This is a genomic window from Flagellimonas amoyensis, assembly GCF_003058265.1.
GTDB classification, from domain to species: Bacteria; Bacteroidota; Bacteroidia; order Flavobacteriales; family Flavobacteriaceae; genus Flagellimonas; species Flagellimonas amoyensis.
In genome coordinates this window covers 461004-518674 of record NZ_QBUK01000001.1, presented here as the reverse complement: position 1 = coordinate 518674, position 57671 = coordinate 461004, and the positions used below count along the sequence as shown (strand labels likewise).

Here is a 57671-nt window from a genome sequence, read left to right as displayed (position 1 = left end):
TATCAATGTTGTGAACTCCCTTGTCACAGGATCGTAGGTGAGGTCTACGTTGGAAACGTCAAACGCATAGGTTTGCGGAATCTCCGAGATGACATCACCATCCATCTGGAAATACACGGGAAATGCCCCGGCGAACCCAAAGTCTGTGGCATAAAAAATACTGGTGGTCCCTTCCACCAGACTGATGGCCCCGGTTCTGGAATTGTTCCCTTTGTCCCAGATATCCCCGGAGACATCGGTCCCCACTATGGCCGGGTCATGGACCACCACGGTTTGGAACACGCTGGCCTCAAAACCATCCGAGTTGGTGGCCGAAAATGTGACCCCGTAAATTCCCACCGTATTGGTATCCACATTACTGGAAGTCCCTACGGTAATGCTCTGCCCGTTCTCCGTGGCATTGACAGTAGGTGTATAGTCATTGCCCACTTCGACCACAACCAAGGCCTCGTAGTCAAAGACGGCATAGTTTGTAATCAGGGAAAGATCTTCGGTGGTCTCTTTATGACAGGAGACTGCCGCAACAAATGCCGTAAGGGCAAGTATGTATATCGATATTTTTCTCATCATCTTAATATTAAATTAGTTATCCCACCATACGGGCACCGTTACCTTTACAGGAGCATCGGGTGCATTGGCATTTCTTGACAGCTCATCACTTGGCCATTCCAACCTTTTGGGGAAGACCCCTCCTGTGGAACCGTTTACCGAATAGGAAAGCTGTCCCGGAACATAAGCTTCATTTGTCTGTGGAACGGTCGATACGGCCGGAATATCGGTGCGGTTCTGTTCAAAGAAGGACTCAAAGCCATTCCCAGGAAAACTCGATATCCATTTTTGGGTGATGATGGCCGTCAATTTTTCATCAAAAGTTCCTGAGGAAGGGTATTCATATGCTCCTCCTACAGCGATAAAAGGGGCAGCGTCCAATCCCCACTTGGCAAATGATGCGGTCACCGCTTGATCGTACAAGGCCTTGGCCCCTGCTCCGCCTGAAAACCTTTCCCGTGCCTCTGCCTGCATGAACAGACTTTGTTCCGCCGAGATGAAGTACACCGGTGTGGTCGCCGACAGGTTGACCACCGAAACGGAATTGGGTGCGGCCATGCTTTGGTAGTCTCCTTGGTTCAATGGATTCCCGGGGCCATAGTAAAGGTCCAACCTTGGGTCGTTGGTACTTGCCAAATAAGAGTACAGGGTTGTGCTTGCCCTTAAGTTTGTGGCCACATTCAACTGCCTTCTATCACTCTCGAAGAGAGGATTGCTCCTATTGGCCTCGTTGATGAACTGGGTCATTGCGGCATCTTCGGTCAGGAAATTGTTCCCCAATGCTCCAATGCCACTTTGCGCCACACCGGGCCTTGCATCTGCCTGTCTGAGGAAGATTTTCAGTTTCATGGTATTGGCAAATTGCACCCACTTGGCCATGTCACCTCCAAAGATGAAATCATCGTTCAACGGAATGTTCCCTTTTGAAGTGCCCAGATTCTTGGAAAGGGCATCGTTGAGGTCGGCGATCATCAGGTCATATACTTCTTCCCCTGTATTGAAATTAGGCTCAAAATTGGTAAAGTCATTGGCCTCTGCATATGGGATTTGATCGTACCAGTCCGCCAATATCTGCGATGCATAGGTTTCCAGCACTGCCGCAATCAAATAGTAGTTCCAGTTTTCCGATGCCAGGGCATTTCTTTTAATGTTTCGCACATCCCCCAGGGCATCGTATAGGTTGTTCCAACCTCCTTGATAGTTTGAAGAGGTAATGGAGTACGCATCTATGGTCCTATATTGGTTTGCCGAATTGCTCTGGGTCCAAAACTGGGACCACATCCCACCAATAATGGCCAGCTCCGCACCTTGCCCCCCTGCAATGCCCGCAATGGCTATCGGCAGCTGTGTGGCCGGTTCAACACCTTCTGCAGGCAAACTGTCCGGATCTCTGTTGATGTCCATCTGGTCTTCACAAGAAACCAGTATCAAGGTCAAACAGACCATACTGTATATTAGTTTTTTCATTTTTCCTTTTTTTATTGATTTTAGAATGAAAACTTCAATGCCGCCCCATAGGTCCGTTGAGCGGGATTAGCAGCAAATTCCCCAAACTCACTGGCCAGGTCATTTCCAAAAGTGGACACTTCAGGATCCATATAGGGGTTCCCGCTGGGCGTCCATAAGGCCAAGTTTTTACCGTAGAAGGTCACGGAAGCGGCCGTAAGTCCCATTGTCTTGGCAAAATCGCTTGAAACACTATAGGTAAAGGACAAATCCCTTAGGCGAACGAAGGTTTTATCGATCACATGGGTGTACTCGATGGCCGGGTTACTTGCAGTGCCCCAGAAATTCGTCACGTCTTCAAAACTGACCGGTGTGGTGTTTTCCGAAAAGGTCCCGTCGGTGTTCTGCACCACAGAATTCGGAATGATGAATGGCTTACGCTCATTATAGGTCGTGGCAATGGAGTTCCCCGTAAAGCCGAGAAGCCTATTGGTGTAGGAGTACATCTTGCCTCCTTCTTTCCAGTCCAAGCTGAACGACAATCTAAAATTCTTATACCTAAAGGAATTTTTAAGACCCATGATAAAATCCCTTTGGGATGTGCCCAGGTACTGCTCCTCCGAATCTTGGGTATAGAAACCCGTATTGCTGTCCACTATATACTGCCCCTGATCGTTCACAGCTGGGCCTCGAAATCTAAAAACCCCCAAAGGTTGTCCTTCTTCCGCGTAGAAATATGTGGAATAGGAACTGTTGATCTCAAACCTTTCCAAGCCTTGCAGATCGGTCACCTCGTTCTCATTCTTCGTGAAGGTGTAATTGATGTCCCAGGTAAAATCATCGGACCTGAACGGGGTCAATCCCAGAACAAGCTCTATCCCCTTATTGGTCACACTCGCATAATTCCCAGTGATGTTGAGGTATCCCGTAGACCTTGGCAACAGACGGTCCAACAATAGATCCTTGGTGTCCTTTTTATAAAAAGCGGCATCGAGCGTAACCCTCCTGTTAAAAAAGGAGGCTTCCGTACCGATTTCATATTCGTTGGTGATCTCTGGCTTTAGTGCATTGTTCCCCAGTTGGGAACTCAATTCGAATGAATTTACACCACCCAAGGGCATATTGATCTGACCGAAATAGGCCCCGGCCAAACCTTGTACCAAAGCGGATTCTGTATTGTAAGGACTGGTATCGTTGCCCACTTGGGACACCCCTCCCCTAAGCTTCAAAAAGGCTTCATTGCTGTCCAACAGGATTATACTTGCCGTGGCCGAGGGATAGAAATAGGAGTTACGTCCAATGGGCAAGGTGGATGACCAGTCGTTCCTCGCCGTCAAGGTCAAGAAATAACGGTTGGCATAGCCCAGGGTACTGGTCGCAAACAATCCTATGGTCCGTCTCAATGTATTCGATTGGCCTGTACTCGGTGTTGAGGCACTATTGCTTATTTCGTAATAGTACGGGATATCCAGGTCTGTTACCGAAACTTGGATGGCATCCGTGGACCTTTGGTTGAAAGCAACCCCTGCAGAAGTCGTCAGGTTCAGGTCTTTCGTGATATCGTATTCATGGTTAAAGGTAAAGTACGTATCATATTGCTTTCGCTCCATCCTATATTCGGTCACACCTCCAACAACTGGGAGCGTTCCCAACAGGTCCTGAGGAGATCCGGGCAAATAATCGACAATTGCCCCATAACTCTTGCGGTTTGTGTTTTCAATATCCGCACCGATTTGCCAGGAAGCACTTAGCGTAGGGCTGAAATTGTACGTGATATTGATGTTCCCAAAAATGCGGTTACTGTTGATCTTGGTCGCATTTTCGTTCAAGACCCAATACGGATTGGAAGCAAAGGGTGTATAGAAATTGCTATTGTTGTTGAATGGATTGTTTTGGTAATCCTCCAAATCCAACAGGCTGATGTCCCTAGGTATCTGGATGATTTCCTGGGAAAAGGTGTTTCCTTCCCCAGCCTGATCGCCCTGACCCGTATTGACAACGTTCTGGTCCCGCTTTGCATAATTTAGGCTCGTCCTGATATTCAACTTTTCATTGTTCACTCCGGCATTCAGGTTGAACACTTTTCTATCGTATGCATCTGCCTCGGTGGGGATGACCCCATCGCTATCCGTATTGGTGAACCCAAGGGAAAAATCAGAGTTGGTGCTTCCCCCACTTATTCTCACAGAATTGGTGAAGACCTGGCCCACATCATAAAAATCCTTGATATTGTCTGGCAATGCCACATAGGGCTTTATTTGTTGGGCATTGTCAATAATCTGCCCCCACGGCCTTACCTGCCCATTGAAGGCCGGTCCCCAAGATCCATTTTCGTTGCTTGCCCCTAGACCTCCCGATGGTAATGAGGAATAGCTCAACCCATTCCATCCTTGCCCAAATTGATTTTGGAGATGCGGCACCCTGGAAACTTCCAAAAAGTCAATGGAAGTGGTAAGATCCACGGCAATCCTTGACTCTTTTCTTCCTTTTTTGGTGGTGATCAGAATGGCGCCATTGGCCCCTCTTGATCCATAAACGGCCGTGGCCGCCGCACCTTTCAATACGGTCATGGACTCTATACTGTTGGGGTCAAGGTCATTGATCCCAGACCCACCATCAAAAGAGCGGTTAAATTGAGATTCCAAGGATCCATTTGTACTACTGTTGATCGGGGTACCATCCACAACGTAGAGCGGTGAGTTTGTGCCCGTGATGGAAGAGAATCCCCGGACAATTACCTTAGGGGAAGCTCCTGGCTGCGCGGGAGTGGTAATGTCCACACCGGCCACTTTGCCCGATAGTGACTCGAACGGGTTGGTGTTGTTCACGTCCGTCAAATCTGCATTGTTCAGGTTGGTGGCGGCAAAACCTTGGGCCCTGGGCTGGGATTTGGTCCCCAGAACACCTGTCACCACAACCTCCTCCAAGGCTTGTGCGTCTTCCAGCATGGTGACATCCATACGTGTAGCGTTCCCTACGGCCACTTCTTGGGTCTGGAGTCCCAAATAACTGAACACCAAGGTCTCCCCTCTTCTGGCCCCGATTGAATAATTCCCGTCAAAATCAGTTTGGGTCCCCCTAGTGGTCCCTTTGACAATGACATTCACCCCAGGCAAGGGTGTACGCTCACTATCCCTGACCGTTCCGGTAATTGTTCTTTCTTGGGCAGTTCCCCCCCACGCAAAGGCAAGGAACAGAAGCAAGAAAATAAATTTCAATTTAGTCATCATATTGAATACATATTATAGTTAGTTGTGCATAAACATATACAGCTAATCTGCTTCGCCATGGATGAATGAAGTGAACACCTTGATTTTGGAAACGAACAACTTGTTAATTGATCTGGGAATTATTGAATCTTCCTTAATTATCCTATCGCGCAGGTCCAATGGTGATTTAACCGACCATTAAAATGAATTGGGCGGGTCGGATATTGGTACGACAAACCCTGACCTACTTTTTTCAATGCCCCTGGCGGGATCGAGCAGGTGTTGAGAATCACCTTCACATTCTCTTCCTATTTATTCGATCTCACTACCACATCAACCACAAAATGGTGGTGATTGATGATGATGTATTGGATTGAATTCGCCATAAAGTCATTTCACTTCACTTTCGAGGCCGCTCACTTCTTTTTTGGGGTCCCGATAGAGGCTTTGATCTAATTTCGGCATAGGGACTAAAAAAATATTAGTTCTCATTTGTAAGATTATTTTTGAATTAGCTAAAAAAGGGGAAGCCATGAGCTTCCCCTTTTTGATTATTAGTTTATTCAAAATCAATAGTTTAAATCCGTATTACCTGAAGCAATCCAAACGTCAACATGAGTGACCTATCCGTAGTGCCACTTCCTTTTTGTTTTCCCATTGTAGTGGCAGACCAGCCTTATGATGGCTCTATTCCAAATGGTGGAAAATCGGTTCCTGCGATGGAGCATCCAATGAATCGAATGACCCTTTTTGTGCAGCGAACGACTTTAATCTGGATGCCAGTACCGATATATTGATTTATACCAGAGACAATTGGCAACAAATTCTGGTTCTTAATCATTAATTTCACTTGATAACCGTAAAATGATGGCCCATAAAACAATAATTATAGATGATGAGTTATTGGCTCGGAAACGCATCATGGAACTCTTAACGGACAGAAACGAGTTTGATGTGATTGCCGAATGTCACAATGGGGAAGATGCCATTGGCAAGATCAATGAACTGTCTCCCGACGTCATTTTTCTGGACATTGAACTCAAGGGAATGACCGGTTTTGATGTCCTAAGGAATATCCATCCCCAGAAAATGCCCATTGTGGTCTTTGCCACTGCGTATGACTACTACGCGGTGGACGCCTTCAACAATTATGCACTTGATTTTCTGCTCAAACCCTTTAAAAACAAACGATTTCATGAAACCTTGGAGCGGATTTTGGAAAGAATGCAGCACCTCGATTATGAGGAGCGGATGAAAGGGTTCTTGGACAGTCTGGATGGAAACCTAAAAAAAGGACATGGTTCCAATCCCAAGAAATTACCCATAAAGCAGGACAACAAGACGATATTCCTGAATACCGACCAGGTCAAATATGTTTGTGCCTCCAGCTATTATGCAGAAATATATATTGGTGAGAAAAAATATGTTGTTCGGGACTCCTTAAAAAATTTGCTCCATCAACTCACTGACCATCAATTTATACGGATCCACCGGTCCACCATCATCAATATCGATCACATTTTGGAGCTGGTGCATTCGGATTATAATGAAATAGATATCCGGATGAACGATCTAAAACTTTTTAGGATAAGTAAATCCTATCGGAAAGATACATTGACCAAATTGGGCATACTGTAATGGTTACATTTTTTAAAAAATATGCGGAACCTTCTTTACTGAAATACCTGGTGTTGTTCTACACCTTTATTGCAGGAATTGATTTTTGTAGAAGTTTTTACTTTCTGTACCAAGGTCCGAGGAAAGTAGTGGACAGTCTGTTCGGGTTGGTGATCGTAGGCGTCATTGATTGGGCAGTGGTCCTTTTGTTCATGGGATTTGTGGCCACTTTGACCAAATTTTTATTGATCAAAAAAATAGCTTGGCGCACCATCATATCCATTCATGTTGTCCTGTCCATCATACAAAGTTATTTGGTAGGGTTTATTTCCCCCTTGATCCTGGATTATGACCTGATCAATCGTAACTATAATTTTTTTGAAAAGGTGACCCACACCTTCTTTTTTAATGTGACCACCAATATTTTGCTGTATTGCTCCATGCTATTGATTGTTTACAGCTATTTCTACCTCCGTCAGATCCGAAACCAGGAAATGGAGAAGAAAGTATTGGAAAACAATCTGATCAAGTTAAAGTTGAAGACTTTGGAAAATCAATTGAACCCCCATTTTTTGTTCAATACGCTCAATAGCATTTCCAGTTTGGTCAAAAGAGAACCTGATACAGCACAGGATATGATTGCCGATGTGAGTTACCTGCTCAGAAAGTTTTTGGAGATAGATAATGAAAACTTGATATCCGTTCAAGAAGAGTTGGAAATTTTGGAACATTATGTGAATATTCTAAAACAACGCTTTCAAGAAGATTTTAAGATCGTGCAACATGTAAAAGAGTCTACCCATCACCTCAAAATCCCAAGGCTTTTAATCCAATCCATCATTGAAAACTCCATTAAGCACGGGTTCTCTCAGCAAAATAGAAAGCTCCTTATCGACCTGACCATAAAAACAGAAGGGGACCAACTCGTCATCAGTGTTGAAAACAATGGCAAAAAATTGCCCGAACACCCTGTTTATTCCAATAGCGGCATAGGGATCATCAACATGAAAGAAAGGCTACAGGCCCTTTATCAGGATAAGTACAAATTTGATATTACCAACTCATCCCTTGGTGTAAAGACGGAGATTTTCATTCAACTTCCTCCAAGCCTTCTGTGATCCTCATGGACTCCAGAAATTGGTTCTTGTCAATCCTTACATCCCAACAAACTTTGTCTGAGCGTTAAGAAGGCTTCACCAAAAAGAAGCATTGGCAAAACTTTAACACGAGGTCTTATATGAATTATATTTATTTGATTTTCAATTACTTATATGTATTTCTTCAAATCTAAACTATCATAAATACAGACTTTTATCAGATGTCGGCGACATTTTGAACCTCTTATTTTCTTAAATTGTTGACCATACAAATTCATCATCAATCAAAAATTCATCAAATCAAATGAAACGATTACTCCATCAAATCAAAATGAAGTATCCGGGCGAACAGGACAAAAACATAATCGCACAGCACGGACAACGGAAATATGAAAAGTCCGGACTCACAAAAGAACAGGCTCTCATAATCAGGTCCAAGATCACAAAGGCCTTCGACGAGGATAAAATCTACCGGAACAACGATATGGGCCTTGATGATCTTGCCGAACACATCAAACACAACAGGTACAAAGTATCCCAAGTGATCAACACCTATTTTTCCAAAAATTTTTACGCCTATCTGAGTGAATATCGGGTCAAGGAAGCGAAACGTCTATTGGCATCCAATCCGAGCCTCAGTGTAAAGGCCATCATGTACGAAGTGGGCTTCAACAGTAAAAACAGTTTTTACACCGCTTTTAGAAAGAGTACGGGAAACAGTCCCAACGGATACCGAAATGCTTTCTACAAGCAGGAAGTGTACGTGGCCTGAATGCCCAAAAGTTGTGTTAAAACTAGTACTTGCCGTTTTAAAAGTACCCCTGCAACAAAGCGATTGGGTTGCTTTGTCATAAATTAAATAACCAAGGCTGGGCGGCCACAAGGACTTACTTCTAAAAAGACAAAATCCATTAAGTTTTGTGTAATTCTCGGGAGTCTGTTTGAATTAGCTATCATATTCCTTTCCCGCCCGCCTTTTTCTTAGATATATCAATGTACTTGAATGCCCGTTACCAGTAGCGGGCATTTTATTTATACGATGATTACCCTGAATGAGTGCAGAGGGTAATTTCGAACAGGTTTTGGAAAAAATCCTTGCAGGCCTTTTGCTGAATCCTCCGTATTTTTGTCGTTTGGTTTACTTGAAAAGAATTTTGAGCTTGAACAACAACTTAGGACATACAAACAAAAAGGCCCTGTTATCCCTCGCCATAGGCGGCTTTGGTATAGGACTGACGGAATTCGTGATCATGGGTATTCTTCCCAACATCGCAGATTCCATGGGCATTTCCATATCCACATCGGGCCATTTTATTGCCATTTACGCCCTCGGTGTTGTCGTAGGTGCTCCTTTTATGGCACGGTTGACCAACAACCTTACGCCTAAAAAATCACTTTTGTTCCTGATGCTCTGGTTCACGGTCTTCAATACCTTGTCCGCATTCTCGGGCAACTATTGGGTCATGCTTTTGTTCCGATTTTTATCCGGTATGCCCCATGGTGCCTTCTTTGGGATCGGCGCGGTGGTATCCGGCTACTTGGCCAAACCCGGAAAAGCGGCACAGGCCATGGCCATTATGTTCTCAGGACTCACCATTGCCAATGTGATAGGGGTTCCGCTGGGAACCTATATTGGTCAAGAATGGCATTGGAGTTTTTCCTTTCTGCTGGTCGGGATATCCGGACTGGCCACCTTGGCAAGTCTCTTCTTTTGGATGCCCCAGGATTCTTTTGGTGAATTGGAAAACCAAGAGGGCCAGACTGCCACACAAGGCATCAAGAATAAAAAATTATGGGCCCTGATAGCCCTCACCACTGTGGGCACAGGAGGCTTCTTTGCTTGGTACAGCTATATCGCACCATTGGTCATATCGGTCACCGGACTCCCTGAAAGCAGCGTGAGTTATGTAATGATCGTGGCTGGACTGGGAATGTTTGTAGGTAACTTTTTGGGAGCCAAAATGGTGGAAATCTTTAGCCCGGTCAAATCTGTGGTCATCAGTTTGCTCAGCATGACCACCGTCCTGATTGCCAATGCCCTTATGGCGGACAACGTCTATGCGATGTTCATCATCAGTTTTATGGTGGGAGTAATTACTTTTTCCGTGACCGCGCCCATTCAAACTGCCATTATCAAAGCTGCCAAAGGAGCAGAAAAACTGGGGTCTTCCATGAACCAAAGTGCCTTTAACATGGGCAACGCCTCAGGTGCCTATCTTGGTGGCCTCCCCATGGTCTTTGGACTCGGGGTGCCCTATTCCAGTATTGTAGGCGCCTTACTTGCATTGATGGGAGCTGGTATTGGAGCGGCCATCCTATATTTCCAGAAATCCACCACAAGACGAAAAAGGGAGAAGGCATTCTGCCCATAATACCTCTACCTTCTATATTCCATCCAATCGACATTGGTCCCAAAAAGTTGGGAACAGAAGTGTTGTGCTATTTCTTTATCTTCACGGTCCATCAACTAGCAACAAAATCGGATTGGATTGAGGGCCTTTTTTACATATTTTTTGGTATCCATTTGTTGGGGATTGCTTTCCCAAGAACTACCGCCCATCCAAAACTATACTCCGAAGGAATACAACGGGGAATACCAAAACTGGGGCATTTCCCAATCATCCGCAAGGAACATCTATATTGCCAATCATTTCAGCTTATTGGAATTTGACGGGAACACTTGGCATAAATATCAACTGCCCTCACCTGCCATCATTCGGTCCGTAAAGGCCATTGGCGATAAAATCTATACAGGATCTTACCGGGAATTTGGGTTCTGGACCAAAGAAGATACCGGACAACTTTCTTACACTTCGCTATCGGACAGACTGGATTCCCCTTTGTCCGAAGACGAGGAATTTTGGGACATCTTGGCCCTGGACCATTGGGTATTGTTCCAATCCTTGGACAGAATCTACATCTATGACCTTGTGGAGAACAGTTTCAAGATACTGGAGGCCAACTCGGCCAAGGCCAAACTACATTTGATCAAGGACAAGGTCTATTTCCAAAAGGCCAAACAAGGACTGTTCACTATTACCAACGGAGCACCTGTCATGGTGGACAACGACCCCATTCTGGCCAATGGGGCCATTATCGGTCTTTATGAACTGAATGATGATCTTCTGATCGTAACGGAAGATGCCAAGTTCTACCTATACGATTTTGAAACGCTTACGCCTTGGCGAACGGATATGGACAGTATGGTCGCCAAATTGTACAGCAGCATCCGACTGGACGATGGTTCTTTTGTGCTCGGCAGTATTTCCAATGGTTTTTATCACTTGTCCAAAGAGGGCAAGCTGATCCGGAACATCAATCAGGCCAAGGGCCTCAACAACAACACTGTACTGTCCCTTTTTGAGGACATGGACCACAATCTGTGGCTTGGGCTGGACAATGGTGTCAGTGTCATCAATCTATATTCCCCATTCAACGAATATATGGACAAACTCGGCAAGATCGGGTTGGTCTATGCGGCCCTACGCCACAAAAACCGGATGTATTTGGGCACCAATCAAGGACTTTTTACCAGAAGGACCGATATCTCTGATGATTTCAAACTGATAACCGGCACGGAAGGTCAGGTCTGGAGTCTTCAATTGGTGGACTCCACTATTTTCTGTGGACATAACAGCGGTACTTTTGTGGTGGAAGATGACCGGGCGGAACTGGTATCCGATTTTAGGGGCACTTGGGCCGTAAAACCCTTGAAACATGATTCAAACCTCATTCTACAAGGGAACTACAATGGACTCAGTGTGCTGGAAAAGAAAATGGGCACCTGGTCATTGCGCAATGTCATCGAAGGGTTCACCATTTCCAGTCGCTTTTTTGAAATAGATTCCCTCGAAGTCGTGGTCAACCATGAGCAAAAGGGGCTATACCAAATTGAACTGGACCCAGAACTACAACGCGTAACCAACGTAACAAATGTGGAACCCATTGGGCACAGTTCCAATATATTCCGGTTCAAGGAGCGGACGTATTACAAAACCTATACGGGCATCTACGCACTCAAGGACCATCTCAAGGACATTTCCATGGACAGCGTCATGACACAGTTGGTATTCAAGGAAAATGAAAGTCCCATCAGCATTATTGTCCCTGACACTTTGGGCCAAAAACTGTGGTTCTTTACCGACAATGGGATCAAATACATCACCCAAAGTACCTTGAGCGGAAAATTGAGCGACACCAATATTCCCATGCCCAGCACACTGAGAAGCAATTTAGGTGTATCGGGTTTCGAGAATATTTCCATGATCGACGAGAACGAATACCTCATAGGAAGCTCCAACGGTTATGTATCGCTCAATCTGGACAAAGTGAGACCAATAACGAACAGCATCAAGATCAACACAGTTTACTATGGTGATTATCGGGATGCATCCACCAAGGCCGCTCTAGAACTGGCCGGGGAGTTCAGATTTGCCGACAACAACCTCATTTTTGAATACAGCGTCCCTGAGTTTGACAAATATACCGAGGTGAGGTATCAACACAGATTGGAAGGGCTTTACAACGATTGGAGCGTTTGGTCCGACATCCCTGAGACTTCTTTCAAGAACCTTCCTTTTGGAGAATACACGTTCAGCGTAAGGGCCATGGTGGGAAACAGCCTCACTGAGAATGTAGCCTCCTATAGTTTTTCCGTGCATCGCCCTTGGTATGTTTCCAACTTGGCCATTCTTGGGTATGTGCTGGGACTCTCCCTTTTGTTTTTCTTCATTCACAGGATCTATAAAAGATACTATCGGAAAAAGCAGGAATCCCTCATCAAAAAGAACCAAAAAGAATTGGAACAGCAAAAGCTTCGGGAAAAGGAACGGATTTCCCAATTATTGAACGAAAAACTCCAGGACGAGATAGACAACAAGAGCCGTGAGCTGGCCATATCCACCATGAGCATCCTAAAGAAAAACCAATTTCTTTCCTCGCTGAAATCCCAATTGAACAGCATCCCCACCAAGGATGGGAACATCAAATCCGTGCTCAGGGAGATTGACAGGAACATCAACAGCGAGGACGATTGGAAGTTTTTTGAGGATGCCTTCAACAATGCGGACAAGAACTTTTTGAAAAGGATCAAGGCAAAACACGATAGCCTGACCAACAACGATCTCCGACTCTGTGCCTACCTTAGGCTGAACCTTTCGTCCAAAGAAATAGCCCCGCTACTTAACATATCCGTAAAAAGTGTTGAAATGAAACGCTATAGGCTGCGCAAAAAGTTCGACCTCCCACACGAGGATAACCTCATAGATTACATTTTGAACTTCTAGAACAACTCTACTTTATTCCCAAGTTACTCTACAAATACCCAGATTACCTCTACATTGACCCTACAACTGCTTTTTGAGGCTCATTTCCATCGATTCACAGCCTTATATTTTAATCTACACAATATTTCCAAATCGATATATTTTAAAGGGTTTTTCTGATGAAATCTCAAATTGACCCCGTTCAAATTGCCAATGTAGGTTTTATATAGAGGCAGATGGTTTGTTAAGAAGACGTTAAGCCCCCTATTTTTACCATCAAACTAAATTACTCAAAATGAAATATGGCATTGTAAAATTGCTGGTGCTCCTATGCACTGCTTACGGATTTTCACAAACAAAGACCATTACAGGAACAGTATCTGACAACACAGGCCCAATGCCCGGGGTCAATGTCCTCATCAAAGGCACCACAAATGGTGTTGTGACCGATTTTGATGGGATGTTCAACATAGATGGTGTCTCCAACAGCGATGTTCTTATATTCAGTTACATCGGTTTTGTAACGCAGGAAGTCACGGTGGGTGCGCAGGACGTCATCAACATCGTCCTTCAAGAAGATACCCAAGCCTTGGACGAGGTTATCGTAGTAGGGTATGGTACCCAAAAGAAAAGTAACGTCATTGGTTCCGTGACCAGCGTTGAAGTAGCGGAAGCCACCAATGTTCCCACCACCAACGTTTCCGAAATGTTGAGAGGTAGGGCCGCGGGGGTCCAAGTCAATCTGGGCGATGCACGTCCCGGTGGAGGTTCCAATATTGTCATTCGTGGAAATGTATCGGTGGCACCAAATGGCAACTCGCCCTTGATCATTGTGGACGGTCTGCCTTTTGACAATCTCAATGATGTGGCCCCAGATGATATTGCCAACATCGAGATCTTAAAAGATGCCTCTTCCACCGCCATTTACGGATCTAGGGCATCCAATGGGGTCATCTTGGTCACCACAAAAACAGGTCGTACGGGAAAGGCAACCATAGATTACCATGGCTATACCACCGTTCAGACCCTGACCAAGAATTTTAACCAATATGACGGCCAACAGTTCATCGACCTCAGAAGGGAAGCCAACAGGAACAGGTTCACGGGAGCTTACCTGAACGACGAGAACATTTTCTCGCCTTTTGAACTGGAAGCCATAGAAAACCGCAATTTTGTGGACTGGGAAGACCTTGTGCTTCGTGATGCCGTGATCCAGAGCCACTCCCTAAGTTTTTCTTCTGGGACGGAGAAAACCAAGATCTTCTCCAGTGTCAACTATTTTACACAGGAAGGGATCATCCCCAATTCCAGTTTTGACAGGGGCACCTTCAAACTGAACATTGAGCAACAGCTCACGGACAAATTAGTGTTCAGGGGAATCCTCAACTACCAAAACGCAAACCAAGACAGGGAAACCGGTGGATTGAATTTCACCACCACCACCCCTTTAGCAAAACCTTTTGATGAGGAAGGCGAGCTGGTAAAATTCTATTTGGGCCCATCCAACACGGACGTGAACCCATTATGGGACCAAAGGGAATCCACCGATGAAACCAAGATCAATCTTACAGACGTGAACCTCAGTTTGATTTATAATTTTACGCCCAACCTAAGCTACACATTGAAGACGTTCCTCAGAAACAGGAATACCAACAGGGGCATTTATAGAAGCTCATTGCATTCGGCAGGGGATGAGGGCATGGATGGGCTTGGCGTATTGGCTAACACCCTGTTCAAACAGGTATTGGTGGAAAACATATTGAACTATACGCCGCAGACCCATGAAAACCATGCACTAGACCTTACCGCTGTGCAGGCCTTTGATGAGCAGCGCAACGAGTACACCCAAATAGATAAGTCTGGTTTCACCTATGATGCATTGGGCTACAATGGCAATGCCACTACCCTGCTCAACAACCCAAGGGATGTTTCCAGACGTAGGCTCCTTTCCTTTTTGGGAAGGGTGCGTTATGGTTACTTAGATCGCTACCTATTGGAAGCCACTGCCCGGGCGGATGGCGCATCGGTTTTTGCGGAAAACAACAAATGGGGATTCTTCCCTGCAGTTTCCGTGGCCTGGAAGATGCAGAACGAGCCATTCCTTCAAAATGTTGAAGCCATCAACGAATTGAAACTAAGGGTCAGCTACGGTGCCACAGGAAATCAGGGCATCAACCCATTGGAATCCTTGGGAGTGGCGGATAACCTCCCTTACGTTTTTTATAATACTTCCACACAATCCACGGAAACTGTTGCAGGTTCTACAGCATCATCACGGCTCCCTAATCCAAACCTAAAATGGGAGACCACCACTACCCTGAACACCGGGGTGGATTTTAGACTGTTCAACAATTTCTTTGAAGGCAGTGTGGAATATTATAAAGCTAATACTACCGATTTATTGCTGGATAGAACCATTGCAGGAACGACCGGTTTCAATGTAATCCGCTTTAATGTGGGTGAGGTTCAAAACAGAGGTATTGAAGCTACATTGACCTCAAACCTGATAAGAAAACAAAATTTTAGGTGGTCCTTGGGTCTTATCTTTTCCAGAAATAGAAATGAAGTAATTTCTCTTACAGGTGAAACTGATGAAAATGGAATTCCAATCGACATCACTGACACATCAGGAAGAAGGTTGTCTGTGGGCCAGTCCCTGAACCCTATTTGGGGGCCGAAATATGATGGAATCTATCAAGTGGGTGACGATATTGCCGGCTCTGGAAACCCATTGGCACAACCCGGGGACGTAAGGGTCGTTGACCAAGACGGAAACGGACAGATCGATGACAGGGACAATGTGTTCATCAACGCCGATCCCGATTGGTATGGTTCAATAACCAATACCATATCTTACAAGAATTTTGACCTCTTTGCCGACATTTTCATTGTTCAAGGAGCCACTAAGTTAAACCCTGTACTTGCCAATGGAGAATTGTGGAAAGGGGCCATCAATGGGATTAGAACCAAATATTATACGCCCGAATATCCCTCCACGGAATACCCAAGGCCAAAACCGGATACCCATTTACATCTCTATTCCTTTGCTGTAAGAGATGCTTCCTATATGCGTTTGAGGACCCTCACTTTGGGCTACAACATCCCGAAGGAAACGTTCTCCAAAATTGGACTACAAAATGCCAAGGTCTATGTCACGGGCACCAACCTCTTCACATTCACGGATTTCAGGTCGTATAGCCCGGAACAAAACCCAGTGAATGGCGAGGAAACTGCATTTCCTGAAACACGGAACATAACCCTTGGCATCAAATTAGGATTCTAAAAAAATTGTTATGAAAAACATATATAACTACATACCATTAAAAGGAATATTCGCAATGCTTCTTGGCCTTGCCATGTTCACTTCCTGTGAAAAAGATTTTCTGAAAGATGAACTTTTTTCCGACGATTCAGTTGATTTCCTTTACTCCACCCCGGAAGGATTGGAAAACGCAGTCGTAGGGCTGTACACACTGAATAGGAACATCTACCAAGACCTTAGCCTAAATGGCACTTTTCCACTCATCCTCCAAGCAAAAAGCGACTTGGGCGTAGGAATCACAGGGGAGGTTTCCCTCTATAGTAGGTTGCTATGGGGTGCCAGCCTTGGTGACTACGGAACCACCTCGGGGATCAATGCCCACTGGGTGCACAATTACCGCATTGTGGACAGGGCCAATGCCGTGATCCGTGGAGCAGAGAACTTGGACGACATTGACGAGGACAGAAGGAACCAAATCTTGGCCGAGGCCAAATGTATGAGGGCCAATGCCTTTTTTACCCTCTACAGGCTTTTCAACAACATCTTCATCACGACCGAGCCGACCACGCCCGAAAATGCATTTGATGTACCGCAGGACAAATCTTCCGTTGAAGAGATTTTTGCACTGCTCCGTTCTGACCTTGATTTTGCCATAGAGCATTTGGACTACAATCCAGAGCAATTTGGAAGATGGGGACAAGGAGCTGCAAGGCACCTTAGGGCCAAAGTTGCCCTTTGGGAAGAAGACTGGGCCGAAGCCGCCGCACAAGCGGATGCCGTGATCACCAGCGGAAACCATGGCCTAGTGACCACGGAAGAGGTGTTTGCAGGTGAACTGAACCATTCCGAAACCTTGTTTGCCATCAACTTTGAAAGGGAAACCATAGGTGGGGGCAGTCAGCACATCATGAGCTGGAACATGATATCCGCTTACGCCGATGCACCGGGGCTCATTCAATCCGTTGAAAATGGAGGGGCCGGCGCAGGGTTCATCTCATTGAACCAATACATGATAGATTTGCTCAATGAAGACCCTGACGACAACAGGAAGAACAACACCTATTACATCTTTGAGTACGCCTATAACGATGAGACCGCATTACCTCCCGGAAAACAGCTCGGCGACCCATTGGATCTTTACGAGAACAGCGAAACCGACCAAAACGAATTCATGTTGTATTACAGGAGACAGAATCCTGGGGTACTCAAGTTCTTCGACGAGACTGTGGAACCAACCGACAGGAACCATTACAAAAACATCATGATCTACCGATTGGCAGAGACCTATCTGGTAGGGGCAGAGGCCCATATGATGCTGAACAACACCCCTAAGGCATTGGAGTACCTGAACGAAGTAAGGGAAAGGGCCAACACGGACCCGGTGAACACCATCGACCTACAAGCCATTTTAGATGAAGAGGCCCGCGAACTTGCCTTTGAAGGACAACGTTGGTTCACCTTGAAAAGGACAGGAAAACTGTACGAATTCCTTCTGGACCACATGAACAACGACAACATGAACGAGTCCTATCCCGAAGGAAACCCCAAGGTACTCTTGAGGGAATACATGCAGAACTGGCCCATCCCCCAACAACAGATGGACCTTTTGGGCCCCAGTTACCCACAAAACGATGGGTATAACTAACGGTCAGCTAATCCGAATTAACTAAAACATTGAAGAAATGAACAAGTTTAAAAATAACGGGAACAGACCAAGTCCAAGACTACAGTTCCTATCACTGCTCCTTGTATTGGGAACTTTGGCAGTCCTAATTTCTTGTGAAAACGAGGACGATTTGCCTCCCCCATCCGCTTATGTGAAACCACCATCCGAACCTGAGCCTGAACCAGGAGGGGATTGCGTATTTTCCACCATTGTGCCCGAAATTGCCGACGGCATCGATTTTGAATGTGGCGGTCCCGAAGTCACCTTTTTTGGTGAAAAGGACGGTTCGTTCACGGTAAACTATATCGAAAACCCAGACCCTTCCGGCATAAACACTTCAGAAAGAGTGGTGGAATACAACCAGACCGAAGGTGTGGAACCTTGGGCCGGCTTCTTCTTTGATTTGGCCAGCAAGGTGGATTTTTCGGAATTGCAGACCATCAAGATCAAGGTGTATTCCCCTGCCGCCGACCAGAACGTACTCTTGAAGTTTGAGGACAGTGCAGATGGCTCCATTTCCAAGGAAGTGCAGTCCATTACCACTGTGGCCAACGAATGGGAAGAACTCTCCTTTGCCTTCTCCCCCAGCGATACCGACAAATTTGACCGATTGGTCCTATTTTTCAACTTCAACGGGGACAAAGGTGCTGCCACCACCCACTACTTTGACGATATTGTCATGAGTGAAGGTGGAACCACCGAAGAACCAGGGGAAACAGGGGAACCGACAAGTCCGGCGCCTGCACCCACCGTAGATCCATTGGAGGTCATATCCCTTTTCAGTGATGCCTATACCAATGTTCCCGTGGATACCTGGAGGACCGATTGGTCCGATGCCACATTGGAAGACATCACCATTGAAGGCAATGCCGTTAAAAAATACAGTGCGCTGAGCTTTGTAGGTGCTGAGACCGTATCCAACCAAATCGACGCCACGGACATGACCCATTTCCACACGGATATATGGACTGCCGACGCCACAGAATTCAGGATAAAATTGGTCGATTTTGGCGCAGATGCTGCGTTTGGTGGAGGTGACGATGTGGAACACGAAATCGTGATCGAAAATCCAGCACAGGAAGAATGGGTAAGCCTGAGCATCCCCCTTTCGGATTTCGCCGGATTGACTACTCGGGCCAACATCGCACAATTGATCTTTGTGGGTGCACCGTCCAAACAGAATACCATATTTGTTGACAATGTGTATTTCTATGATGAAGCAGGAGTCTCCACTGAGCCCATATCCGGGGCACCGACACCTACTGTTCCAGAAGCCAGTGTCATCTCCGTGTTCAGCGATGCCTACACGGATGTTGCCGGAACAGACTTCAACCCCAATTGGGGCCAGTCCACCCTTGTTTCCCAAGTGGACATAGCGGGCAACAGCACCTTGAAGTATGAAAACCTGAACTACCAAGGAACCCAATTCGCTTCTCCATTAGATGTATCTGGAATGACCATGGTCCATGTGGATTACTGGACTGCTGATTCTTCAAGTCTTAATTTGTCGCTCATAAGCACTGGGCCAGCAGAAACCCCTTACGCCTTTGACATTTCCAATGGTGAATGGGTCAGTGTGGACATTCCCTTGACGGAATTCTCAAGTGTTGTCGATTTGACCGATGTAATCCAACTAAAATTTGACGGCAATGGCACCATCTTTTTGGACAACATTTATTTCTTCACACCACCCCCAACCGAGCCTTCGGCCGCAGCTACTGCACCAACGGTTCCCGAGGCGGATGTAATTTCCATGTTCAGCAATGCCTACACCAATGTCCCCGTGGACACTTGGAGAACGGATTGGTCCGTGGCCACCTTGGAAGATGTTACGGTTGACGGTGACGACGTGAAAAAGTACAGTGGATTGAACTTTGTGGGAATAGAGACCGTGGCCAATCAAATCGATGCCACGGAAATGACCCATTTCCACACCGATATCTGGACAGCCGATGCCACCCAGATCAGGATCAAACTGGTCGATTTTGGGGCCAACGGGGCCTTCGACGGTGGCGGCGATGATGTGGAACATGAGATCTCCATTGAAAATCCCGAGCAATACACTTGGATTTCACTGGATATCCCGCTTACGGACTTTACAGGATTGACCACTAAAGCCAACATTGCCCAATTGATCTATGCAGGCATGCCTGCAGGATCCATGACCTTGTTTGTGGACAATGTATATTTTCACAAATAACCAAAAAAATAAAGATGCATCCATTCTACTGGATGATTTGAGTTAGTTTAGTTAATGGATAGGCTCCCGTTTTAAAAGACGGGGGCCGACCTCCTAAGCAAATTGCCATGAAAAAAAAGAACAAAACACGTATTCTTCAAAAAGTAAAAATGAATTTATTCAACATATCCTTATTGACCCTGGCCTTTGCATTGTCGTGCAGTTCCAGCGATTCTGAAACAGGCGGAGCCCCTACCGATTTGGTAGTCAATGTGACCCTAGTCGGGGCCAACGATGCCAACCCGAACGGAAACGGTTCTGGAACCGTACAGGTTTCGGCTACGGCCACAAATGCCACTCGGTATGCCTTCCGCTTTGAAAGTGGCGATCAACTGGAGAGCCAAACCGGCAGCATGGAATATACTTTCTCCAGAGATGGGGTCCACTCCTACAACATTGCCGTCTGGGCCTACTCGGCAACAGGAGAGTTCGTCAACCAAACCGTGGCCGTTGAAGTATACAGGTCCGATGAGGAATTTGCCGCCCTGGTCTTTTCGGATGAGTTTGATGATGCCGGTGCTCCTGACACGGAAAAATGGCACCATCAGATCATTCCACCGGACAATGGCAGTTGGCATAACGGGGAATTGCAACACTACACTGCAAGACCTGAAAACTCTTTTGTGAGCGACGGCACCCTCAAAATCAAGGCCCTAAAGGAAGAATACACCTATAACGGTTCCACCAAATCCTATACTTCGGCCAGATTGAACGCCAAGCATGCGTTTACCTATGGTCGTGTGGAAGTACGGGCCAAACTTCCGAGTGGCGCGGGCACATGGCCTGCCATTTGGACCTTGGGCGCCGATTCCAATGAAACAGGAAACTATTTTGGTGATCAGTATGGAACCTTGGGCTGGCCTTTGTGTGGTGAAATCGACATTATGGAACAGACCGGATGGGACAAGAACAGTATCATCTCCCATTTCCATTGGGGCGACCTGAACACCCAAGTGTATAATGATGAAGGCGGTGAAGGCCCCGTTGCCAATGCTTCGACTGAGTTCCACGTGTATTCGATGGAATGGAACAGCGGAAGCATCAAAACCTATGTGGATGGCAATTTGGTCTATGAGTTCGCCAATGCTCCCAACAAACCCTTCAACAAGGAACATTACTTGATCCTAAATATCGCCATGGGTGGCAATTTGGGTGGGGATGTACCGGATTCATTCTCTGAAGGTACTTTTGAAATTGATTATGTAAGGATATACCAATAAGTTTTATGGGGCGACCATGGTGTTGCTACCATCGATTGGATGAAATCATAATTGTGGCAATAGGGTGTCACTCACGGAAAGGGCCGGACCTAAGGGTTTCGGCCCTTTCTATTGCCCAAGTTCGCGGGCCTCAAAGGTAATGAGCTCCTGATCTTCAAAGGTCAAGGACACTTCTATGGGATTGCAACAGACCTCACAGTCCTCCACATACGTCTGTTGGCGTACCGAACTGTCCAAAAGAAAGGAAATCTCTTCCCAACAATAGGGGCATTGGAAAAAATGTTCATCCATAGGGGGTCATGGTTTCTGTGCCTGCAAATATATGGGCCATTGCAAAATATGATCCACAAAAAAGGGGATACTTTGTATCCCCAAACCAAACAAACTAAAGTAATAAACTAACTACTCAATTTTCGTTATCGTCCTCAAACTTGGTGTCCGCCATTCTTGTGCGTTCCATTTGAATTTGGTTGAACTTAGGATTCAAGGCTTTATTATCAGAGTCGAAGACCAGAAGTTGGCCTGTATTCATTTGTTCAAGACCCGTGTAGGCATTGAATCTGTTGTTCTGTAGTTGTAAGATCTGTAGGCTGGCAAGTTGTCCAAATTCCACTGGAATTTCACCATCCAATTGATTGTTGGCCAATACAAGTTCCTTCAACTGGCCCAATTTGCCTATTTCAGCCGGGATTTCCCCATGCAGCTTGTTCTCAAAAAAGCCCAAAACTTCCAATTTGGTAAGGTTTCCTATGGTATTTGGGATACTTCCCTCGAGGTTGTTACTGGACAGATTGAGTTCCTTTAGATTTTTGAGCGACCCAAAACCGTGGGGGATGGAACCGGTCAAAAAGTTGTTGAACATCGAAAACACCTCCAATTGTTGCATGCTGCCAATTCCTTCGGGAAGCGAACCTTTTATCCTGTTCATCTCCAACCGGAATACCTTGAGTTTTTCCAGTTTTATGATGTCTTTGGGCAAAACACCGGTTATGTTGTTGAAAGCCAAGTTCAAATGCGTCAGGTGCTTCAGTTTGCCCATTCCTTCGGGCAATACTCCGTTCAAATTGTTCATGAAGAGGTTGATTCCTACAACATGACCATCCTTGACCTCAACACCCTTCCAGGTGTCCACTGGGGCATTCAGGTCCCAAGAGACCTTCCATTCGCTCCCGTTTGTGGCATTATATAAGCCAACAAGAGCATCTTTTTCACTTTGGGGAACTTGACCCTTTGCAAATGACATTCCTACAAAGGAAGTCATGAATACGAAGAAAATGGCCAATCGAATCATGAATTACTTATTTAGTACACAGAATTTACCTACAAAGTAAGGGAAAGATGAAAAAACCTACAAATATAATCGGCAAATGGGACTTTGATTGTTGCGAATCTGTTCAAATAAGTGGTGTAAACCCAAAAGTCAGTAGATCAATCCAATGATTCCAGCTCGTGGGAAATGTCTTCCCACTCTTCCATCAATTGCTCCAGTTGTTTTTTCTTACCTTGATATCCTTCAAAAAATGTGGGTTTGGCAACGGTGGCATCGTAGTCCATCAAAAGTTTGTGGTCTATGTCGGCAATCTCTTTTTCCAGTTGGGCTATTTTCTTCTCCACTCCGCTCAATCTGTTCTTGAGGGATTTTTGCTTCTTCTGGATATGGTAATCCGCCTCCTTGGTTTCGGCAGGTGCCTTTTCCTCAATGCGGGTATCCCTTTTTTCGATTTTCCTAAAGTCGTCCACCTTGCGCTGCTCCAAGTAAAAATCGATATCCCCGAGATACTCCTTGATGCCCCCGTCCTTGAACTCATACACCCTGTCCGTGAGCCCTTGGAGAAAATCCCGGTCGTGCGAAACGAGTACCAAGGTCCCCTCAAAGCTCTGCAGGGCCTGTTTCAGGACATTTTTGGATTTGATGTCCAAGTGGTTGGTAGGTTCGTCCATCACCAGCACATTGAAGGGCTGAAGGAGCATTTTGGCCAAGGCCAACCGGTTCCGCTCCCCTCCGGAGAGGACTTTCACATATTTGTCCACATCGTCGCCCCTGAACAGAAATGAGCCGAGGATGTCCCGGACCTTGCTCCGGTTACTTTCATTGGCAGCATCGGTCATGGTATCCAAAATGGTCTTGCTGCCATCCAGATATTCGGCCTGGTTCTGTGCAAAATAGCCCAGCTGCACGTTGTGGCCCATCTTTATGTTCCCTTCGTGCTCCAGTTCGCCCACCATGATCTTCGCCAAGGTGGTCTTTCCCTGTCCGTTCTGCCCAACAAATGCGGTCTTACTGCCGCGCTCCACCAACAGGTCAATATTTTGCAACACCTGCTTTTTTCCATAGCTCTTGGATAGGCTTTCCAGCTCGGCCACTACTTTACCGGGGGTCACGGACACGGGGAACCTTAGGTTCATTACGCCGTTGTCCTCTTCGTCCACCTCTATCCGTTCTATCTTGTCCAGTTTTTTGATCAGCGATTGCGCCATGGACGCCTTGCTGGCCTTGGCACGGAACTTCTCTATCAGCCTTTCGGTCTGTTGTATCTGTTTTTCCTGGTTCTTTTGGGCGCTGAGCTGCTGCTCCTTGATCTCTTTTCTGAGTTCGAGGAACTTGGTGTACGGTTTATTGTAATCATAGATCCTTCCCAATGAGATCTCTATGGTACGGTTGGTGACGTTGTCGAGGAACATCTTATCGTGGGAAACAATCACCACTGCTCCTGAATAATTGTTCAGGAACTGTTCCAACCAAATGATGGATTCAATATCCAAGTGGTTGGTAGGCTCATCCAGCAGCAACACATCATTGCTTTGCAACAGGAGTTTGGCCAGTTCGATACGCATACGCCATCCGCCCGAAAAAGTATCGGTCAATTTGTTGAAGTCTTCCCTTTTGAAACCGAGTCCGAGCAAAACTTTCTCCGTATCGCCTTGGTAATTGTACCCTCCAAGAATTTCGTAGTGGTGGGTGACATCGTTCAGGTCCACCATCAGTTGGTGATAGCCCTCACTTTCATAATCGGTCCGCTCTGCCAGACCGGTGTTGATCAGGTCCAATTTCTGCTCCAGTGCCTTTATCTCCGAAAATGCCTGATAGGATTCTTCCAAAACGGTCCTTCCGAGATCAAAATCGATGTCCTGTTTCAAAAACCCTACTTTTATTTCCTTTTCCGTGGCCATGGTACCCCCATCCAAAGGCATTTCCTTGGCGAGCAATTTGAGCAATGTGGATTTTCCCGCACCGTTCTTTCCAATGAGGCCTACCCTGTCACCGCCATTCAGGCGAAATGAGATTTCTTCAAAAAGATATTCGCCTCCAAAGGCTACGGAAAGATTATGGACATTTATCATTTTATGTGACCTGAATTACATAGCAAAAGTGGCTTAATGCGTATTTTTGCTTAAAAATCGGTGCAAATGTTAAAAAAAGGAACCAAAATCTACAGCATTTTAACAGGAAGTTGTCCTAAGTGCCATGAAGAAAGCATGTATGTGAACCCTAATCCGTATGCCCTTTCCCAAATTTTCAAGATGCACGAACGTTGTTCCCATTGTGGCACCAAGTACAAGATTGAGCCATCTTTCTTTTATGGTTCCATGTATGTGAGCTATGGGGTGGGGATTGCCTTTGCCGTTGCCGCCTTTGTGATATCCTACCTTTTCATAGGCACCAACTTGGTCAATAGCTTTATTGCGATCGTGGGCACATTGATTGTTTTTATGCCCGTGATCATCCGGTTATCCCGAAATATCTGGATCAATTTCTTCATCAAATATGATGCGACTTCGGCCAAGCAGCATCATGCCGTGAAAAGTTAGGTGGAATAGTATTTTTTGGTGAACCTTTGGATGTCCATCTCCGGGTCCAACGGAATTCCTTTTTCTATGGCATTGAACAGCTGTCCGGATGCATAGGGCGCTATGAGCACACCTCTGGAACCGAAACCGTTCAGCACATAGAGATTTTTGTGGGTTGGATGCTGGCCTACCAATGGCCTTCTGTCGACCACCGTGGGCCGGATTCCGGCTACATGGTCCACTATTTCAAAATCACATTTCAGAAATGTCCCCAACTTGTCCAACAGCTCATTTTTGGATTCGTCGGTGGGCTCATTGGTCTTGTCCTTCCATTTGTAGGTGGCCCCGAGCATGTAATGATCCTCTCCCAACGGAATGGTGAAAACGGATGATTTGATAACGCTGCTCTCCTTATAATCGGGAGCTTTGATAATCAACAGTTCCCCTTTTGTCCCGTTCAAGGGCAAATACCCAAAAAATGGGTCGTTCGTAAGGCCATAGCCACATGCAAAAACAATGCGCTTGGCGGTCATCGATTGATACTGAACGTGGTCTTCCCAATGTTCGAAGTTGGAAAAGTCAAAGGATTCCATTTCCAGCATCCCTTTGCTTTCCAAATACGTTTTATAGGATTCCACCAGAGTGGCCGTGTCCACCCTTCCGGTGTGTTTGACCTCTCCCAGCCCGAAGGGGGCATCCAGGTTTGGATTGTTGTTCTGAAGGATCGCTGAGGAAAGAAAATGGTCCAATCCCGGTCGGTCCAAGGCTTCAAACCATAGATTCTGTTCCTCTATGGATGCAAACTTGCGCAATACGGGGAGCTTATGGTCCAGTGTGACGCCCAGCTTCTTCTCCAGACCTTTATAGAAGGGCATGGCCTGTTCCATCAAGAGCTTGGCCTTCCAGGCCATGGTAAAACGCTTTAAGATGACCGGATTGTAGAGTCCCCCGGCCACTTGGGATGCCCTTTGGGACCCATCCGATATGACCTTGAAGGTCTTTCCATGTTTTTCGAGGGTCTCGCAAAACGAGATTCCTGCCAACCCGATACCGACAACTATATAGTCCAACATGGGACAAAATTAACCATCTGTGTTGTATTGTGACCAAACTTCCATCCACAATGGCACAAAAAAAAACGCCGCAATGATCATTGCGGCGTAATTTGATATTGAATTGGAAATTTGTGTTTGTGAGGTACCGATTTTCATCGGGATTAATTCCGCTTACAACTTTGATACGCCCAAAGGCTTTCAAAGCTAAGCGTCATTAATAGGCCCACATATCCTGCTCCCTGTCCCTGATGGTCTCTTTGATCCTCTGGGCTTCCAAGAGCTGGAACAATGCATTATCGAAGATATACTCGTCTATCTTACGGTCTTCATGGACGTTCTCCTCTTTGTAGATCACACCGTTGAAACGTCTTGCGTTCAAAAGCATATCAAAGGAGATGGGCCTTGCTGAGTTGCGTTGGTTGTACACCTTCGCTTCGTGTAGGATCTGCCTTGCAGCAGGATACCACACCCAGAACAATTCCACTTTGTTCTCCCCTGGATCCATGGATTCGTCATCTATGAAGTTAACATCGGGTGCAACGGGTGCAATCCCCAATAGACGGAACTTCAGTTCTCCCTGGCGTTTGTCGAAATACCAGATTCCTTTGATACGGTATTCTTCGATGTCGGCAGCGGTCAGGTCCCTTTGGTTGATGAACTCTGGGGAAATGCGCTCTCCGGCATTCATTTGCTCGTATCCGAGGTCAGTGGTATCCACTTTACTCAAGGTCGCAGATAGATCTTCCAGTTTCCTCTTTTCGGTAAAGTAAGAATCTGTGTAAACCTCTGTCAGCTTGCCGTTTCTGATATTCTTCATCAAAACGTCGTACAGCGACCTTCTGTCTGCCCCAATACCTATGGTATCGGTTGGGTAGTACAATGGAAAGTTGACGCGCTCGTCCAGGTCAACGATTTCCCATACGGTCTTGGACCAAAGGATATCCCTATCATCCACATATCCGTATTTCAATGGGGCATCGGCGTCCTGCTCAATTTGAGCTTGGGTCTTTTTACCAATATCACTGGGCAGTTTGGCATTCAAAATGTTTGCCTGTGCCATCATTGATACGGGCAGTACGCCCAACAATCCGATTAGTAATGCATTTTTCCAATTCATGATAACTTGTATACTTTTTTTAGTTTGTAAGCTCTACCACTACAGGAGATACTTTTTTCAACTTGTAGCTCTTGTTATTGGTGATATAAGCTTGGATATCAAATATCTGGATGCTTTCTCCTCTACCTGCCCTGCTTAGAACAGATTTGGCCCTATCATCCAATTTATTTCCGTTAACAACCACAGTAGGCTGACCTGGTACTTTGAAACTGAACTGGCTCACTGAAAGGTTCAAATCAAAATCAAAGTCTTCCAACATGGCGCTTACTGTAGAAATTTCCAAGTTCTTCCTTGGCATTTTCACGCTTCCAGCCTCACCACGAACAGTTCCGCTAGGTCTTGGAATGTCCTTGATACGGAACTCAGTGGAGGTACGGATACCTTTACCATCAGGCAAGGTACCGGATGCTGTAATGGTCACTTCCCTTCCTGTTCCAGGGTTCATGATGTAGTTGCTACCACTTCTTCTGCTCAAACCAGGAGCTGAAGCTGTTACTTTATTGTCAGGAATACCAGGAATGGAGATGGTCATTGGGTTGGCCACACCGCGGTATACCACGTTCATCTTGTCTGCAGAGATCACAGCAGCATTGGGCATGGAGATGGTAGCGAAAGTGTTGTCCACTTCAACTGGCACCTCTTTTCCATCCTGCATGAAGTACATGGTCCCTTTAATGGTGTGGTCACCTGGGGTTCCTGCACTGATCAGCATTTTGATACCTCCTGCTTCAAGCTCGTAGTCCTTGCCCTCAGCCATTGGTCTTCCGTCCAAGGTCAATTCGGCTTTCACCGGAGTGGACGTCTTGTCGGTTTTGCTCACGATAAGCTTACCATCGTATTTTTCACCTGAATAATAAGCCGTTTTAGGAGCGGACAATGAACTTGCAAAGTTGGTCAAGGATACCGCAGCGGTCAAGTTACCTTCCAAAAGGTTTTTCAACACTTCTTGTTCTGTGGTCTTGATATCTGCTTGCAATTGGGTCAACTTGGTCAAAGAAGCTACCAATGGGAATCCTTCGTAGTGGTAGTTGATCCAATCTTGACGGGTACCGTCCCTTTTTTCTACTTTACCGTCGTCTTTTTTACCATCACTGGTAGCAAAACGAACTTTTACAGCTTCTTTCACAGAGGTGAATTTACCTTCTGGCAAAGCGTTGATCACTCCTTCACGATAATCGTTGATCTGCTTCATGAACTCCTTTCCTTCTGGGCCCAAATTGTCCCCTTGGAAGAATTTCTGATCTAGATAATCGGACTTGTCCATGACCACATAATCCTTTGGGTTTTCCAAATCGGCGGTCATTCCTTTTTTCAATTCTTCCAGATAGTTGTAGTACGTATCCGAAAGTTGCTTTACTTGTTGTGCATTCTGGTACAGCGCTCCATATTCCGCTTCGTTTTCGGAAGCCTTTGTTTCCAGGCTGCCCAAGAATGCCAAGTTGTTTTCTGTTGTTTTTGCATTGGAAGTCTCCAGCTTTTCGTTCATTAGACCGAAAGCCGCAAGTACTTCCTTGCTCATGTTAAGGGCCAACATCGCGATGAAGATCAAATACATTAGGTTGATCATCTTCTGACGTGGTGTTTGTTTTCCTCCTGCCATGTTTTTCTAATTAGATTTTAAAAATTAATTTGATCTGGGTTTGGTTTCGACTAATTTGTCTCTAATTAGTTTCTGCTTCCCATGGCGGATAGCATACCTCCGTAAACTCCGTTCAATGAAGAAAGGTTGGTTGCCAAAGATTCCATTTGGTCTTTCAATGCACCTGCATTCTGTACCACTTCCTCGTTGATGGAGGCTTGACGGCTAGCACTTTCCAACTGAACTTTGTACAAGCTGTTCAAAGATTCCATTTGTGCAGCGGCATGTGACAACTCTTCAGAGTATTTCTTGGTGTGCTGGATGGCATCTGTTGTAGGAGCGATATTTTTGGCAGCACCTTCAAAACTCTTGATGCTTTCACCCAAGCTAGAGAATAGGTTGGCATCGATATTGGCTTCTTTCAAAAGCTCATCCAATTTTCTGGAAAGGATTCCTTCAGCCTCTTTGGCATCCTTGGCATCCTGTTTTTTGGATACGCTCTGTTGACCACCGGCCAATTCTGGGTATACCAAAGACCAATCGTATTCGTCGTCCACTGGTTCAAATGCACTGATGGCGAAGATCAATGCTTCGGTAATAAGTCCAACTGCAAGAAGAAGTCCACCGGTAAGTGGTCCAAACTCCCAGTGAAGGATCTTGAACAATGCACCGATGATTACTACCGATGCTCCAAGCCCGTAGGCCATGTTAAACAATTTTTTTGTTGATTTTGACTGTGCCATAATTCTAGTTTTAATTAAGTTATATAAATAATAAGTATTTGGTTACTAACTAAGCTTATTTATATAATGTTCTCTGTTTTCTTTTTTCATTTTTTCAATTAATCCGGCAATCCTTGGCCTCTAGTGGAGTCCTCTTCGCCCATATAATCCTGGACCGTTCTGAACCCGATATAGCTTCTGGCCGAATCTTGGTACTCATAGTCCCTGGTACTTACCTGAAGGAAGTATGCGACATCTTTCCAAGATCCTCCGCGGATCACCTTTCTTTGGTTTTGTCCCGAACCGATGTTGGGGTTCATGGTGGACACATATTCGTAGGCGTTCTGATCAAAGCTGGAGTTGGTCCACTCAGATACGTTTCCGGCCATGTTGTACAGGTTGTACTCGTTTGGCTCGAAGGATTTGGCCTCTACGGTATATAGGGCCGCATCTGCTGCGTAATCGCCTCGTTGTGGCTTGAAGTTGGCCATAAAACAACCCGTATCACTGATTACGTATGGTCCACCCCAAGGATAGGTTCCTCCTTCGATTCCACCTCTTGCGGCATATTCCCACTCCGCTTCGGTAGGCAACCTGAACTGGTTCACAAACTGCTTGCCACGGGATTTTTGGTCATCGTTCTTGAACTTGGTCCTCCAGTTACAGAAGGCCTTGGCCTGCATCCAGTTCACACCCACAACAGGGTAATCGCTGTAGGCATCGTGCCAGAAATAGTCGTTGTGCATGGGCTCGTTGTAGGAGTATTCAAAATCCTTGATCCAAACCGTGGTATCAGGGTATATTTCAAATTCTTCGTGCCTGATGAAATCCTTTCTTCTTCCGGACTTGGCCCTTGCAGCGGCCTCGATGTCCATCCAGCTGTACTTGTATTTCAATTTGGTGACATCGATGGTCCTCAAACCGTTATAGCTTTCCTCTTCTGGAATATAAAGGGAGTCCATCACTTCTGCATAGTACTCGTCAGGATATTCGGAAGTGTCCCATACCAGGTCCACATCCTTGTTCAATGCCCTTCCTTCATAACCGGTATCGCCCAATCCTGCGTAGTTGTCAAGCATATACTTGTCATACACGGAAAGTTCGGTGGTATCGGTATCTTTAAAGGCAAATTCCCCAATACCTTCATCTTCTGGTCCGATTCCAAGTTCATCGGCCAAAATGGCCAATCTGGTTCTGACTATGGAATCCTTTACCCACTCCACAAACTGTCGGTACTCACTATTGGTGATTTCCGTATCATCCATGTAGAAAGAACGCACGGTGACGGTTCTTGTGGGGGCGTTCAACACTTTTGCCTGATCCTCTTCGGCCTTTCCCATTACAAAGGCGCCGCGCGGGATCAGTTCCATGCCATAGGGCTTCTCTGGATGCCATTTTTTTCCACTGACCCCAACTAGTTCACCTTTCGAGCTCGATTTGGACCCACAACTGGTGAGCAAAAAAACAAGCGCCATGGATGAAAAGAATAGCTTTCTCATACTTTAGGTTAAATTACTTTCGATTCAAGATTATAAACTGTGATACACAATTTCATTACTCTCAAAACTAATTTTTGAATAAATTATTGTGCAAGAACAATTAATGCGTAAAAATTTAATTTGTTTAGTGAAAGCCCTTTCTATAGGCTTTGAACCACCTTTCGGGAATGTTTTGGTTGCAAGCATCCAAATAGTCCCCTTCGGTGCATGGTAATAACGCCACCGAATTTGTTTTAGTATGCTCGCCCAAAATTGATGGTACCTCTACCCACCAGCGTTCGGTCACGTGGCTCTTGTAGAAGATAAGCTCTTCCGTGTCCGTGGGTACGGTGAATTTTGTGAAGTCTTCGCTCTTTGAGCTGGGCTGTTCCTTTATCCTAAAGGATAACCCTTCTATAAAATACCAGATGATCTGGGCAATCATCTGAAAGGCCTGGTTGGAGTTCTCCCCTTCGTAGATCCCGAACAGGGAGACCCTATCGCTTATCCCGGCATACCGGGCTATGGCACATATTTCCCTTCCGGTGAACCCGTTGGGGGAAAAGTTCTTGGACAGTCCCATCTCGCTGGCACGTATGGCCCTAAGGTCCAAGCTCACGATATCGCTACTGCGCAATATGGGCTCTGCCAGTTCTATGTTCGCGGCAATCTCGCCCAATCTGTAGGCATCAAAGAAAAGACGTTCCATCAGATCAATCTCTTCCTGCGCATTGAAATAGCTCTGGTACCCTATATTGGAAAAATTGAAAAGATTGTTGGGCTTGTCCGTAATGATCTTGCTCATGTAGGAATGTGAGGAAATGAGTTCCTCGTCCTCTCCAAAATCAAAACGGCTGTCTATGGCCACAAGGTTCACCATGTCCTTGATCTTGTCAAAGGCACGATAGGTTGGGTAGGTGATGTCCTGGGTACATCCAATTATAATAGGTATGATGTTTTCCTCCAGCAGGCCCGCCACAATCTCTTTGACCACAAAATAGGTGTCCTCCACACTATCGCCTTCTTCCACGTCCCCGATGTCTATGATGGTGGAGTTCCAGTTGCCCATCATGAGGCGGTAGAGTTGGATGCGCACTTCGTCCACATCCAATTTTTCCGGTTTTTTTTCAAATGCGTTCCTTGATTCCAATACGCCAAAGATGGCCACATCGGCATGGGCGAACACGGGAAGTCCGTCCTTTTCTGTATGCATGTGGATGTTCTTGCCGATGGCCTGTTGGGGCAGCAGTTCCATATGTGCCAACACCCTGTCCTTTACGGGAACCAAAAAATCGAACGCCATATTATTTCTTTGCCTTGGCTTTTTTCTTAGGTGATTTCTTTTCCAAAAGGGCCTTTGCCTCTTCCAAAGTGATCTTTGAGGCATCCACATCCTTGGAAAGCTCCACTTTGATCTTTCCTTTCAAGATGTTGTGCCTTCCCCATCTGGCCTTTTCTATCCTGATTTTCTCCTCCGGCCACTCCTGGACCACTTTTTCGGCCTCTTTTTTCTTTTTGTCCTCGATGAGTTCCTCTATATCGGATTGGGAAAGATGGTCAAAATCGTATTTTTTGTTCACATTGATGAACATACCGTCCCATTTGATGAAGGGGCCGAACCTGCCCTTGCCCTTGGTGACTTCCTTGCCTTCGTATGATGCGATGGGTGCATCCGCTTTTTCCTTCTCCTTGATGAGCTCTATGGCACGTGCAAGATCCACATCAAAGGCACTTTCGCCCGCATCCAAGGAGATGAACTTTTTCCCGAACCTGACATATGGGCCATACCGACCCACGTTCGCCTCGATTTCCTCCCCTTGGTATTCCCCCAATTGCCTGGGCAACTGGAAGAGTTCCATCGCCTCTTCAAAAGTGATGGTGCCAATGGACTGATCGGGAAGCAAACTGGCAAACAGCGGCTTTTCCTCTTCATCCACTGTGCCTATCTGTACCATGGGTCCAAAACGGCCCAATCTGGCGGCAACCTGCCTGCCCGATTTCGGATCTACGCCCAAGATGCGTTCCCCGCTGGCCCTTTCGGCATTTTCCTCAACCTCCAACACATTGGGATGGAAATCCTTATAGAAATTTTTCATCATTTGCTGCCAGTCCTCTTCGCCGGTAGCGATCTCATCAAAATCCTCCTCCACTTGTGCCGTGAAATTGTAATCCAATATCTTGGTGAAATTGCTCACCAAAAAGTCGTTCACGATCATTCCTATATCGGTGGGGACCAGTTTTCCCTTGTCCGAACCCACCATCTCGGTAAGTTGTTCCTCTACGACCTTTCCTTTTTCCAAAACCAGTTGGAAGTATTTCCGCTCCGTGCCCTCAACACTTCCTTTCTCCACATAGCCCCTGTTCTGGATGGTAGAGATCGTAGGCGCATAGGTAGATGGTCTACCAATGCCCAGTTCTTCCAACTTTTTCACCAAGGAGGCCTCCGTATAGCGATAGGGAGGTCTGGTAAAGCGTTCCGTGGCGGAGATAAAAACATTCTGTAGTGCCTCGCCCACGTTCATGGCCGGCAACATTCCTTCCTGCTCTTCCGCTCCCTCTTCATCATCGGTGCCTTCCAGATATACTTTAAGGAACCCATCGAACTTGACCACTTCACCATTGGCGGTAAATTCCTCTTGGTGGGTGCTGGCCTTGATCTTTACATTGGTGCGTTCCAACTGTGCATCGCTCATTTGGGAGGCCAGGGTCCGTTTCCAGATCAGTTCGTAGAGTTTGGATTGGTCCCTTTCCAAGGAAGGGGACTGCAATTTCATATCGGTTGGGCGAATGGCCTCGTGGGCTTCTTGCGCCCCTTTGGCCTTGCCCGTAAAGTTTCTTGTTTGACTATAGTTCTCACCATAGTTTTGGACAATGGCTTCCTTGGCTGCGCTCAATGCTTCATTGGAAAGGTTCACGCTGTCCGTTCTCATGTAGGTGATCAGACCCGCCTCGTAAAGTCGTTGCGCCACCTGCATGGTACGGCTAACGGAAAAATAGAGTTTACGCGAGGCTTCCTGTTGCAAGGTAGAAGTGGTGAATGGTGCTGCCGGGGATTTTTTTGCCGGTTTTTTGTCCAGATCGGCCACTGAAAAATCTGCACCGATGTTTTGTTTGAGGAAGCTTTCGGCCTCCGCCTTGGTCGGGAAAGCTTTGTTCATTCTGGCGGAAAACACATTGCCGCCATCGGTCTTGAATTCAGCCTTTATCCGGAACGATGCCTCTGGGGTAAAACCTTCTATCTCCCGATCTCTTTCCACGATCAACCGCACCGCAACGGACTGGACCCTACCTGCGGAAAGTCCCGGTTTTATCTTTTTCCACAATACGGGCGAAAGCTCATAGCCCACCAACCTGTCCAAGACCCTTCGCGCCTGTTGTGCATTCACCAAGTTATAGTCGATGTCCCTCGGATTCTCTATGGCTTTTTGGATCGCTGATTTGGTGATGGAGTTGAACACAATACGTTTGGTCTTGCTCTTGTCCAGTTTCAACTCTTCCGCCAAGTGCCACGAAATGGCCTCTCCCTCCCGGTCCTCATCACTGGCGAGCCATATGGTATCGGCCTTTTGGGCGAGGTCCTTGAGTTTTTTCACCAAGGCCTTTTTCTCCTTGTCAACGGTATATTTTGGTTTGAAATCGTTTTCCACATCTACCCCAAGTTCTTTTGAGGGGAGGTCCACAATGTGCCCAAAACTTGATTCGACCTGGTATTCTTTTCCTAGAAATCGTTCAATGGTCTTTGCCTTTGCGGGGGACTCTACAATAACTAAATTCTTTGGCATGCACTGGTTTTTGTCCTAACAAAAGTATATCAATTTTTCGATTTTGGGTTTTTATAGGACCCATATCAAAAAAATATCCCGCTGAAAACGGGATATTTGACTTGGTTTTTGTGCTTTTTTTTAGTTGAGCCCTATCTGACTGATGAGCTTGATGCCCCCGTCCAGATACTCATATTGATACAAGATGTCGTCCCCTACCATGATCAAATGGTTTTCCAATGGAATGACGTCGTACGTGACGATGTCCTCAAAATGGTTCAGCTCTTTCAGGTCATTGATATCGGTCTTGTCATAGACCTTCAGACCGGAAGATCCATCACAGACAAAAAGTTTTTCTTCCCTGATGCCCAAGCCGTAGGGGCCATCCATAGGGTACTGTACCGCCAACTCAGGGTTTGTAATGTCCGAAATGTCCACAATGAACAATCCGCTCTCGGTGGCCCCGCACCAATTGCCCCCGCGCAAGGTCACATAGGCATAATCGCCATCCACCACGACCGGGTCGCAGGCGGTGCCATGCTCAAACTCGGAAACCTTGGAAGGTGCGGCAGGATCGGTGATGTCATATATATACATTCCCCGCATACTGCCCAAGAAAAGGTAACTGCCATTGTAAAAAATGGTCTCTATATCAAACCCTGCATATACATCTTCCAAGGCCTGTGGATTGTCCATATCGGAGATATTGAACACATTGATGTTATGGCTGTCCACGGCATATAGGTAATCTTCCACGATCTTGAACCTTGCGAGCGACCCTCCTTGGCCTGTGGTGCCCCCACTTGCGGATTCCATGGCGAACGTATCAGTGGTTAAAAAGCCCCAACCGCGTTTTTCAGCTTCGGAAATCAACATTCTTTCCGTAGTGGTCGTCCATCCCACAATAACATCATTTTGGTAGTCATATCCCACATCCTCTATGATGTTGGCCTCAAAAGGGAACATCATGCCTCCTTGCAATACGTTTTCCAAGCGGTTCACCAACGTAATGTTGTCGATGTCGGAAATATCGACGACTATCAGATCCGCCAAGCTGTCCGCAAAAAGATAATCGTCCTTCACCGAAATGTCCACATTGCCGGGAATATTGATAAATCCAATTTTTACAGGCTGTTTTGGATTACGGTTATCGATCACATGGATTCCTTGGTACTTGTCGTTCACAAAAATGTAGTCTTCATAGGTGTAGACCTTCCCCGATTCTTCAATGGGTCTGGGCGCAATGATGTCAACACTGTTGGCAAATTCCGCCTTGGTCATCACCAAAGGACGGGCCACAATATAGTCGGCGTATTTATCACTGGAATCGTCATCGGTACAGGACACCAACAACAGTAAGGCCATAAATGGCAATAGAAGGATTTTCTTTTTCATAATAGTCGGTATTTTAACCTTATAGATGGGAACTTTCTAAAAAGTTGCGTCAACTTTTGATGAAATTTCAAGCATCCATGGACAGCCCGATGGCATCCTTATATATGTAGTAAATGGGAATCTTGGAAAACATCGCCGTAAAGAAAACACCCACCAAACAGAGAATGACCCCCAATTGGGCAATCAGTCCCCCCACGATCACCAAGGCAAATATGATGAGCCAGTTTTTATTGCCCAGCGCAAATCCTGATTTGACAATTTCCATGGCCGTCAGCTCCCGATCAAAAGCAAAAAAAGCAGGAAAAAGGGACATGGGGACCACCAAATAGATGATGCCCAGACCACAGGCCAGCAATCCTAGGAGGGACAACCCGAACATCAACAAGGAAAGGACCAGAGCCTTGATCAAATAGGGCTTTTTGAAATAGAAAAATAATCGTCCCTGCCCATTTCATCCATGTCGTATTTTCGACAAATGCGCAAGAAAGCGGCGTTCAAACAAAGACCGATGACCATCACCCCAATGGAAAAAACGGGCATTACCAAAATCATGATACCCACAAACATCGGTGGCATCCCATTATGCTCAAAAGCTTCGGGGTCCGAGATTCCCATGGCCAGCATGGGCGCGTAGATCAAAATATAAAAGGGGATCATGGTCAAAAAAGTCAATAGCAAGGTAAGGAACCCCTGCAACCACACTTTTTTGAAGAGCTCCACGGATCGGTTGAACACACTCCCAAACTCAGTTGGGACACTTTCACTAATACGTTGGGATACATGGGTAAAATCCATATTGGCACTGGTTATGTTATTTTGTTCAAGGTACTATTAACTCCCGAATCCACAATATAATCCTAAAAAATACTGCCATATTGTCACTAAAATGGAATAAGCACTATCTTTGCACCCCATTACAGTAATATGATCAAGGACGAAAGCGTAGCGAAAATAATAGACGAAAGCCAACAGGGAAGCACCTTGGCTATGGAGAAGGACGAAAAGAACACCCGAAAGCTCTATATTGAGAGTTATGGCTGTCAGATGAACTTTTCCGATAGTGAGATCGTGGCGTCCATTCTGGCCAACGAGGGGTTCAACACCACACAGATATTGGAGGAGGCCGATCTGGTACTCGTGAACACCTGTTCCATCCGTGAAAAAGCAGAACAGACCGTGCGCAAGCGTCTGGAAAAGTTCAATGCCGTAAAAAGGACCAACCCCGGAATGAAAGTAGGGGTGTTGGGCTGTATGGCCGAACGCTTGAAAAGCAAGTTCCTTGAAGAAGAAAAAATTGTGGATATGGTCGTGGGCCCTGATGCCTACAAGGACCTGCCCAACCTCATCCAGGAAATCGATGAGGGCCGTAATGCCGTGAACGTCATTCTTTCCAAGGACGAAACCTATGGGGATGTGGCCCCTGTCCGGCTGAACTCCAATGGCATCACCGCTTTTGTGTCCATCACCCGTGGGTGCGACAACATGTGCACCTTCTGTGTAGTGCCGTTTACCCGTGGCAGGGAACGCAGCCGTGACCCCCAATCCATTTTGGAAGAAGTGAACGATCTTTGGGAAAGAGGGTTTAAGGAAATTACCCTTCTGGGACAAAACGTGGACAGTTACCTTTGGTATGGTGGCGGTTTGAAGAAGGATTTTGAAAAGGCATCGGAAATGCAAAAGGCAACATCTGTGAACTTTTCCAAACTTTTGGAACTGGTGGCCCAGGCACAGCCCAAAATGCGTATCCGTTTCTCCACCTCCAATCCGCAGGACATGACCTTGGACGTGATCGAGACCATGGCCAAATATGAAAATATCTGCAAATACATCCACCTGCCCGTACAGAGTGGCAGCAACAGGATCTTGAAGGCCATGAACCGCCTGCATACCCGCGAGGAATATTTTGAACTCATCGATAACATCAAAAAAATCATTCCCGATTGCGCCATCAGTCAGGATATGATCACCGGTTTCCCAACGGAAACGGAGGAAGACCATCAGGATACCTTGAGTTTGATGGAATATGTCAAATACGATTTTGGCTTTATGTTCGCCTATTCCGAAAGACCCGGAACCTTGGCCGAGCGTAAAATGGAGGATGACGTTCCCGAAGAGACCAAGAAAAGGCGTCTAACGGAAATCATCGACGCACAACAAAGGCACAGTCATTATCGCACGCAAGAGCATTTGGGCAGGACCGAGGAAGTACTCATCGAGGGAACCTCCAAAAAATCCAACGACCACTGGATGGGCCGAAACTCGCAGAACACCGTGGTGGTCTTTCCAAAGGAACACTACAAAGTGGGCGATTTTGTAAACGTAAAGATCAATGAATGTACCTCTGCCACCTTGATCGGCGAGGCCATTGCATACTCAAAGAACAATTAATATATGGAGAGCGTACAATCCATAAAACAACGGTTCGAGCTTATCGGTAATGACATAAAGCTCAACCGTGCCATAGAAAAATCCATCCAAGTGGCCCCGACCGACATTTCGGTCCTGGTCACGGGAGAAAGTGGGGTCGGAAAGGAAGCCATTCCCAAGATCATCCATTCCCTATCGCACCGCAAGCACGCCAAATACATTGCCGTGAACTGTGGGGCCATCCCCGAGGGCACCATAGACAGTGAGCTTTTTGGTCACGAAAAAGGAGCCTTCACCGGAGCCACGCAGACCCGAAGCGGGTATTTTGAAGTGGCCGATGGCGGAACCATCTTCTTGGATGAAGTGGGAGAACTTCCCCTCACCACCCAGGTGCGTTTGCTCCGTGTGCTGGAAAACGGGGAATTCCTGAAAGTGGGATCCTCCCAAGTGCAAAAGACCAATGTCCGTATCGTGGCGGCCACCAACGTGAACATGTTCGAGGCCATTGAAAAGGAAAAGTTCAGGGAAGACCTTTACTATAGATTGAGCACGGTGGAAATCAACATTCCCCCGCTCCGCGAACGGCAGGAGGACATCCATTTGCTGTTCCGGAAATTTGCTTCGGATTTTGGACAGAAATACAAAATGCCCACCATACGTCTGGAGGACGATGCCGTCCATCTACTGTTGAAATACCGCTGGCCAGGGAACATCAGGCAATTGCGGAACATCGCCGAGCAGATTTCGGTACTGGAGGAAAACAGGACCATCTCCGCGGCCACCTTGAAAAGCTATCTTCCCGATGCCATTGGCTCCAATCTGCCCGCCGTGGTAGGCCAGACCAAAAAAGAAAGTGATTTCAGCAATGAACGTGAAATCCTTTACAAGGTGCTATTCGATATGAAGGGCGACCTGAACGACCTCAAAAAACTCACCTTGGAACTCCTCAAGGAAAACGATTCCAAAAAGGTCCAGAAGGAAAATGAAAACCTGATCCGCAAGATCTACGGGAAACCTGAGGAAGACATCGAACACGAGGAAGAGGCCATGGCAGAAGTGCTTCATTTGCCCGAACCCATTGTAGAGGGAAAAATGCAGCCGTCGGTGCAACCGCCGCAGGAGGACCGATACCACTTTGCCGAAGAGATCCAAGAGGAAGAAACCCTATCTTTACAGGAAAAAGAAATAGAGCTCATCAAAAAATCGCTGGAGCGGAACAGGGGCAAACGAAAGGCCGCAGCTTCCGAGTTGGGCATTTCGGAACGGACCTTGTACCGAAAGATCAAACAGTACGATCTTTAATTTGATGGCGATGTTATTTGAACACAGTATGAAGAAAAAAATTAGCTTAAAGGTTGGATTGTTGGGATTGGTCTTCTTTCTCTCCGGTTGTGGGGCCTACAATTTTTCCGGGGCGGACATTGGGACAGCACAAAGTTTTCAGGTAAACTTTTTCCAGAACTATGCCGACCAGACCCCTGGCTCCACCATTGTGCCCGGACTGGACAGGGACTTTACACTGGCCTTGCAGGATATGATCAACAACCTCACCAGTCTTTCCCTAACCGGAAGCAATGGGGATTTGTTGTTCGAAGGGGAAATCATAGAGTACAAAGTGATTCCGATGACGGCCACCTCCGACCAACGTACCGCCCAGAACCGTCTGACCATGAGCGTGAACGTACGGTTCTTCAACAGAACCAAGGAAGATGTGGATTTTGAACGCCGTTTCTCCTTCTTTTACGATTTTGATGCCGCTGCCTCGTTAACATCCGTTCAGGCAGCCGCTCATGAAGAAATATTTGAACGCCTCACACAGGACATTTTCAATGCTTCCTTGGGCAATTGGTAACTAAGTATGAACGTAACGGATTTTATACATATTCTTCAAAACTCGAACACCATCCTGTCCCCGAAACAGACACGGGAACTGGAGGACATCATTGAGGAATATCCCTATTTTCAAGCAGCAAGGGCCTTGCACTTGAAGGGATTGAAAAATCTGGACAGTTACAAATACAACAACGCCCTGAAGACCACGGCGGCCTACACCACGGACAGGGATGTGCTGTTCGACTACATCACTTCCAAGGAATTCATCCAGAACAACATTGCGGACACCATTGCGGGACGGGGTTCCAAACTGGAAGACCAAAAGGCCATTTCCGAGGAAATAGAACCCAACCCAAATGCCGAAAGCATGATGGGCGAAGCGGAAGAGCTGGCCCTTCCCCAAAACATCAAGGACGCGGAACAGATCCTGAACCCGGAACTGTTCAGATCCAAAATGCCCGAGGAACCATCGACCCCCGTTCAGGAAAAACCCCAAGCAGAAACCGACCTGCAGTTGGGCAAGCCCCTTCCTTTCACCAAAAAGGAAAAACACTCCTTCACCCAATGGCTGCAATTGACCTCCAAAACCGAGGAGACAGAGACAGGCAAAGATGTGATGGAAGAACTGGAACGAAAGAAAAAGTTTGACCTGCTGGACAAGTTCATCGAGAACAACCCCAAAATAGTGCCCCAAGAAAACGCAAAACCGAAAGTCAACATCAAAGAGTCCACAAAGTTTGACAAAAACGAGTTGATGACAGAGACTTTGGCCAAGGTATATCTGGAGCAAAAAAAGTACAAAAAGGCAATTCAAGCCTTTAAAATATTGAGTTTGAAATATCCAGAAAAAAGTGGTTTCTTTGCAGACCAAATTCAGGCGGTGAGGAACCTCCAGAAAGAAAAAGAAGAATAAGAAATGAGCACGTTTACAATTTTTTTGATATTGATCATTATCGTGTGCCTTTTGTTGGTGTTGGTCATCATGGTCCAAAACCCTAAAGGTGGTGGGTTGTCATCATCCTTCGGTGGAGGGGGCAACCAAGTTGTGGGAGGTGTGAAGAAGACCGGTGACTTTTTGGACAAAAGTACTTGGACACTTGCTACTTTGCTGATCGTGTTGATCCTGCTTTCCAATGTTTCCCTAAAGGGAAGCTATGGCCAGGCAGATTCCAAGTTGTTGCAAGGAGACGACACGGAGACCACGATTCCTGAAACTGTTCCCGAGGAAATCCCGGAACAAGTTCCTGCCACGGATGTCGATCCTACGGACACCCTTAACTAGTAGATAGTGACAAAGCATACAAAAATGCCAGCTTGAATGACAAGCTGGCATTTTTGTTTTCCATAATGTCAGTTTTTGGGCAATGGCATAATTTCTGCCCAAATGTTTCGAGAATTTTATAAAACAAACACCTAAAAATTTAAAATATGGCTAAAGTTAACATCAAACCATTGGCAGACAGGGTATTGATTGAGCCTCTACAGGCCGAAACCAAGACTGCTTCCGGTATCATCATCCCTGACAACGCAAAGGAGAAGCCCCAAAAAGGAAACGTTGTGGCGGTGGGACCTGGCACAAAGGATGAAAAAATAACCGTAAAAGTGGGCGATACCGTTCTCTATGGAAAATATGCCGGTACCGAGCTCAAACTGGACGGCACCGATTATTTGATGATGCGCGAGAGTGATATTTTGGCAATCATATAATTCAATTTTCCAAAAAAACCAGAAACCACGAATCCCTTCGCCCATCTGGAATGCAGAAATTGGGTTTTGGGGAATCTAAATTTTCAAACAAAAAAATAGTAAAATGGCAAAAGACATTAAATTCGATATTGACGCACGCGACGGCCTGAAACGCGGTGTAGACAAATTGGCCGAGGCCGTTAAGGTAACCTTGGGACCCAAGGGAAGAAACGTGATCATCAGCAAATCCTTCGGTGCACCCCAAGTCACCAAGGATGGTGTATCCGTGGCCAAAGAAATTGAACTCGAAGATCCACTAGAGGACATGGGGGCCCAAATGGTGAAGGAAGTAGCTTCCAAGACCAATGACCAAGCCGGTGACGGTACCACAACCGCTACCGTTTTGGCACAGGCCATCGTAAAAGAAGGACTTAAGAACGTTGCCGCTGGTGCAAACCCAATGGACCTGAAACGAGGAATCGATAAAGCTGTTGAGACCTTGGTGGCCGATTTGGAGAAGCAAGCCAAAAAAGTGGGCAACGATTCTGACAAGATCAAGCAAGTGGCCTCTATCTCCGCAAACAACGATGAAGCAATCGGTGACCTTATCGCCACTGCATTTGCCAAAGTTGGAAAAGAAGGTGTGATCACCGTGGAAGAAGCAAAAGGTACCGATACCTATGTGGACGTAGTGGAAGGAATGCAGTTTGACCGCGGATACCTTTCGCCCTACTTCGTGACCAACACCGATAAGATGATTGCCGATCTGGACAATCCTTATATCCTTCTTTTTGACAAAAAAATCTCCAACCTACAGGAGATCCTTCCCATCCTTGAGCCAGTGGCCCAATCCGGAAGACCTCTTTTGATCATCGCCGAAGATGTTGAAGGGCAAGCCTTGGCCACTTTGGTAGTGAACAAGTTGAGAGGTGGCCTTAAGATAGCCGCTGTAAAGGCTCCAGGTTTTGGTGACCGAAGAAAAGCGATGTTGGAAGATATCGCTATCTTGACCGGAGGTACCGTTATCTCTGAAGAAAGAGGTTTCTCTTTGGAAAGTGCCTCTTTGGATATGTTGGGTACTGCCGAGACCGTGACCATCGACAAGGACAATACGACCATCGTGAACGGAAACGGAAAGGCTTCTGAGATCAAGGCCAGGGTAAACCAGATCAAGGCCCAGATCGAGACCACCACTTCCGATTATGACAAGGAAAAATTGCAAGAACGTTTGGCCAAATTGGCCGGTGGTGTAGCCGTTCTTTATGTAGGTGCCGCTTCCGAAGTGGAAATGAAAGAGAAAAAAGACCGTGTTGATGATGCCCTTCACGCTACGCGTGCCGCTGTGGAAGAAGGTATCGTTGCCGGTGGTGGTGTTGCTTTGGTAAGGGCCAAAAAAGTGCTTGAAAAACTGACCACCGATTCTTTGGACGAGACTACAGGTGTACAGATCGTTGCCAAGGCCATTGAAGCACCTTTACGTACCATCGTTGAGAATGCTGGTGGCGAAGGTTCTGTAGTGATCGCCAAAGTACTTGAAGGTAAAAAAGATTTTGGCTACGATGCCAAATCCGACAAGTATGTGGACATGCTACAAGCAGGGATCATCGACCCTAAGAAAGTGACCCGTATCGCTTTGGAAAATGCTGCTTCTGTTGCAGGGATGATCTTGACCACAGAGTGTGCGTTGACCGACATCAAAGAGGATTCCCCAGCTGGACCTCCAATGGGCGGCGGAATGCCCGGAATGATGTAAGGTTCCAAACCCTATAAAAATAGGACGCCCTGATTTTCATCAGGGCGTTTCTTTTTGTATCCAGTAAATGGTTCACTTAGAACCAAAAAATACCAAGTTACTTCTTCTTACCAGTAGCTTGGGTAGTCTTCTTTGCAGCAGGCTTGGCAGCAGCTTTTGCAGGAGATGACTTTCCAGTTGACTTTGCGTTTTTCATAAGTCAATAAATTAAAAAACTAGAGTAAATGTATATCAGTTTTAAATCCGAAGATTTTTATTGGCTAAAAATTAACTAAAATATTTTCGAGTTCTTTTTAATTGATAACATGGACAATACTCCCGCAAGTGAGCATGTCTTCCCCGTAGTATGGATTGCGGATTTCCTTCTCCAAACTCAACCAGTTTGCGCCCTCATTTTTATTGGCCATAGGACATTTTTGTACATAAATGGTCTGGCCCATGCCCTGCATTTGGTTCCCGATCTCAATCATCTGTTCGGAAAGAAGGACAAACTTTTCCCGTTGGCCAACAAGGACTTTTTCTTTGGATAAGGCCGAGAAGTGGTTCGCTAATATGGAAAAATGGGTCTTTTCCTTTTGGCCCATTTGCATTTCTGCCAACTTTTGGGAAGCTTCCGCAGCTTTTTTGGCATACTGTTGTGCTTCTCCGTGATTGGATGCCACCAACGCATCTTTCAACTTGAGGTAATATTCCAAAATTCCTTTAAAATCATTTTTTATGTCAGATGGAAAATCCATGTCGGTATGGTATTCATGTCCAGTCATGGATGCGCCACCACTTGGGTTCATCATGGATTTTTTTCCTTGCAACTGGGCAGCGGCATCCACGGTAAAAGTTCCCTTCGCCACAATTTCCTCCCCACTCTGCAATCCTGAATCGACCACATAGTTGCCGTTCACCAAATTGCCCAACTGCACTTCCCTCATCTCAAAAATAGCTTCATCCGGATTGGGTTTCACATAGACCACAGATCGTTTTCCTGTCCATAGTACGGCACTTTCAGGAACCTGTAAGGTCTCGACATTTGCATTGCCCGACAATTCAATTTCCCCTGTGACGAACATCCCCGGCTTCAAAAGTCCCTTTCGGTTATCCAATGAAGCACGGACTTCCAAGGTCCTACTATTGTTGTTCAATATGGGATCTACAAAGGATATTTTGGCCTCAAAGGATTCATTGGGATAGGCTTTGGTGTTGACTCTTAAAGTCTGCCCTTTTTCAAATAGGGCCAATTGGTTTTCATAGGCATCAAAAATGGCCCATACGGTGTTCAGGTTGGCCACTCTCACCAAAGGTGAACCTGTTTTGATGTAGTCTCCCTCCTCTACCAAAATTCCGGACACTACTCCAGATACATTCGCATAGACTGGAAAGTTTTGGCGCACCTCTCCCGACTTTTCGATTTGGTCTATCTGTGCATCCGATAACTTCCAAATTTTCAACTTGTTGCGCACTGCGGCGTACAATGCCGGTTGGGTTGATTTCAAACTGGCGGCCGTGATCAATTCTTGCTGGGCAGAAACGAGTTCGGGAGCATAAATGGTGGCCAAAAGTTGTCCTCTTTTGACTTCCTCGCCCTCAAAATTGACATTCAACTTCTCTATCCTTCCATCAAAATAGGCCGATTGTACAGCATCGGATTCTTGGTTGACGGCCACCTTTCCTGAAAGTCTTGCACGTCCTCCATTGTCCGAACTGCCCATCCCAACCGTGATGGTTTCCACACCTGCAAGGGCCATGGCGTTGGGTGTCATTCTGATCTGTGCCTGGGCCAACCCCTCCCCCGAAGAATGGGCAGGTATCAAGTCCATGCCACAAATAGGGCAATCACCGGGTTCGGGCTGCATGATCTGCGGATGCATGGAACAGGTCCACATTTGTTCCGAGGCCATTTCGGCATCATGGTCATGATCCGGTGAAGCCATTTCGCCAGTTCCCGTTCCAAAGGCAAAGTATCCGATCAGTAACCCAACGGCCACTGCGATACCGATATACCAAATATTCTCCTTTTTCATGTTTACTTTATTTCAAAATTATTTCTTGTGCGCTTTTCATCTTTAATCAATTGACTTTGTTCTGAGACGTAATGCATTTGCGATGACCGATACGGAACTAAAGCTCATGGCCAAGGCCGCTATCATGGGTGAGAGCAGCAGTCCAAAAAAGGGATAGAGCACACCTGCTGCCACTGGAACCCCGATGGTGTTGTAGATCAAGGCAAAAAACAGGTTCTGTCTGATGTTCTTCATCACGGCCTCGCTCAGGTTCCTTGCCTTTACGATACCATGCAGGTCCCCTTTCACCAAGGTGATCATGGCACTCTCAATGGCCACATCGGTCCCGGTGCCCATGGCTATTCCCAAATCGCTTTTGGCAAGTGCCGGGGCATCGTTGATACCGTCCCCGGCCATGGCCACCACTTTTCCTTGCTTTTGCAGGCGTTCCACTTCCCGCATCTTGTCCTCAGGCAAGGTTTCCGCCTTGAAATCGTCCAAACCAAGTTCTTGCGCTACGGCTTTTGCGGTATTTGCATTGTCCCCGGTGAGCATGATCACGGCCACACCCTTTTTCTGAATGGCCTTGATGGCTTCCACACTGGTCTCCTTGATCTTATCGCCAATGGCAATGTACCCTTCGCACACCCCATTCACTGCCAGATAGGATATTGTTTTCCCATCTTCTTGGGATTTCTTTACCTCGGCTTTCATGTCATCCGAGACTTCTGCCTTGGCTTTTTCCATCATTTTGAGATTGCCCAAGTGCAGGTTCGCTTCCTTGACTTTTCCTTTGACCCCCATTCCTGTCACGGCATTGAAATCTTTGGTCTTCGACACGGCTATGCCATTTTCCTTTCCATATTTTACAGTGGCCTGCGCCAACGGATGCTCACTATTCGCGTTCAACGAGATGACAAATTGCAACAGCTCTTCTTTGGAATATGTTTTACCAAAAGTGCCCATATGGTCGAAAGTGGGCTTACCTTCAGTGATGGTCCCCGTTTTGTCAATGATAAGGGTATCCACTTTTGCCATTTTTTCCAAGGCTTCGGCATTTTTGATAAGCACCCCGTTCTGGGCCCCTTTCCCTACGCCTACCATTACCGACATGGGCGTAGCCAAGCCCAAAGCACAGGGACAGGCTATGATCAACACGGCTATGGCATTGATCAACGCATAGACATAGGCCGGTGGTGGACCCCAAATGGCCCAGACACCAAAGGTGACAACGGCCACAAGGACCACAACGGGCACAAAATAGGCTGAGACCTTGTCGGCCAAATTTTGAATGGGTGCCCGGCTTCGACTCGCATCGTTGACCATGTGGATGATCTGGGAGAGAAGCGTGTCGCTCCCCACTTTTTCCGCTTTCATCAAAAAAGATTGGTTGCCATTGATGGTACCACTGCTGACCTTGTCGTCCACTTGTTTTTCCACGGGGATGGGCTCGCCCGTGATCATGGATTCGTCCACCGAGGTTTCCCCCTCCGTGATGGTACCATCCACTGGAATTTTCTCTCCCGGTTTTACCCGAAGAATATCGCCCAATTCAATGTCATCGATATGCACCTCAACTTCTTCCCCATCCACCACTTTTAGGGCCTTGTTGGGGGAAAGTTTGAGCAATTCCTTCACTGCATTGTTGGTCTTGCTGTGTGCTTTGGCTTCCAGCAATTGACCTAAGAGCACCAAAGTGAGGATGACGGTGGCCGCTTCAAAATATACATGCACCGTGCCCGACCCACTTTTGAACTGATCTGGAAAAAAATCAGGGAAGAGCAATGCGACTGTACTGAACACAAAGGCCACCCCGGCCCCAATGCCAATAAGGGTGAACATGTTCAGGTTCCAGGTCTTGATACTCCGATAGGCCCTTTCAAAGAACATCCATGTGGCATAAAAAACCACGGGAAGTGACAATCCGAACTGCACCCAGTTCCAGTATTTTGGTTCCATGAGCTGGTACAATGGATTATTGGACAGCATTTCGCTCATGGCAATCAGAAAGATGGGCAGGGTAAAGACCAAGGCCACCCAAAACTTTTTGAGCAATCGCTTGTATGTCTTTTCCTCAGTACTGGTCTCAGGGGCCATAGGCACTAGGTCCATTCCACATTTTGGACACGAACCGGGTCCGTCCTCCACCACTTCCGGGTGCATGGGACAGGTCCATTTTTCCTTGGATGCTGATGACATGTTCTGCTCTTCCACGAGGTCCATTCCGCACACCGGACAGTCCCCGGGCTTATCATAGGTTTTGTCCCCTTCGCAGTGCATAGGGCAATAAAAGGTGCCCGTTCCGTTTTTAACAGGTTGTTTTTTCTCCTCTTTGGGTTGATGATGATGGTGCCCCGGCATGTGTATGCTGTACCGTCCACCATCATTTTTCAAGGCTTCCTGAAATGTCTCCAAGGGAATATGGGCCTCCATCTCGATCACAGCCTCAGCCTTTTCCAGGTTCACCTCCACCCCAGTGACCCCTTCTACTTTGGAAAGGGTCCCTTCCACATGGCTCCTACAACCGTTGCAACTCATTCCGTGTATGTGATAGGTGTGTTTCATCTTATTTGCTTTTATCTTCCAAAACTACCTGATTCCCAGTCCAAAGCTTTTCACAATTCTGGTTTTCTTTTATACAATTTGGTCCAGGGATTTACGGTCCCATTGCTGTACTTTCCTATAATCCGTCATGGACATCCCCGTCACTGATTTGAACTGCTTGGCCAAATGGCTGCTGCTGGCATAGTCCAAATCGTAGGCAATTTCGGAAAAGGTCTTGCTGCCCATTTGGATCTGCTCCTTCACCTTTTCAATTTTTAGGAGGATGAAATACTTTTCTATGGTCACGCCTTCCTTGGCACTGAACATTTTGCTGAGTACCGAGTATTCCTTTTTCATGCTTTTGGACAGATGATCCGAGAGATTTTGATGTATCTTGTTTTCCAAGGCAATGATCAAGTTGTTCTTGATTTTCGCGATGAAGGAGTCTTCTTGATCTTCGATCAATTCAAACCCGTTCCGTATCAAAATCTCCCGGATATGCTCCATTTGGGCCTTGGCCCCTTCCCTTAACTCCACTTCCCCCAATTCAATCCGTACCACATCAATACCTGCTTTCTGAAATTCATTTTTCAGGACGCTTTTGCATCTATCACATACCATATTTTTGACCTTGATGTGCATTTTGGATGATTTTGGAGTTAAAGGAGTTTGTTAGTCGTTGTTTGACTTGTCTTCGTTCAACACATAGGTCATACCACATACCGGGCATTTCCCTTCTGTTTCGCCACCACTTCCTTCACAGTGCATGGGGCAGACATACGTTGATGTGTACTCTTTTCCTTGCTTGGCATCCATTTCCTTATGGTCCATGTCGTGCCCTTCGTGTTCCATATCATGGCCCTCGTGCTCCATGGTTGCCTCGGCAGGGGTTTCCTTGGCTTCCTCTGTTTTTCCTTTGCAGGATACCGTAAGTACCAAAGCCGATACGAGCGTAATTCCAATGATTGTTCTCATGGTTTTAAATTTACTTGTTAATTAAATAATTGATAATGGCAGATTGTACATAGTACAACTGTATGGATTGTATTTGGTTCGTCTGAAATTTCAATTGCAGTTCCTGGATGTCCAGCACATCATTGAAATCAATGGTGCCCGTTTCATAACTCTTGATCAGGATCTCTTCGGCGTCCTTGGCCTGTTGCAGGTTCTTGCTTTGTGTAGCATGGGCAATTCGTGCTTCGTTCCGTTGCGAGACCGCTTTGGCAAAGGCATTTTCCAATACATTCAACCGTTCCGTTTTTTGAAGTTCGATTTCCTTTTGGCGCAATTGGTTCTGCTTCGTGACCGACTTGGCCCTATTGCTGAAAACGGGAATGGAAAGGGAGACCATGGGCATCAGGATATCCTTCCCATTGTCACTGAAATCCATATCCGGTCGCTCAGAAACCGTAATATAATCCAACCCGAAGCCTAGACTTGGTGCATTTTCCTTTTGGTTGAGCAGTTCGGATTGCACCACGGATTCGTACAATTGGTCATACTTCAACAATTCCGGGTTCAGGGTCAATGTTTCTTTTTGGGCAATGGGATCCTCGACCGGAATATCCATTTCCCCTGCTACTTCTACCGATATACTTTCTTCACGGTTCAGGAGATTGTTGAACACTGCCTGTTCGGCCATATATTGCTGTTGCAGGATTTCTTTTTGCTGTTGTAGCTCGTTCTGTCTGATCTGGAGTTTGAGTACATCCACCGCCGAGGCCTTGCCTACTTCCACCGACGTCAGGGCCAATTTTTCATAGGTGTCCAACAGTTGAACATTCTTGTCCAGCACATCCTGCTTGGCCCTGTTTGCATATAGCGTATAGTAGGATTGGGCCACCGATAAGATCAATTTTCGCTTTGCGATGGCTATTTCCACATACTCCGCCTCGGCCATGGAACTTGCATAGTTCTCCCGGGCCGTAATGGTCCCGAACCAAGGCAGCATTTGTGTTACCGACAGCTTGGCCCGTTGCGGACCCGTCCGCGTCTCCGGCTCGTTTACAAAATATCCTGCGCCAATGGTGGTGTTGGGCAAAGTGTTCACCTCGATGACTTTTTCCTTGGCGATAGTGTACCTCAGCTCCAAAGCTTGGATCACCGGACTATTGAGTTCGGCCTCTTTGAGGTAGGCTTCCAAAGTCTGTGCGTATGTCCCTAGGGCCACACTGAAAAACAATAGCAATGAGAGTGTCTTTTTCATCGGTTCTGCAGTTTAAGTTGCAATTCACTTTTCCAGCTATAGAGTACGGGTACCACGAACAGGGTAATCAGGGCAATCAACATGCCCCCAAAACTGGGTATGGCCATGGGGATCATGATGTCACTTCCCCTTCCCGTGCTGGTGAGTACGGGAAGCAGGGCCAAAATGGTGGTGGCGGTGGTCATCAAGCAGGGCCTGATACGTTTTTCACCTGCCTCCAATACCGAACTCCTGATGTCTTCCAATGTACTAGGGGCATTCCTATCAAAGGTCTGCGTGAGGTAAGTGGCCATGACCACCCCATCATCCGTAGCGATGCCAAAAAGGGCTATGAACCCGACCCACACCGCCACACTCAGGTTAATGGTGTGCATTTGAAAAAGGTCCCTTAGGTTTTCCCCAAAAAAATTGAAGTTCAGGAACCAATCCTGTCCGTAGAGCCAGATCATGAGAAAACCTCCCGCAAAGGCAACGGCAATTCCCGAAAACACCATGAGCGAGGTGACCACAGATCTAAATTGAAAGTAGAGGATCAGAAAGATGATCAACAAGGCCAAGGGCACCACTACGGAGAGGGTTTTTTCTGCCCTAAGTTGGTTCTCGTAGGTCCCCGTGAACTGATAGCTGATTCCCTTTGGGACCACAAGTTCCCCGTTCTCGATTTTTTCCAAAATCTTGTCTTGGGCATTTTCCACTACGTCCACTTCGGCAAAGCCGTCCATTTTATCAAATAGCACATAGCCCACCAAAAAGGTGTCCTCGCTCTTTATCATCTGTGGTCCCTGTTCGTATCGAATCGTGGCCAATTCGTTCAAGGGGACAGGGTTTCCTTTTTCCACAGGAACGTAAATATTGCCCAATTCGGTAGGGTTGGCCCTAAGTTCCCTCGGATATCGTACCCGAACGGCATAGCGCTCACGCCCTTCCACGGTCTGGGTCAGGGCCATGCCTCCAATGGCCACTTCCAATACCTGTTGTACATCTTCAATGACAATGCCGTACCGGACCAATTTTTCACGATCAATATCGATCAACAAATAAGGTTTCCCCACGATACGATCGGCAAAAACAGCTTGGTCCTTCACACCGTCCGCCTCTTTGATGATGTTCTCCAGTTGGAGCCCGAACTTTTCGATTTCCTTCAGATCCTGACCTTTCACCTTGATGCCCATGGGAGCCCTCATCCCGGTCTGCAGCATCACCAAGCGGGTCTCTATGGGCTGCAATTTGGGTGCCGATGTGATTCCTGGGAGTTGGGTGGCTTTCACAATTTCGTTCCAGATATCATCGGGGCTTTGTATCTCTGGACGCCAGTTCCTGAAATATTCCCCATCCGTGTCAGGTACCAAAAGCGCTCGGTCTATACTTAAAGGATCGCTCACATGACTTTCTGCATAATCCTGTTCGTTCTGTACGGGATTGTTCGGGTTGAAGGCCACTTTTTCATTTTTCAAGACAAAGTAACCGTCCTTGTTCACCTTGTATCGTTGTGGACTCCCGGATGCATTTTTTTCATACTCGGAACGGTATTGGATAATGTTCTCGTACATGGACAGGGGTGCAGGGTCCAAGGCAGACTCGGTCCTTCCCGCTTTTCCCACAACGGTTTCCACTTCGGGAATCGTTGCCACGGCCATATCCAATTGCTGCAAAACGCGCTTGTTTTCTTCCACACCTGCATGTGGCAACGAGGTTGGCATCAACAGAAATGACCCCTCGTTCAAGGAAGGCATGAATTCTTTTCCTGTATTGCGCAATATCAAAAATCCAAACAGCACAATCACGGTAGGAATGGAAAGGAAGAGCAACTTGTTCTCCAGTGCCCAGGTCAATATTTTGCTATAATATTTTCTGAAGAGGTAAAAACTTCCCAGCAAAACCCCGCAGATGAGCCCTACGAAAATCAAATTGACCAGGATGCTTCGATCAAACCCCAATGGTCTCCAATAGGCGGCCAATAGGAATATGATGGCAATGACACAAAGGGCCACATTGATCAAACTGGCTTGTTTGTCATCAATGAACTCCTTCAGCTTCAAAATACCGGAAACGCCAAAGGCAATCAAAACCAAGCCCAACCATTGTCCAAACACAATGGCTACCAAGCCCGAGACGATCAGGGCACCATTCCCTATATATTTCAGCAATGGGCTTTGGCTTTTCTTTTTGAAGATGATAGCCGCAAAGGGTGGAATCAGGAACAGGGCCACAATAATGGAAGCCGTCAACGCCATGGTCTTGGTAAATGCCAATGGGGTGAAGAGCTTTCCTTCGGCCCCTACCATGGTGAAGACAGGAATAAAACTGATGATGGTGGTCAAAACGGCCGTTAAAATGGCTCCCGATACTTCCGAGGTCGCATTATAGACCACTGTGTTTATGGGGAGGTCTTCCGTGTTCTCGTCCATGTGCCGAATGATGTTCTCCGACAGGATCACCCCTACATCCACCATGGTGCCAATGGCAATGGCAATACCGGAAAGGGCCACGATATTGGCATCCACACCGAAGATTTTCATGGAAATGAACACCATGAGCACGGCAATCGGGAGCAGCCCTGAAATCAAAATGGAGGCCCTCAAATTGAACACCATCACCACGATGACCAAAATGGTGATCCATATTTCCAAGGTCAGTGCTTCATTGAGCGTACCTAGGGTTTCCTGTATCAGTTCGGTGCGGTCGTAAAAGGGAACAATGGTCAATTGGGAGGTGGTGCCATCCTTCAACTCTTTAGAGGGAAGTCCAGCGCTCAGTTCCTTGATCTTTTCCTTTACATTGTTGATGACCTCCAATGGATTGGCCCCATACCGAGCCACAACGACCCCGCCCACCACTTCGGCCCCTTCCTTGTCCAATATACCCCTTCGTTCGGCAGGACCAAGGGATACATGGGCCACATCCTTAAGGCGTATGGCGGTATAATCCGTGGATGAGACCACTGCATTTTTGAGGTCTTCCAAAGATTTGATATAACCCAACCCGCGGACCAGGTATTCTGCCTTGTTGATTTCCAAGGTCTGGGCACCAATATCACGATTGCTCTGCTTTACGGCCTTGGCAATTTGATCTAGGCCGATGTTGTACTGCTTCAACAGCTCAGGGTCCACATCCACTTGGTATTCCTGTACAAATCCCCCAATGGAAGCCACTTCCGATACCCCGCTGGCCGAAGACAGCGCATATTTTACATAGTAATCCTGCACACTTCGCAGTTCTTGCAGGTCCCATCCCCCGGTCACATTGCCTTCCTTGTCCCTTCCTTCCAGCGTGTACCAATAGATCTGACCCAATGCCGTGGCATCCGGTCCCAGTGCTGGGCTCACTCCCTCGGGAAGAAGGTTGTCCGGTAAGGAGTTCAGTTTTTCCAGGATACGGCTCCTACTCCAATAGAATTCCACTTCCTCTTCAAAAATGATATAGATACTGGAAATCCCGAAGGCTGAAGAGCTCCTGATGGTCTTCACTCCGGGAATCCCCAACAAGGAAGAGGTCAAAGGGTAGGTAATCTGGTCTTCGATGTCCTGTGGTGACCTGCCGGGCCACTTGGTGAATACGATCTGTTGGTTCTCCCCAATATCAGGAATGGCATCCACGGCAACCGGGTCCTTGGGCAAGAACCCCGTGTCCCAGTCAAAAGGTGCGTTCACAATGCCCCAGCCCATAAAAAGGACCAGCAGCAAAATGGCCACTAATTTATTTTCTATTAAAAATTTGATGCTTTTGTTCAGCATAACCATTTGATTTAAGCATTAGTCCAAGGCAAAAACTTGCACAAACGAGCCTGCCCGACCATATTGGATCGGGTTAAAAAGACCTATGTTAAATCAAATAAGAAAAGTCTGATGCAGTACCTGAACGTCCCGTATCAGTGGCGGTGGGGCGTAGTCCACAAAGGCGTTGGTTTCTTCCGCTTCCGCTTCAAAAAGGTAAAAATAGGAATGGACAAAGCTTACGAAGAAAAGCTGTTGGTCCAGACTGAAATTGTCAAAGGACATTTTAAGGTCGTCCTGTCCCTGGACGGTAAACGATTCATCATCACAACAGGAAGACTCCATATCCATGTCCATGTCCATACCGCAATCATCGGCATGGGCAAAAAAGGAAATGTCCATGACCCGACCCATACAAAGGTGCTTGTCCACCGTCCATGAAACCGTGGAAACCAAGACCAAAAGGGCCATTAGGGATAATATGAACTGATGTAGAATCTGCTTCATTACGGTACAAAACTACAAAATATTAACATTTATTGTTTTGCTTAACAGAACTTTATCTCTTTTCAAGATGTAAGTTCCGTCTTTTTTGTCGTACAAAACCCCTATTCAATACCTTTGCAAAAAAATTCCTCATGCTAAAATCGTTGGAGCCCAAAATACTTGAAATCGTAAAAGATGAAGACAAATCAGTGGACACCCGTTTGGGTGAAATCTGTGAACTGCTGAAAAGCAATGTTCCCTATTACGATTGGGTGGGATTTTATTTCAAAAATGGGGACAAGCAGGAACTGAAATTGGGTCCCTATGCCGGTGCGCCCACCGACCATACCATTATTCCCTTTGGGAAAGGCATTTGCGGACAGGTAGCGGTGAGCAACCAGAATTTTGTGGTACCCGATGTCACAGCGCAGGACAATTATATTGCCTGTAGCATCACCGTGAAGGCCGAGATTGTGGTACCTCTTTTTGTGAACGGTGAAAATGTGGGGCAAATTGACATTGATTCCAACACCCCTGACCCATTTACAGCGGCCGATGAGCGTTTTTTGGAATTCATCAACCAAGAAGTGGCCAAAATTCTGTAAAACTTCCACTATTTTGTTGATAACCCACTCTTCTTTTTGTGACAAAAGGGGTAATTTTGTGCGCTTAATAAATTGATTGTAAGACACAGAAGATGACTGCCAAAAAAGCCTCCGCTGCACTGATTTCCGTATTCCACAAAGATGGTCTGGAACCCATCGTAAAAAAACTGAACGACTTGGGCGTAACCCTTTATTCCACGGGGGGAACCGAAACATTTATCCGTGACCTCGGCATTGATGTGGTGCCGGTTGAGGATGTGACCAGCTACCCCTCCATTTTGGGTGGCCGCGTGAAGACGCTGCACCCGAAGGTCTTTGGAGGCATATTGAACAGACAGGACAATGAGAGCGATGTGGCCCAAATGAAGGAATTTGACATTCCCCAATTGGATATTGTCATCGTGGACCTGTATCCCTTTGAAAAAACCGTAGCCAGTGGCGCTTCGGAACAAGATATCATTGAAAAAATCGATATTGGCGGAATCTCCCTGATCAGGGCAGCCGCCAAAAACTTCAAGGATGTACTTTGCGTTTCCTCCATGGAGGACTACGCTGACTTTTTGAACGTGATCTCCGAAGGAAACGGAACCACCACTTTGGAAAACCGCAAACGTTTTGCGGCAAAGGCCTTCAATGTTTCCTCGCATTATGACACGGCCATCTTCAACTATTTCAACAAAGACCAGTCAGCACCCGTGCTAAAAATCAGCGAGACCAAAGGTCAAGTGTTGCGCTATGGGGAAAACCCGCACCAAAAAGGGTATTTCTTTGGCGATTTTGAGGCCATGTTCACCAAATTGCACGGTAAGGAACTGTCCTACAACAACCTTTTGGATGTGGACGCTGCCGTAAACCTCATTGGTGAATTCAAAAATGACGACCCTACCTTTGCCATCCTCAAACATAACAATGCCTGCGGTTTGGCTACACGAAGCACCATCAAACAGGCGTATGCGGATGCGTTGGCAGGAGACCCGGTTTCCGCATTTGGCGGTATTTTAATCTCCAATGTTGAAATCGACAAACCTACTGCCGAAGAAATCCACGACCTTTTCTGCGAGGTGGTCATCGCTCCGAGCTATTCCGATGAGGCATTGGAAATTTTACAAGGCAAAAAGAACAGGATCATCTTGGTCCAGAATGAAATAGAATTGCCCGAAACTTTAGTTCGCACTTGCTTGAACGGCGTATTGGTGCAGGACAAGGATTCCAAGACCGATGCTCAAGAAGACTTGACCCCGGTAACGGACAAAAAACCGACGGCTGCCGAAATCGAGGACCTTTTGTTCGCTTCCAAACTGTGCAAACACACCAAGAGCAACACCATCGTATTGGCCAAAAACAAACAGTTGTGTGCCAGTGGTACTGGGCAGACCTCACGTGTGGACGCACTGAACCAAGCCATTCACAAGGCCCAATCCTTCAATTTTGACCTGGAAGGTGCCGTAATGGCCAGCGATGCCTTTTTCCCGTTCCCCGATTGTGTGGAAATTGCGGACAAGGCAGGCATCAAAAGCGTGATCCAGCCCGGAGGTTCCATCAAGGACCAGTTGAGCATTGATTATTGCAATGAAAATGGAATGGCCATGGTCATGACCGGGACACGGCATTTTAAACATTAATTTTAGTACATTAGCCGTTAATTTTTACCGTTAATCCGAAATAGACGCTTTTTTTATGGGATTTTTTGATTTCATGACCGAGGAAATCGCCATTGACCTTGGTACCGCAAACACCCTGATCATCCACTTGGACAAGGTGGTTGTGGACAGTCCCTCCATCGTGGCCAGGGACCGTGTATCGGGAAAAATCATCGCGGTGGGACGCGAAGCCAGTATGATGCAGGGCAAGACCCATGAAAACATCAAGACCATCAGACCTTTGAAGGACGGTGTGATCGCCGACTTCGATGCATCGGAAAAGATGATCAACATGTTCATCAAAAACATCCCGGCACTTAAGAAAAAATGGTTTCCGCCGGCACTGCGCATGGTCATCTGTATCCCCTCCGGCATCACG

43 protein-coding genes (2 of these 43 cut by a window edge) are annotated in these 57671 nt (G+C 46.5%); 20 read left to right on the top strand and 23 right to left on the bottom strand.

Annotated elements, in window-relative coordinates; translation table 11 throughout:
* The 3 genes in view from DB398_RS02140 to DB398_RS02130 are tightly spaced (at most 20 nt apart) and all read right to left on the bottom strand, a layout consistent with a single transcriptional unit that may run on beyond the window.
* On the bottom strand, positions 1 to 570 hold the 5' portion of the coding sequence (locus DB398_RS02140) for an immunoglobulin-like domain-containing protein (RefSeq protein WP_108422734.1). Its footprint begins 42 nt before the window's first position; only the first 570 of its 612 coding nucleotides appear in the window; the start codon lies at positions 568 to 570; the stop codon falls past the left edge of the window.
* Between the two features lie 12 nt (positions 571 to 582).
* Positions 583 to 2016 (bottom strand): SusD/RagB family nutrient-binding outer membrane lipoprotein, encoded by a 1434-nt coding sequence (locus DB398_RS02135; RefSeq protein WP_108422733.1) that lies wholly within the window; start codon positions 2014 to 2016, stop codon positions 583 to 585.
* A gap of 20 nt (positions 2017 to 2036) precedes the next feature.
* Positions 2037 to 5225, bottom strand: a complete 3189-nt coding sequence (locus tag DB398_RS02130) for a SusC/RagA family TonB-linked outer membrane protein (RefSeq protein WP_108422732.1) — start codon at positions 5223 to 5225, stop codon at positions 2037 to 2039.
* A gap of 846 nt (positions 5226 to 6071) precedes the next feature.
* On the opposite strand from DB398_RS02130, the gene DB398_RS02125 reads away from it, so the two are divergent.
* The 9 genes from DB398_RS02125 to DB398_RS02085 all read left to right on the top strand — a co-directional run bounded on the left by DB398_RS02125 (position 6072) and on the right by DB398_RS02085 (position 21569).
* Positions 6072 to 6842 carry a LytR/AlgR family response regulator transcription factor gene (locus DB398_RS02125; protein ID WP_108422834.1) on the top strand — a complete coding sequence of 257 codons (771 nt, stop codon included), beginning with the start codon at positions 6072 to 6074 and terminating at the stop codon, positions 6840 to 6842.
* On the top strand, positions 6842 to 7939 hold the full coding sequence (locus DB398_RS02120; RefSeq protein WP_108422731.1) for a sensor histidine kinase: 1098 nt from the start codon (positions 6842 to 6844) through the stop codon (positions 7937 to 7939). The genes DB398_RS02125 and DB398_RS02120 overlap by 1 nt, the downstream gene beginning before the upstream one ends.
* A 283-nt stretch (positions 7940 to 8222) precedes the next feature.
* On the top strand, positions 8223 to 8690 hold the full coding sequence (locus DB398_RS02115; protein ID WP_108422730.1) for a helix-turn-helix domain-containing protein: 468 nt from the start codon (positions 8223 to 8225) through the stop codon (positions 8688 to 8690).
* A gap of 388 nt (positions 8691 to 9078) precedes the next feature.
* Complete coding sequence (locus DB398_RS02110) at positions 9079 to 10290, top strand: MFS transporter (RefSeq protein ID WP_234415996.1); 1212 nt, start codon at positions 9079 to 9081, stop codon at positions 10288 to 10290.
* A gap of 117 nt (positions 10291 to 10407) precedes the next feature.
* Entirely contained in the window at positions 10408 to 13203 is a 2796-nt protein-coding gene (locus DB398_RS02105) for a helix-turn-helix and ligand-binding sensor domain-containing protein (protein ID WP_234415994.1), read from the top strand.
* Positions 13204 to 13477: 274 nt separating this feature from the next.
* A complete protein-coding gene (locus DB398_RS02100; RefSeq protein ID WP_108422727.1) occupies positions 13478 to 16465 on the top strand; it encodes a SusC/RagA family TonB-linked outer membrane protein in 2988 nt (995 codons plus the stop codon).
* Positions 16466 to 16475: 10 nt separating this feature from the next.
* A complete protein-coding gene (locus tag DB398_RS02095; protein WP_108422726.1) occupies positions 16476 to 18089 on the top strand; it encodes a RagB/SusD family nutrient uptake outer membrane protein in 1614 nt (537 codons plus the stop codon).
* A 37-nt stretch (positions 18090 to 18126) separates the two neighbouring features.
* Positions 18127 to 20310, top strand: coding sequence for a hypothetical protein (locus DB398_RS02090; RefSeq protein WP_108422725.1), 2184 nt, complete (start codon positions 18127 to 18129; stop codon positions 20308 to 20310).
* 149 nt (positions 20311 to 20459) lie between these two features.
* Complete coding sequence (locus tag DB398_RS02085; RefSeq protein ID WP_234415991.1) at positions 20460 to 21569, top strand: glycoside hydrolase family 16 protein; 1110 nt, start codon at positions 20460 to 20462, stop codon at positions 21567 to 21569.
* A 108-nt stretch (positions 21570 to 21677) separates the two neighbouring features.
* On the opposite strand, the gene DB398_RS02080 is transcribed toward DB398_RS02085, so the two are convergent.
* The 3 genes from DB398_RS02080 to DB398_RS02070 all read right to left on the bottom strand — a co-directional run bounded on the left by DB398_RS02080 (position 21678) and on the right by DB398_RS02070 (position 24911).
* Positions 21678 to 21860, bottom strand: coding sequence for a CPXCG motif-containing cysteine-rich protein (locus tag DB398_RS02080; RefSeq protein ID WP_108422723.1), 183 nt, complete (start codon positions 21858 to 21860; stop codon positions 21678 to 21680).
* 115 nt (positions 21861 to 21975) lie between these two features.
* The gene (locus DB398_RS02075) at positions 21976 to 22860 is read right to left on the bottom strand and encodes a leucine-rich repeat domain-containing protein (RefSeq protein WP_108422722.1); all 885 of its coding nucleotides are present in this window, start codon (positions 22858 to 22860) and stop codon (positions 21976 to 21978) included.
* A gap of 137 nt (positions 22861 to 22997) precedes the next feature.
* Complete coding sequence (locus DB398_RS02070) at positions 22998 to 24911, bottom strand: ABC-F family ATP-binding cassette domain-containing protein (protein ID WP_108422721.1); 1914 nt, start codon at positions 24909 to 24911, stop codon at positions 22998 to 23000.
* 66 nt (positions 24912 to 24977) lie between these two features.
* Between DB398_RS02070 and DB398_RS02065 the strand changes: the two genes are divergently transcribed.
* Positions 24978 to 25379, top strand: coding sequence for a DUF983 domain-containing protein (locus DB398_RS02065; protein ID WP_108422720.1), 402 nt, complete (start codon positions 24978 to 24980; stop codon positions 25377 to 25379).
* On the opposite strand, the gene DB398_RS02060 is transcribed toward DB398_RS02065, so the two are convergent.
* The 10 genes from DB398_RS02060 to DB398_RS18505 all read right to left on the bottom strand — a co-directional run bounded on the left by DB398_RS02060 (position 25376) and on the right by DB398_RS18505 (position 37260).
* Positions 25376 to 26431: an NAD(P)/FAD-dependent oxidoreductase gene (locus tag DB398_RS02060; protein WP_108422719.1), complete on the bottom strand. Its 1056-nt coding sequence runs from the start codon at positions 26429 to 26431 to the stop codon at positions 25376 to 25378. The two genes, DB398_RS02065 and DB398_RS02060, sit on opposite strands and share 4 nt — an antisense overlap.
* A 196-nt stretch (positions 26432 to 26627) precedes the next feature.
* Positions 26628 to 27530 carry a type IX secretion system ring subunit PorN/GldN gene (gene porN, locus DB398_RS02055; protein ID WP_108422718.1) on the bottom strand — a complete coding sequence of 301 codons (903 nt, stop codon included), beginning with the start codon at positions 27528 to 27530 and terminating at the stop codon, positions 26628 to 26630.
* Between the two features lie 19 nt (positions 27531 to 27549).
* Entirely contained in the window at positions 27550 to 29130 is a 1581-nt protein-coding gene (porM, locus tag DB398_RS02050) for a type IX secretion system motor protein PorM/GldM (RefSeq protein WP_108422717.1), read from the bottom strand.
* Between the two features lie 65 nt (positions 29131 to 29195).
* On the bottom strand, positions 29196 to 29852 hold the full coding sequence (porL, locus tag DB398_RS02045; RefSeq protein WP_072875662.1) for a type IX secretion system motor protein PorL/GldL: 657 nt from the start codon (positions 29850 to 29852) through the stop codon (positions 29196 to 29198).
* Positions 29853 to 29950: 98 nt separating this feature from the next.
* Positions 29951 to 31330 carry a T9SS ring complex lipoprotein PorK/GldK gene (gene porK / locus DB398_RS02040; protein WP_108422716.1) on the bottom strand — a complete coding sequence of 460 codons (1380 nt, stop codon included), beginning with the start codon at positions 31328 to 31330 and terminating at the stop codon, positions 29951 to 29953.
* Between the two features lie 124 nt (positions 31331 to 31454).
* Positions 31455 to 32612 carry a formimidoylglutamase gene (locus tag DB398_RS02035; RefSeq protein ID WP_108422715.1) on the bottom strand — a complete coding sequence of 386 codons (1158 nt, stop codon included), beginning with the start codon at positions 32610 to 32612 and terminating at the stop codon, positions 31455 to 31457.
* A gap of 1 nt (position 32613) precedes the next feature.
* On the bottom strand, positions 32614 to 35091 hold the full coding sequence (gene topA, locus DB398_RS02030; RefSeq protein ID WP_108422714.1) for a type I DNA topoisomerase: 2478 nt from the start codon (positions 35089 to 35091) through the stop codon (positions 32614 to 32616).
* A 120-nt stretch (positions 35092 to 35211) separates the two neighbouring features.
* The gene (locus tag DB398_RS02025) at positions 35212 to 36465 is read right to left on the bottom strand and encodes an LVIVD repeat-containing protein (RefSeq protein ID WP_108422713.1); all 1254 of its coding nucleotides are present in this window, start codon (positions 36463 to 36465) and stop codon (positions 35212 to 35214) included.
* A gap of 67 nt (positions 36466 to 36532) precedes the next feature.
* Positions 36533 to 36874, bottom strand: coding sequence for a hypothetical protein (locus DB398_RS18510; RefSeq protein ID WP_234415990.1), 342 nt, complete (start codon positions 36872 to 36874; stop codon positions 36533 to 36535).
* Positions 36871 to 37260 (bottom strand): hypothetical protein, encoded by a 390-nt coding sequence (locus DB398_RS18505; protein WP_234415988.1) that lies wholly within the window; start codon positions 37258 to 37260, stop codon positions 36871 to 36873. The genes DB398_RS18510 and DB398_RS18505 overlap by 4 nt, the downstream gene beginning before the upstream one ends.
* A 129-nt stretch (positions 37261 to 37389) precedes the next feature.
* On the opposite strand from DB398_RS18505, the gene miaB reads away from it, so the two are divergent.
* The 7 genes from miaB (at position 37390) to groL (ending at position 44104) form a co-directional block, all read left to right on the top strand.
* Entirely contained in the window at positions 37390 to 38853 is a 1464-nt protein-coding gene (miaB, locus tag DB398_RS02015) for a tRNA (N6-isopentenyl adenosine(37)-C2)-methylthiotransferase MiaB (protein ID WP_108422712.1), read from the top strand.
* A 3-nt stretch (positions 38854 to 38856) separates the two neighbouring features.
* Entirely contained in the window at positions 38857 to 40134 is a 1278-nt protein-coding gene (locus DB398_RS02010) for a sigma-54 interaction domain-containing protein (RefSeq protein WP_108422711.1), read from the top strand.
* A gap of 28 nt (positions 40135 to 40162) precedes the next feature.
* Positions 40163 to 40684 carry an LptE family protein gene (locus DB398_RS02005; RefSeq protein WP_108422710.1) on the top strand — a complete coding sequence of 174 codons (522 nt, stop codon included), beginning with the start codon at positions 40163 to 40165 and terminating at the stop codon, positions 40682 to 40684.
* Positions 40685 to 40690: 6 nt separating this feature from the next.
* A complete protein-coding gene (locus tag DB398_RS02000; protein ID WP_108422709.1) occupies positions 40691 to 41578 on the top strand; it encodes a hypothetical protein in 888 nt (295 codons plus the stop codon).
* Positions 41579 to 41581: 3 nt separating this feature from the next.
* Positions 41582 to 41947, top strand: a complete 366-nt coding sequence (secG, locus tag DB398_RS01995; protein WP_072875682.1) for a preprotein translocase subunit SecG — start codon at positions 41582 to 41584, stop codon at positions 41945 to 41947.
* A 146-nt stretch (positions 41948 to 42093) separates the two neighbouring features.
* Positions 42094 to 42372, top strand: coding sequence for a co-chaperone GroES (locus DB398_RS01990; protein ID WP_108422708.1), 279 nt, complete (start codon positions 42094 to 42096; stop codon positions 42370 to 42372).
* Between the two features lie 103 nt (positions 42373 to 42475).
* Positions 42476 to 44104, top strand: a complete 1629-nt coding sequence (gene groL, locus DB398_RS01985) for a chaperonin GroEL (protein ID WP_108422707.1) — start codon at positions 42476 to 42478, stop codon at positions 44102 to 44104.
* Positions 44105 to 44397: 293 nt separating this feature from the next.
* On the opposite strand, the gene DB398_RS01980 is transcribed toward groL, so the two are convergent.
* The 7 genes from DB398_RS01980 to DB398_RS01950 all read right to left on the bottom strand — a co-directional run bounded on the left by DB398_RS01980 (position 44398) and on the right by DB398_RS01950 (position 55068).
* Entirely contained in the window at positions 44398 to 46119 is a 1722-nt protein-coding gene (locus DB398_RS01980) for an efflux RND transporter periplasmic adaptor subunit (RefSeq protein ID WP_108422706.1), read from the bottom strand.
* A 42-nt stretch (positions 46120 to 46161) separates the two neighbouring features.
* Positions 46162 to 48663 carry a heavy metal translocating P-type ATPase gene (locus DB398_RS01975; protein WP_108422705.1) on the bottom strand — a complete coding sequence of 834 codons (2502 nt, stop codon included), beginning with the start codon at positions 48661 to 48663 and terminating at the stop codon, positions 46162 to 46164.
* A gap of 69 nt (positions 48664 to 48732) precedes the next feature.
* Positions 48733 to 49284 carry a helix-turn-helix domain-containing protein gene (locus tag DB398_RS01970; RefSeq protein ID WP_108422704.1) on the bottom strand — a complete coding sequence of 184 codons (552 nt, stop codon included), beginning with the start codon at positions 49282 to 49284 and terminating at the stop codon, positions 48733 to 48735.
* Between the two features lie 30 nt (positions 49285 to 49314).
* Positions 49315 to 49617 carry a heavy metal-binding domain-containing protein gene (locus DB398_RS01965; protein ID WP_108422703.1) on the bottom strand — a complete coding sequence of 101 codons (303 nt, stop codon included), beginning with the start codon at positions 49615 to 49617 and terminating at the stop codon, positions 49315 to 49317.
* A 10-nt stretch (positions 49618 to 49627) separates the two neighbouring features.
* Entirely contained in the window at positions 49628 to 50848 is a 1221-nt protein-coding gene (locus tag DB398_RS01960; RefSeq protein WP_108422702.1) for a TolC family protein, read from the bottom strand.
* Positions 50845 to 54582, bottom strand: a complete 3738-nt coding sequence (locus tag DB398_RS01955; protein ID WP_108422701.1) for an efflux RND transporter permease subunit — start codon at positions 54580 to 54582, stop codon at positions 50845 to 50847. Before DB398_RS01955 ends, DB398_RS01960 begins: the two co-directional genes overlap by 4 nt.
* 93 nt (positions 54583 to 54675) lie before the next feature.
* Positions 54676 to 55068: an HYC_CC_PP family protein gene (locus DB398_RS01950; protein ID WP_234415985.1), complete on the bottom strand. Its 393-nt coding sequence runs from the start codon at positions 55066 to 55068 to the stop codon at positions 54676 to 54678.
* Positions 55069 to 55199: 131 nt separating this feature from the next.
* On the opposite strand from DB398_RS01950, the gene DB398_RS01945 reads away from it, so the two are divergent.
* The 3 genes from DB398_RS01945 to DB398_RS01935 form a co-directional block, all read left to right on the top strand.
* Entirely contained in the window at positions 55200 to 55652 is a 453-nt protein-coding gene (locus tag DB398_RS01945) for a GAF domain-containing protein (RefSeq protein WP_108422700.1), read from the top strand.
* 92 nt (positions 55653 to 55744) lie between these two features.
* A complete protein-coding gene (gene purH / locus DB398_RS01940; RefSeq protein WP_108422699.1) occupies positions 55745 to 57274 on the top strand; it encodes a bifunctional phosphoribosylaminoimidazolecarboxamide formyltransferase/IMP cyclohydrolase in 1530 nt (509 codons plus the stop codon).
* 55 nt (positions 57275 to 57329) lie between these two features.
* A protein-coding gene (locus DB398_RS01935) for a rod shape-determining protein (RefSeq protein ID WP_072875703.1) crosses the window boundary here: on the top strand, positions 57330 to 57671 show its 5' portion. It continues 687 nt past the right edge of the window; 342 of the gene's 1029 nt are visible here — the first part of the coding sequence; its start codon is at positions 57330 to 57332; its stop codon lies off the right edge, out of view.

What these genes read in the sequence shown, in the direction of transcription:
- DB398_RS02135 (WP_108422733.1), bottom strand. Translation starts at nt 2,016, where the DNA reads ATGAAAAAACTAATATACAGTATGGTCTGTTTGACCTTGATACTGGTT.
- DB398_RS02130 (WP_108422732.1), bottom strand. Translation starts at nt 5,225, where the DNA reads ATGATGACTAAATTGAAATTTATTTTCTTGCTTCTGTTCCTTGCCTTT.
- DB398_RS02125 (WP_108422834.1), top strand. Translation starts at nt 6,072, where the DNA reads ATGGCCCATAAAACAATAATTATAGATGATGAGTTATTGGCTCGGAAA.
- DB398_RS02120 (WP_108422731.1), top strand. Translation starts at nt 6,842, where the DNA reads ATGGTTACATTTTTTAAAAAATATGCGGAACCTTCTTTACTGAAATAC.
- DB398_RS02115 (WP_108422730.1), top strand. Translation starts at nt 8,223, where the DNA reads ATGAAACGATTACTCCATCAAATCAAAATGAAGTATCCGGGCGAACAG.
- DB398_RS02100 (WP_108422727.1), top strand. Translation starts at nt 13,478, where the DNA reads ATGAAATATGGCATTGTAAAATTGCTGGTGCTCCTATGCACTGCTTAC.
- DB398_RS02095 (WP_108422726.1), top strand. Translation starts at nt 16,476, where the DNA reads ATGAAAAACATATATAACTACATACCATTAAAAGGAATATTCGCAATG.
- DB398_RS02090 (WP_108422725.1), top strand. Translation starts at nt 18,127, where the DNA reads ATGAACAAGTTTAAAAATAACGGGAACAGACCAAGTCCAAGACTACAG.
- DB398_RS02085 (WP_234415991.1), top strand. Translation starts at nt 20,460, where the DNA reads ATGAATTTATTCAACATATCCTTATTGACCCTGGCCTTTGCATTGTCG.
- DB398_RS02080 (WP_108422723.1), bottom strand. Translation starts at nt 21,860, where the DNA reads ATGGATGAACATTTTTTCCAATGCCCCTATTGTTGGGAAGAGATTTCC.
- DB398_RS02075 (WP_108422722.1), bottom strand. Translation starts at nt 22,860, where the DNA reads ATGATTCGATTGGCCATTTTCTTCGTATTCATGACTTCCTTTGTAGGA.
- DB398_RS02070 (WP_108422721.1), bottom strand. Translation starts at nt 24,911, where the DNA reads ATGATAAATGTCCATAATCTTTCCGTAGCCTTTGGAGGCGAATATCTT.
- DB398_RS02065 (WP_108422720.1), top strand. Translation starts at nt 24,978, where the DNA reads ATGTTAAAAAAAGGAACCAAAATCTACAGCATTTTAACAGGAAGTTGT.
- DB398_RS02060 (WP_108422719.1), bottom strand. Translation starts at nt 26,431, where the DNA reads ATGTTGGACTATATAGTTGTCGGTATCGGGTTGGCAGGAATCTCGTTT.
- porN (WP_108422718.1), bottom strand. Translation starts at nt 27,530, where the DNA reads ATGAATTGGAAAAATGCATTACTAATCGGATTGTTGGGCGTACTGCCC.
- porM (WP_108422717.1), bottom strand. Translation starts at nt 29,130, where the DNA reads ATGGCAGGAGGAAAACAAACACCACGTCAGAAGATGATCAACCTAATG.
- porL (WP_072875662.1), bottom strand. Translation starts at nt 29,852, where the DNA reads ATGGCACAGTCAAAATCAACAAAAAAATTGTTTAACATGGCCTACGGG.
- porK (WP_108422716.1), bottom strand. Translation starts at nt 31,330, where the DNA reads ATGAGAAAGCTATTCTTTTCATCCATGGCGCTTGTTTTTTTGCTCACC.
- DB398_RS02035 (WP_108422715.1), bottom strand. Translation starts at nt 32,612, where the DNA reads ATGGCGTTCGATTTTTTGGTTCCCGTAAAGGACAGGGTGTTGGCACAT.
- topA (WP_108422714.1), bottom strand. Translation starts at nt 35,091, where the DNA reads ATGCCAAAGAATTTAGTTATTGTAGAGTCCCCCGCAAAGGCAAAGACC.
- DB398_RS02025 (WP_108422713.1), bottom strand. Translation starts at nt 36,465, where the DNA reads ATGAAAAAGAAAATCCTTCTATTGCCATTTATGGCCTTACTGTTGTTG.
- DB398_RS18505 (WP_234415988.1), bottom strand. Translation starts at nt 37,260, where the DNA reads ATGGATTTTACCCATGTATCCCAACGTATTAGTGAAAGTGTCCCAACT.
- miaB (WP_108422712.1), top strand. Translation starts at nt 37,390, where the DNA reads ATGATCAAGGACGAAAGCGTAGCGAAAATAATAGACGAAAGCCAACAG.
- DB398_RS02010 (WP_108422711.1), top strand. Translation starts at nt 38,857, where the DNA reads ATGGAGAGCGTACAATCCATAAAACAACGGTTCGAGCTTATCGGTAAT.
- DB398_RS02005 (WP_108422710.1), top strand. Translation starts at nt 40,163, where the DNA reads ATGAAGAAAAAAATTAGCTTAAAGGTTGGATTGTTGGGATTGGTCTTC.
- DB398_RS02000 (WP_108422709.1), top strand. Translation starts at nt 40,691, where the DNA reads ATGAACGTAACGGATTTTATACATATTCTTCAAAACTCGAACACCATC.
- secG (WP_072875682.1), top strand. Translation starts at nt 41,582, where the DNA reads ATGAGCACGTTTACAATTTTTTTGATATTGATCATTATCGTGTGCCTT.
- DB398_RS01990 (WP_108422708.1), top strand. Translation starts at nt 42,094, where the DNA reads ATGGCTAAAGTTAACATCAAACCATTGGCAGACAGGGTATTGATTGAG.
- groL (WP_108422707.1), top strand. Translation starts at nt 42,476, where the DNA reads ATGGCAAAAGACATTAAATTCGATATTGACGCACGCGACGGCCTGAAA.
- DB398_RS01980 (WP_108422706.1), bottom strand. Translation starts at nt 46,119, where the DNA reads ATGAAAAAGGAGAATATTTGGTATATCGGTATCGCAGTGGCCGTTGGG.
- DB398_RS01975 (WP_108422705.1), bottom strand. Translation starts at nt 48,663, where the DNA reads ATGAAACACACCTATCACATACACGGAATGAGTTGCAACGGTTGTAGG.
- DB398_RS01970 (WP_108422704.1), bottom strand. Translation starts at nt 49,284, where the DNA reads ATGCACATCAAGGTCAAAAATATGGTATGTGATAGATGCAAAAGCGTC.
- DB398_RS01965 (WP_108422703.1), bottom strand. Translation starts at nt 49,617, where the DNA reads ATGAGAACAATCATTGGAATTACGCTCGTATCGGCTTTGGTACTTACG.
- DB398_RS01960 (WP_108422702.1), bottom strand. Translation starts at nt 50,848, where the DNA reads ATGAAAAAGACACTCTCATTGCTATTGTTTTTCAGTGTGGCCCTAGGG.
- DB398_RS01955 (WP_108422701.1), bottom strand. Translation starts at nt 54,582, where the DNA reads ATGCTGAACAAAAGCATCAAATTTTTAATAGAAAATAAATTAGTGGCC.
- DB398_RS01950 (WP_234415985.1), bottom strand. Translation starts at nt 55,068, where the DNA reads ATGAAGCAGATTCTACATCAGTTCATATTATCCCTAATGGCCCTTTTG.
- DB398_RS01945 (WP_108422700.1), top strand. Translation starts at nt 55,200, where the DNA reads ATGCTAAAATCGTTGGAGCCCAAAATACTTGAAATCGTAAAAGATGAA.
- purH (WP_108422699.1), top strand. Translation starts at nt 55,745, where the DNA reads ATGACTGCCAAAAAAGCCTCCGCTGCACTGATTTCCGTATTCCACAAA.